This window comes from Pantoea sp. AS-PWVM4 (assembly GCF_000468095.1).
GTDB classification, from domain to species: domain Bacteria; phylum Pseudomonadota; class Gammaproteobacteria; order Enterobacterales; family Enterobacteriaceae; genus Pantoea; species Pantoea phytobeneficialis.
The window spans coordinates 230,686-288,356 of sequence record NZ_ASZC01000003.1; the positions used below are offsets into that span (position 1 = coordinate 230,686).

The 57,671-nt window shown below is 55.5% G+C and carries 49 protein-coding genes (1 of these 49 running past the window's edge); 29 read left to right on the top strand and 20 right to left on the bottom strand.

From position 1 onward, the window contains the following. From tagF to L579_RS03685, 4 genes are all read right to left on the bottom strand, one after another. Positions 1-16 carry the start of a type VI secretion system-associated protein TagF gene (tagF, locus tag L579_RS03670; RefSeq protein ID WP_021182929.1) on the bottom strand. The gene continues 683 nt to the left of window position 1, outside the view, so only the first 16 of its 699 coding nucleotides appear in the window; the start codon lies at positions 14-16; the stop codon falls past the left edge of the window. 13 nt (positions 17-29) lie between these two features. Continuing rightward, positions 30-2,144, bottom strand: a complete 2,115-nt coding sequence (tssM, locus tag L579_RS03675; RefSeq protein ID WP_036625092.1) for a type VI secretion system membrane subunit TssM — start codon at positions 2,142-2,144, stop codon at positions 30-32. Continuing rightward, positions 2,144-3,358: a type IVB secretion system protein IcmH/DotU gene (gene icmH, locus L579_RS03680; protein ID WP_021182931.1), complete on the bottom strand. Its 1,215-nt coding sequence runs from the start codon at positions 3,356-3,358 to the stop codon at positions 2,144-2,146. The genes tssM and icmH overlap by 1 nt, the downstream gene beginning before the upstream one ends. An 85-nt stretch (positions 3,359-3,443) precedes the next feature. Further along, a complete protein-coding gene (locus tag L579_RS03685; protein ID WP_200864649.1) occupies positions 3,444-3,935 on the bottom strand; it encodes an SH3 domain-containing protein in 492 nt (163 codons plus the stop codon). 493 nt (positions 3,936-4,428) lie between these two features. On the opposite strand from L579_RS03685, the gene L579_RS03690 reads away from it, so the two are divergent. The 10 genes from L579_RS03690 to L579_RS03735 all read left to right on the top strand — a co-directional run bounded on the left by L579_RS03690 (position 4,429) and on the right by L579_RS03735 (position 20,179). Then, positions 4,429-5,649 (top strand): nitrate regulatory protein, encoded by a 1,221-nt coding sequence (locus tag L579_RS03690; protein WP_021182933.1) that lies wholly within the window; start codon positions 4,429-4,431, stop codon positions 5,647-5,649. A gap of 263 nt (positions 5,650-5,912) precedes the next feature. Then, positions 5,913-7,163 (top strand): CmpA/NrtA family ABC transporter substrate-binding protein, encoded by a 1,251-nt coding sequence (locus L579_RS03695; RefSeq protein ID WP_021182934.1) that lies wholly within the window; start codon positions 5,913-5,915, stop codon positions 7,161-7,163. An 11-nt stretch (positions 7,164-7,174) separates the two neighbouring features. Next, a complete protein-coding gene (gene ntrB / locus L579_RS03700) occupies positions 7,175-8,050 on the top strand; it encodes a nitrate ABC transporter permease (RefSeq protein WP_021182935.1) in 876 nt (291 codons plus the stop codon). A gap of 12 nt (positions 8,051-8,062) precedes the next feature. Further along, the gene (locus L579_RS03705) at positions 8,063-8,851 is read left to right on the top strand and encodes an ABC transporter ATP-binding protein (RefSeq protein WP_021182936.1); all 789 of its coding nucleotides are present in this window, start codon (positions 8,063-8,065) and stop codon (positions 8,849-8,851) included. Beyond that, positions 8,826-12,926, top strand: coding sequence for a nitrite reductase large subunit NirB (gene nirB / locus L579_RS03710; protein ID WP_081692760.1), 4,101 nt, complete (start codon positions 8,826-8,828; stop codon positions 12,924-12,926). The genes L579_RS03705 and nirB overlap by 26 nt, the downstream gene beginning before the upstream one ends. Continuing rightward, positions 12,923-15,526 carry a nitrate reductase gene (locus L579_RS03715; RefSeq protein WP_036624953.1) on the top strand — a complete coding sequence of 868 codons (2,604 nt, stop codon included), beginning with the start codon at positions 12,923-12,925 and terminating at the stop codon, positions 15,524-15,526. The genes nirB and L579_RS03715 overlap by 4 nt, the downstream gene beginning before the upstream one ends. Before the next feature lie 11 nt (positions 15,527-15,537). Further along, entirely contained in the window at positions 15,538-16,353 is an 816-nt protein-coding gene (cobA, locus tag L579_RS03720; protein WP_021182939.1) for a uroporphyrinogen-III C-methyltransferase, read from the top strand. Between the two features lie 194 nt (positions 16,354-16,547). Then, positions 16,548-17,702, top strand: a complete 1,155-nt coding sequence (gene flhB, locus L579_RS03725; protein WP_021182940.1) for a flagellar biosynthesis protein FlhB — start codon at positions 16,548-16,550, stop codon at positions 17,700-17,702. Continuing rightward, positions 17,695-19,782, top strand: a complete 2,088-nt coding sequence (gene flhA / locus L579_RS03730; protein ID WP_021182941.1) for a flagellar biosynthesis protein FlhA — start codon at positions 17,695-17,697, stop codon at positions 19,780-19,782. The genes flhB and flhA overlap by 8 nt, the downstream gene beginning before the upstream one ends. Position 19,783: 1 nt before the next feature. Further along, on the top strand, positions 19,784-20,179 hold the full coding sequence (locus L579_RS03735) for a flagellar protein FlhE (RefSeq protein WP_021182942.1): 396 nt from the start codon (positions 19,784-19,786) through the stop codon (positions 20,177-20,179). A gap of 36 nt (positions 20,180-20,215) precedes the next feature. Here L579_RS03735 and argS read toward each other — a convergent pair whose 3' ends face one another. Together argS and L579_RS24270 are read right to left on the bottom strand one after the other, a co-directional pair. Continuing rightward, entirely contained in the window at positions 20,216-21,946 is a 1,731-nt protein-coding gene (gene argS / locus L579_RS03740; RefSeq protein WP_021182943.1) for an arginine--tRNA ligase, read from the bottom strand. Between the two features lie 180 nt (positions 21,947-22,126). Then, positions 22,127-22,249: a hypothetical protein gene (locus L579_RS24270; RefSeq protein ID WP_013509482.1), complete on the bottom strand. Its 123-nt coding sequence runs from the start codon at positions 22,247-22,249 to the stop codon at positions 22,127-22,129. A gap of 314 nt (positions 22,250-22,563) precedes the next feature. On the opposite strand from L579_RS24270, the gene L579_RS03745 reads away from it, so the two are divergent. Continuing rightward, positions 22,564-23,124, top strand: a complete 561-nt coding sequence (locus L579_RS03745) for a VOC family protein (RefSeq protein WP_021182944.1) — start codon at positions 22,564-22,566, stop codon at positions 23,122-23,124. Here the strand turns inward: L579_RS03745 and L579_RS03750 are convergent. After that, a complete protein-coding gene (locus tag L579_RS03750) occupies positions 23,121-24,266 on the bottom strand; it encodes a MalY/PatB family protein (protein ID WP_021182945.1) in 1,146 nt (381 codons plus the stop codon). The genes L579_RS03745 and L579_RS03750 overlap by 4 nt on opposite strands. Before the next feature lie 86 nt (positions 24,267-24,352). Here L579_RS03750 and cutC point away from each other — a divergent pair, with 86 nt between their 5' ends. Further along, positions 24,353-25,105 carry a copper homeostasis protein CutC gene (cutC, locus tag L579_RS03755; protein ID WP_021182946.1) on the top strand — a complete coding sequence of 251 codons (753 nt, stop codon included), beginning with the start codon at positions 24,353-24,355 and terminating at the stop codon, positions 25,103-25,105. 91 nt (positions 25,106-25,196) lie between these two features. Here the strand turns inward: cutC and L579_RS03760 are convergent, their stop codons facing one another. Then, complete coding sequence (locus L579_RS03760; protein ID WP_021182947.1) at positions 25,197-25,385, bottom strand: hypothetical protein; 189 nt, start codon at positions 25,383-25,385, stop codon at positions 25,197-25,199. Positions 25,386-25,909: 524 nt separating this feature from the next. Between L579_RS03760 and L579_RS03765 the strand changes: the two genes are divergently transcribed. After that, complete coding sequence (locus L579_RS03765; protein WP_021182948.1) at positions 25,910-26,758, top strand: hypothetical protein; 849 nt, start codon at positions 25,910-25,912, stop codon at positions 26,756-26,758. Between the two features lie 92 nt (positions 26,759-26,850). Here the strand turns inward: L579_RS03765 and L579_RS03770 are convergent, their stop codons facing one another. Further along, entirely contained in the window at positions 26,851-27,948 is a 1,098-nt protein-coding gene (locus L579_RS03770; protein WP_021182949.1) for a glycerol dehydrogenase, read from the bottom strand. Positions 27,949-28,123: 175 nt separating this feature from the next. On the opposite strand from L579_RS03770, the gene L579_RS03775 reads away from it, so the two are divergent. After that, entirely contained in the window at positions 28,124-28,744 is a 621-nt protein-coding gene (locus L579_RS03775) for a LysE family translocator (protein WP_021182950.1), read from the top strand. Between the two features lie 3 nt (positions 28,745-28,747). On the opposite strand, the gene cmoB is transcribed toward L579_RS03775, so the two are convergent. From cmoB to L579_RS03790, 3 genes are all read right to left on the bottom strand, one after another. Further along, entirely contained in the window at positions 28,748-29,716 is a 969-nt protein-coding gene (gene cmoB / locus L579_RS03780) for a tRNA 5-methoxyuridine(34)/uridine 5-oxyacetic acid(34) synthase CmoB (protein WP_021182951.1), read from the bottom strand. Further along, positions 29,713-30,441, bottom strand: coding sequence for a carboxy-S-adenosyl-L-methionine synthase CmoA (cmoA, locus tag L579_RS03785; RefSeq protein ID WP_013509473.1), 729 nt, complete (start codon positions 30,439-30,441; stop codon positions 29,713-29,715). The genes cmoB and cmoA overlap by 4 nt, the downstream gene beginning before the upstream one ends. A 92-nt stretch (positions 30,442-30,533) precedes the next feature. Continuing rightward, a complete protein-coding gene (locus tag L579_RS03790; protein WP_036624958.1) occupies positions 30,534-31,355 on the bottom strand; it encodes a DUF72 domain-containing protein in 822 nt (273 codons plus the stop codon). A 221-nt stretch (positions 31,356-31,576) separates the two neighbouring features. Here L579_RS03790 and aspS point away from each other — a divergent pair, with 221 nt between their 5' ends. From aspS to ruvB, 6 genes are all read left to right on the top strand, one after another. Beyond that, a complete protein-coding gene (gene aspS / locus L579_RS03795) occupies positions 31,577-33,358 on the top strand; it encodes an aspartate--tRNA ligase (RefSeq protein ID WP_036624961.1) in 1,782 nt (593 codons plus the stop codon). Further along, the gene (nudB, locus tag L579_RS03800) at positions 33,358-33,789 is read left to right on the top strand and encodes a dihydroneopterin triphosphate diphosphatase (protein WP_021182954.1); all 432 of its coding nucleotides are present in this window, start codon (positions 33,358-33,360) and stop codon (positions 33,787-33,789) included. Before aspS ends, nudB begins: the two co-directional genes overlap by 1 nt. 161 nt (positions 33,790-33,950) lie before the next feature. Further along, a complete protein-coding gene (locus L579_RS03805) occupies positions 33,951-34,694 on the top strand; it encodes a YebC/PmpR family DNA-binding transcriptional regulator (RefSeq protein WP_021182956.1) in 744 nt (247 codons plus the stop codon). A 37-nt stretch (positions 34,695-34,731) separates the two neighbouring features. Next, positions 34,732-35,259 (top strand): crossover junction endodeoxyribonuclease RuvC, encoded by a 528-nt coding sequence (ruvC, locus tag L579_RS03810; RefSeq protein ID WP_021182957.1) that lies wholly within the window; start codon positions 34,732-34,734, stop codon positions 35,257-35,259. Between the two features lie 91 nt (positions 35,260-35,350). Beyond that, positions 35,351-35,965, top strand: a complete 615-nt coding sequence (gene ruvA / locus L579_RS03815; RefSeq protein WP_013509467.1) for a Holliday junction branch migration protein RuvA — start codon at positions 35,351-35,353, stop codon at positions 35,963-35,965. Positions 35,966-35,973: 8 nt separating this feature from the next. Beyond that, the gene (ruvB, locus tag L579_RS03820) at positions 35,974-36,978 is read left to right on the top strand and encodes a Holliday junction branch migration DNA helicase RuvB (RefSeq protein ID WP_021182958.1); all 1,005 of its coding nucleotides are present in this window, start codon (positions 35,974-35,976) and stop codon (positions 36,976-36,978) included. Between the two features lie 7 nt (positions 36,979-36,985). Here the strand turns inward: ruvB and znuB are convergent, their stop codons facing one another. Together znuB and znuC are read right to left on the bottom strand one after the other, a co-directional pair. Then, positions 36,986-37,771, bottom strand: coding sequence for a zinc ABC transporter permease subunit ZnuB (gene znuB, locus L579_RS03825; protein WP_021182959.1), 786 nt, complete (start codon positions 37,769-37,771; stop codon positions 36,986-36,988). Next, complete coding sequence (gene znuC, locus L579_RS03830) at positions 37,768-38,523, bottom strand: zinc ABC transporter ATP-binding protein ZnuC (RefSeq protein ID WP_036624966.1); 756 nt, start codon at positions 38,521-38,523, stop codon at positions 37,768-37,770. Before znuC ends, znuB begins: the two co-directional genes overlap by 4 nt. Before the next feature lie 77 nt (positions 38,524-38,600). Between znuC and znuA the strand changes: the two genes are divergently transcribed. From znuA to lpxM, 3 genes are all read left to right on the top strand, one after another. Beyond that, on the top strand, positions 38,601-39,569 hold the full coding sequence (znuA, locus tag L579_RS03835) for a zinc ABC transporter substrate-binding protein ZnuA (RefSeq protein ID WP_021182961.1): 969 nt from the start codon (positions 38,601-38,603) through the stop codon (positions 39,567-39,569). A 14-nt stretch (positions 39,570-39,583) separates the two neighbouring features. Then, entirely contained in the window at positions 39,584-40,918 is a 1,335-nt protein-coding gene (gene mepM, locus L579_RS03840; protein ID WP_021182962.1) for a murein DD-endopeptidase MepM, read from the top strand. Between the two features lie 126 nt (positions 40,919-41,044). Next, complete coding sequence (lpxM, locus tag L579_RS03845; RefSeq protein ID WP_021182963.1) at positions 41,045-42,019, top strand: lauroyl-Kdo(2)-lipid IV(A) myristoyltransferase; 975 nt, start codon at positions 41,045-41,047, stop codon at positions 42,017-42,019. A 42-nt stretch (positions 42,020-42,061) separates the two neighbouring features. Here lpxM and L579_RS03850 read toward each other — a convergent pair whose 3' ends face one another. The 4 genes from L579_RS03850 to L579_RS03865 all read right to left on the bottom strand — a co-directional run bounded on the left by L579_RS03850 (position 42,062) and on the right by L579_RS03865 (position 47,244). After that, entirely contained in the window at positions 42,062-43,000 is a 939-nt protein-coding gene (locus L579_RS03850; RefSeq protein ID WP_021182964.1) for an omptin family outer membrane protease, read from the bottom strand. 503 nt (positions 43,001-43,503) lie between these two features. After that, positions 43,504-44,736 carry an MFS transporter gene (locus L579_RS03855; RefSeq protein WP_021182966.1) on the bottom strand — a complete coding sequence of 411 codons (1,233 nt, stop codon included), beginning with the start codon at positions 44,734-44,736 and terminating at the stop codon, positions 43,504-43,506. An 86-nt stretch (positions 44,737-44,822) separates the two neighbouring features. Then, positions 44,823-46,265 carry a pyruvate kinase gene (gene pyk / locus L579_RS03860; RefSeq protein WP_021182967.1) on the bottom strand — a complete coding sequence of 481 codons (1,443 nt, stop codon included), beginning with the start codon at positions 46,263-46,265 and terminating at the stop codon, positions 44,823-44,825. A gap of 106 nt (positions 46,266-46,371) precedes the next feature. Beyond that, positions 46,372-47,244, bottom strand: a complete 873-nt coding sequence (locus L579_RS03865) for a MurR/RpiR family transcriptional regulator (protein WP_036625099.1) — start codon at positions 47,242-47,244, stop codon at positions 46,372-46,374. Positions 47,245-47,615: 371 nt separating this feature from the next. Here L579_RS03865 and zwf point away from each other — a divergent pair, with 371 nt between their 5' ends. Then, the gene (gene zwf / locus L579_RS03870; protein ID WP_021182969.1) at positions 47,616-49,091 is read left to right on the top strand and encodes a glucose-6-phosphate dehydrogenase; all 1,476 of its coding nucleotides are present in this window, start codon (positions 47,616-47,618) and stop codon (positions 49,089-49,091) included. Between the two features lie 87 nt (positions 49,092-49,178). On the opposite strand, the gene dhaR is transcribed toward zwf, so the two are convergent. Continuing rightward, complete coding sequence (gene dhaR / locus L579_RS03875; protein ID WP_021182970.1) at positions 49,179-51,164, bottom strand: dihydroxyacetone kinase operon transcriptional regulator DhaR; 1,986 nt, start codon at positions 51,162-51,164, stop codon at positions 49,179-49,181. A 447-nt stretch (positions 51,165-51,611) separates the two neighbouring features. On the opposite strand from dhaR, the gene L579_RS03880 reads away from it, so the two are divergent. The 5 genes from L579_RS03880 (at position 51,612) to L579_RS03900 (ending at position 56,387) form a co-directional block, all read left to right on the top strand. Further along, positions 51,612-52,340, top strand: a complete 729-nt coding sequence (locus tag L579_RS03880) for an MIP/aquaporin family protein (protein WP_021182971.1) — start codon at positions 51,612-51,614, stop codon at positions 52,338-52,340. Positions 52,341-52,389: 49 nt separating this feature from the next. Continuing rightward, a complete protein-coding gene (dhaK, locus tag L579_RS03885) occupies positions 52,390-53,454 on the top strand; it encodes a dihydroxyacetone kinase subunit DhaK (RefSeq protein WP_021182972.1) in 1,065 nt (354 codons plus the stop codon). Between the two features lie 73 nt (positions 53,455-53,527). Further along, positions 53,528-54,151 carry a dihydroxyacetone kinase subunit DhaL gene (dhaL, locus tag L579_RS03890; protein WP_021182973.1) on the top strand — a complete coding sequence of 208 codons (624 nt, stop codon included), beginning with the start codon at positions 53,528-53,530 and terminating at the stop codon, positions 54,149-54,151. Between the two features lie 31 nt (positions 54,152-54,182). After that, positions 54,183-55,607 carry a dihydroxyacetone kinase phosphoryl donor subunit DhaM gene (gene dhaM / locus L579_RS03895; protein WP_021182974.1) on the top strand — a complete coding sequence of 475 codons (1,425 nt, stop codon included), beginning with the start codon at positions 54,183-54,185 and terminating at the stop codon, positions 55,605-55,607. Between the two features lie 141 nt (positions 55,608-55,748). Beyond that, positions 55,749-56,387, top strand: a complete 639-nt coding sequence (locus L579_RS03900; RefSeq protein WP_021182975.1) for a bifunctional 4-hydroxy-2-oxoglutarate aldolase/2-dehydro-3-deoxy-phosphogluconate aldolase — start codon at positions 55,749-55,751, stop codon at positions 56,385-56,387. Between the two features lie 38 nt (positions 56,388-56,425). On the opposite strand, the gene purT is transcribed toward L579_RS03900, so the two are convergent. Beyond that, a complete protein-coding gene (gene purT, locus L579_RS03905) occupies positions 56,426-57,604 on the bottom strand; it encodes a formate-dependent phosphoribosylglycinamide formyltransferase (RefSeq protein ID WP_021182976.1) in 1,179 nt (392 codons plus the stop codon). Positions 57,605-57,671 lie beyond the last annotated feature (67 nt).

The window sequence follows — 57,671 nt, forward strand, 5'->3', positions numbered from 1 at the left end:
CGGTATGTGTCGCCATCATTACCTCACCATTACTCACTGTGTCCGGTCAATCGCTGTGCAGCGTTTAACGGTGCGAGCGTCAGCGTATTGCCGTTCTGACCGGCATTTTTCAGATTTTCCGCAAGCTTACGCATCATCAGTGCGTTGTCGCGGGCATAAGGCGAAGACTGAATCTGCTGATCAAGCAATTGACTGAGGTGCCAGTCCAGCTGCTGTAAATCGCGTGCACTGACGTTATCCGGCAGGGTGCGTTGCAGATTTTGCATCAGCCAGCCACGCAAAAACTCGCCATCATAATTGCGTGGCTGATACAGCATCTGATAGGCCCGGAGCGCATTGCGGCTGTATTCATTATCAGTACCGGGATCGTCGCGCAGCAGATTGGTGATCTGCTGGGCCACGCGTGGCAGTAATAAAGACTTAAGGGCGTTTTGATAAAGCACCCAGGCTGCATCGCTTACCTGATTACCGCGATACAAGCCGACACGCATGGTAAGCGGAGGATTATCGAGGGAAAAGCGATCCGAAAGCGGCAACTTCACCAGATTATTTAAGAAGGGTAGCAGATCAAAAATATTATCCGCAGGCTGATGAATAACTTGCTGGCTCTGCTGGGTGATCGGTGCTATACGTGCGGCGACCTGATCAAGATAGCGCTGATTCTGGAGATAGCTGGCGAGCCACAGGCAGGAAAGCAGCAGCAAAGCGCCGGTCAGCACGCCATAGCCAATCCAGTGGAACAAGCGATTGCGGTACTCCCAGTGACGGTTGCTGCCTGCCAGACCGCTCTCACGAAACACTAAATCGCTCAACAGGTTGCGGATAAAGAAGCTTTGCCCACGCGTGCCAGGGATGGGGCTGCTGCGATTGACGCTATCCCAGGCGGCGATGGTGTGCTGGCCTGCTTGCGGCAACTGAAGTTTGCGGTTTAGCTCGCCCATGATGCGATCAAAAGGCAAGCCTTCCTGGGTGCCGCTGGTGAAAAACAGGCCGCGTGCCGACCAGGCCACGGCGTCCTGATGGCCGGAAAATACCACATCAAGGTACTCGTTCAGCAAGGGTCGCAATGAGCTGAATTCCTGTGGAAACAGGAAGCTATCGGCGCGCTGGGTCAGGTCACGATCCTGCGCCATCACACCTGCCAGCTGCTGATGCAGGCGCTGTTCAAGCAGATGATATTGTTGGCTGAAGCTGCGGTGCCAGTCATCCTTGTGTGGTTTACCCGGTTCCCAGGGAAAGGTAAAACCCCAGATAGCATCGCGTTGCTGTTTATTCAGGCCACCATAGAAACTCATAAAACCTTTCAACAGATCGGTTTTCGTCACCATCACGTAGACCGGAAAGTGGATGCCGGTTTGCTGGTGCAATTCCACCATTCGCTGGCGTAACGCGGTGGCCTGCGCGTGGCGTGCTTCGGCGGAGTCGGTCAGCAGATCGGCCACGCTAATGGTCATGATCACGCCATTGATGGGTTGCCGGGTACGGTAACGCTTCAACAATTGGATGAAGTTATGCCATTCGCTGGCATCGCGTGCCCGTTGGCTTTCCTGCAACGCATACCGGCCAGCGGTATCAATCAGCACTGCACTGTCCGTAAACCACCAGTCACAATGACGTGTACCGCCAACCCCGCGTACAGCGGCATTGCCGAGACTGTCGGTGAGGGGAAACTCCAGTCCGGCATTGAGCAACGCGGTGGTTTTCCCGGCACCAGGCGCGCCAATAATGACGTACCACGGTAGCTGATAGAGATAGTGACTCTGGAAGCGCGCCAACCAGCCTTGCCGCTGACGGCGGCCAAATTGGGTGCGTTTCAACCGTTGGGCTGCTTCGCTAAATCGTTGAGTCAGCAGCGTCTCCGTCATCTGGCGATCGGAAAGCTCCTCGCTGCTGACTTGCTGCAAGCGGGTCAAAAGTTTGCTGTTAAACCAGGCACGCCAGATGGCAGGGATAAACTGGAACAGCACCCAACAGAAATAGAGCAATCCCACTACCAGTTGCCGTGGCAATAAGGGTTCGAGTGGTCGGGTATCGCCCCAGCTCCACAGTGGGCCGAGAATCCACAACACGCAGCTCAGTGCAGTGATGCCAATAAAACTCCACAGCAGACGGTGCGTTAATAAATGCTGAAGTGATGCGCGCATCATTGGCCTCCCTGATGATTGCTAAGGGTTTCCGGTGCCGCAAACAGGGTGATTTCTACCCGGCGATTGCGGGCGCGATTTTCATTGCTGTCGTTTGGCAACAGGGGATTACTGTCGCCACGGCCCTCCGCCTTCACGCTATGTCCCTCAGCGAGTTGCGGATTGAGCAACTGGGCGACGGCGCGGGCGCGGGCAAAGGAGAATTCATAACTGGAAGCAAAACGGCCATCCACCGGGCTGTTATCGGTATAAACCGACACCAGCACCGTACCTTTCACGGTTTTCATGGCACTGGCAACATGCGCCAGTAGCGCTCGTCCCACCTGATTGACCACGGTGCCATCAGTGATAAACAACTTGTCAGCCGGGATGATAACTTTGCTGCCGAAGGCCCCATCGCTCACTTCAAGTTGCCCCGCCGCGATGACATCATTGAGACGCTGATGCAAATCAAGCAAGGCCTGCGGTGACGTTGGGCGACGCCCTGGGGTGATTTGCGGTAAAGGGGTTTCGTAGATGGCACGTAACAGCGGTTCCGCCGCATTGCCGAGACGCCAGTTCAGACCGCTATAAATCAGACACGCCACCAGCGCCGCCAGGGTGATGCAGGCCCACAGCGGCACCATCGGGCGAGATAAGCTGCTCACCAGCGGATGCACCTCAACCAGTCGGGCGCTGGCCGCGCCTGTATCGGGTCGGGTTTCTGCAATCAGATGCGCCAAACGTTTCCGAATGATTTCGCACTGCGCCTGGCCATTTTCGCTACCGCGATAGCGTCCTTCATAGCCTAACAACAGGCAGTAGTGGATCACTTCCAGCAACCACAAATGTTGCTGCGGATTTTGTGAAATGCGCGATAACAGCTGGAACACCTTCTCGCCGCCCCAGCTTTCATTGTGGAATGTCACCAGCATACCGTTACCTGACCAGACGCCGCGCGTACCCCACGGGGTCTGTGCTGCCGCTTCATCCAGCAAGCTGCACAGGCAATAGCGTGCGCCAATGATCATCTCGAAAGGTAAACCGGACATTTTACAGCGCTGTTCAAACTGACGAATTTCATCGATCAACAGCTGACGTAAACCAGCGGGGTCATCGTGTGTAGCGGCCTGCCGTATCTGAACGACGGCATTGAGGATCGGGGCTGCGGCAGTCAATAACAGGTTATCATTGCCCGCGACGGTAACGTCTCGTGCCAGGGCTTCCTGAGTCATTAAATCTCGTTCTTCCAGGCAATAGTGGAACCCTCTGCCCGCAGAGAGTAAGGCTTCTGCGGGCAATATGCGCCGGATTTCATGATCAGTCTAAGATCCAGGTCGCGGTATCGTTGGTGCGGCACGCTTTGCTGGCGCCCCCCACGTCTACACAGACCTGTTTGCTGCGGCGGGGACGGGGGCGGTCACTACGCAGGGTGGCATCATAGCGGCTGCTCTCTACGCCCGCTTTCGGCGGCACGTAGCCAATCAGCGTGCCCTGGGGTTCATCAGCAATCGCCAGCCAGCTATGCTCAACACGACCCAGAACTTCAAAGGTTTTACCCGTCTCCAGGTAGCGTACCACTTTGCCGCTGTAATCTGGCGTGGTCATGATTGAAGCGCCATAGAGCGCCCGGAAGCTCTGATTGACCGGCGTGAATTCGCCAGGTGCTGCCACCGCATGACGATGAACCAGTTTAACCCCATTCACTTCACTGGTTACCAGGGTGTCATCTGTGACTGGCGGCGGTGGTGCTTTGCAACTTGCCAAAGTCAGCACCGCCAGCAGCGTTAGCACAAGACTCTTATTCACCATGATCCTCAAATTTCATCAGATTAACTGCATAATGCATTGCCCTTTACGGCGAAAATCAGGCGCAGGCGGCCAGATTATGCAGTGAGAATGCCTTCAAAAAAACAGTCAGATTACAGAAAGATAGTGCTCCCGTCAGTCTACCTAAGACTTTTGAGAATTCAAACTATTGCACCGTGGGAAATCCCGTGCTACCGGGTAAAACGGCGTTGTTTGCCGGTGATAAAAAAAGCGTACCTTCAGGGATAGTTAAGCCAATTTAACTTATTTGTTGCCATTCAGCGCCTAAGGCTGCGTAGCCGCTTTTGACTCAAGTTAGTACCAAAGAAAATTGGTAAATAAGATTAATCTATTTTCTATCATAAAAAAAGATTGCGGCAGTAAACAATTTTCTTACTTTCAGAATATCCGTGCCTGATTCAGCCAGTTGCAAATCCAGTTCCGGCATGGCTTTTGCTAAGACTTTTACTCAAAAGGGGAATGCCAGGAGAATGCGATGACTCAGGCTGTAGATTACCTGCATGCCAGCCGCGCCAGTGAAATTGCCAGCCTGCAACGGCTGCTGCGTACCGGTGAATTGATCACTGCTATCAGTGAGTTAATTCATCGGTTACAGCGCGAGAGGGGCGTCAGCAATATCTGGTTATGCTCAACCGGACGCGTGTTTGGTGATGAGCTGGAAGCGCGTGCGCAAGATGTGCAATCAGGACAGCGTCACATGCTCTCGGTTCTACCGGCGGCAGATGCGCAACCCGGCTACAGCCGTTTCTGCCTGTTAATTGCCGCCGCATTGCAGGCGCTGGAAGGGCTGCCGGCGCTGCGGGCGCAGGTGCGCAGCCTGCAATTGTCCCATGCGCAGGCGATGGACGCCTTCAACCACATCATTCGCACCTTATTGAATCTGGTGTTTGAAGCGGCAGATACCGCCAGCGAACCGGATATTTCACGGGCGCTGATCGCGTTGTTCAGCTTTATGCAGGGCAAAGAGCTGGCTGGTCAGGAACGGGCAACCGGCTCAGCGGGCTTTGCTGCCGGACAATTTACCCCGGAGCAGCGGCAGCGCGTTCAGGCGCTGATTGAAGCCCAGGAGCAAAGTTTTGCCACCTTCAGTCAGTTTGCCGATGCACAGAATCTGCAACGTTGGCGTCGGATGAGTGATGCGGGCAGTGAAGTCGAACGTCTGCGCCGTATCGCCTGTACCGGTGCGCACTGCGGTGATAACGGCGTATTGCAGTGGTTCTCTTTGCTCACGGCGCGTCTGGACAATATGAAGCAGGTCGAAGATGGTCTGAGCGCGGCTTTAATGAGCTGCTGCCGCCGGGCAATGGCCGAAACGCAGCAACACGATGCTAATGCCACCCTGCTGGCGGATGAAGCAGGTTTTACCTTGTATGTCGCCGGGGCCAACTGGCTGGCAGGGCAGGATGTCACGCTGGACAGCAACGGTCTGGCGCCACAGCTGGGACGCTCGGTCCTGTCGCTCATCCGTGAACAGGCGCAGCGTTTGCAGGCGCAGGCCGATGAGCTGGCCAGTATGCGTGCGTCACTCGATGAACGAAAAGTCATTGATCAGGCCAAAGGCTGGCTGATGCAGCAGCATGGTTACAGCGAGCAGGATGCCTGGCAGACACTACGCAAAAGCGCCATGAACCAGAACAAACGCATCCTCGAGATCGCCCAGGCGATTCTCGCTGTCGCCGCCACATTGAAGGTCTAACCCATTGGAGTTATCTGCACAAAGAATGTGCGTATTTTGCGTCAACGCGGTGCGTGTCAAGGGGTGGCGCGGGAGCTGATGCTGATAAATAGCTGAAAATTCACCCTCCGCCATCCTGGCACACCCTTTGCAACATCTTTATGACATTGCGCATTTGTTGTGCCAACGGCGGCAGAACGAGTGCTTTGGATAAAGGCGTCCGGCCCCATGCGATTGCATGTGGGAGGACGCCTTTTTTTATTCCTTTTTTCAGGGTGATGCGGATGAGCAGAACGCGGTTTTCGATTTCCCGTCGGCAGTTTTTGCTGGGCAGTGCGGCGGTAGGGGGGAGTTATCTGCTGCCGGGGCTACGCAATGCCGTCTGGGCGGCAGGTAGCGATGCGCCGGAGAAAAGCACGGTGCGAGTTGGTTTTATCCCACTGACTGACTGCGCGCCGGTGGTGATGGCAGCGGTGAAAGGCTTCGACAAAAAATACGGTATCAGTCTGCAACCCAGCAAAGAGGCGAGCTGGGCGGCGGTGCGCGATAAGCTGACGGCTGGCGAACTGGATGCGGCCCATGCGTTGTACGGCATGATCTATGGACTGCAATTGGGCGTTGCCGGTCCACAACATGACATGGCAAACCTGATGACGTTGAATAACAACGGCCAGGCCATCACCCTGTCGAATCAGCTCAAAGAACAGAAGGTGACGGATGCAGCCAGTCTGAAAACCTTTATCGCAGACAGCGCCAAAGGCACTTACACCTTTGCTCATACCTTTCCCACCAGCACCCACGCCATGTGGCTTTACTACTGGCTGGCGAATGCCGGTATCGATCCCTTTGAGGATGTGCGTACCGTCGTGGTGCCGCCACCGCAGATGGTGATGAACATGAAAATCGGCAATATGAGCGGTTTTTGTGTTGGTGAACCGTGGAACCAACGTGCCATCAGCGACAACATCGGCTTCACTGCCGCCACCTCCCAGCAAATCTGGCCGGATCACCCGGAAAAAATCCTCGCCACCCGCGCGCAATGGGTGACGGAGAATCCCAACACCGCCCGCGCCCTGACTGCTGCGGTGCTGGAAGCCGCACGCTGGATTGATGCATCGGATGACAACCGGCGCGAAACAGCGCAAACCCTGGCCGGGCGGGCATGGATCAACACCAAACCTGAAACCCTCGAGGGACGCATGCTCGGCCAGTACCAAAACGGCCTCGGTCAGCAATGGCAGGATGCCCATGCGATGCGTTTCTTCTACGACGGTGAAGTCAGCTTCCCGTACTACTCCGACGGCATGTGGTTTCTGACACAGATGAAGCGCTGGGGACTAGTGAAAACTGACCCGGATTACCTTGGCGTGGCGCAAAAAATCAACCGACTCGACATCTATCAACAGGCGGCAGCGGCGGTGGGGAACGTCACCGTGCCCGCCAACGCCATGCGCAGCAGCACCCTGATGGACGGCAAAGTGTGGGACGGTAGCAACCCCGCCGCCTATGCCGCCAGTTTCGCCATTCACCGTTAAGAGGAATTACCATGAAATCTGAAGCGCGTTCCCTGACACCACCGGTCAGCGCCGCTGCCCCCACGGCGCAGGTGATCCCCCTTAAGGCCCCAGGCCGGTCCGGCGTAAGACAGCCCAGGCTGCGGCCCCTGCTGCAACGGTTGATACCGGCGAGTTGCGGCATCCTGTTGCTGCTGTTGGTATGGCAAATTGCGGCCATGTCGAGCAAGGGTTTCCCCACGCCGTGGGCCACCTGGCAGGCGGCATTAACCTTGTTTGCTGATCCCTTCTACAACAATGGCCCCAACGATCAGGGTATTGGCTGGAACGTGCTGGCCTCACTGCAACGCGTGGCGGTGGGCTTTGGGCTGGCGGCGCTGGTGGGGATTCCGGCAGGGTTCCTGCTGGGCCGTTTCACCTTTGTCTCACGCATGTTCAACCCGATTATCGCGCTGCTTCGTCCGGTCAGCCCACTCGCCTGGCTGCCGATTGGCTTGCTGTTGTTCCAGCGTGCTGAACCGGCCTCAAGCTGGACCATTTTTATCTGCTCGATCTGGCCGATGGTGATCAATACCGCCGAAGGGGTGCAGCGCATTCCCCAGGACTACCTCAATGTGGCGCGGGTGCTGCAACTCTCGGAGTGGACGGTGATGCGCCGCATCCTGTTTCCGGCGGTGCTGCCTGCGGTACTGACCGGGGTTCGTCTCTCAATCGGCATCGCCTGGCTGGTGATTGTCGCTGCCGAGATGCTGACTGGTGGTCTGGGGATCGGCTTCTGGATCTGGAATGAGTGGAACAACCTCAATGTGGAAAACATCCTGATTGCCATTGTCATCATCGGTGTGGTCGGGCTGCTGCTCGAACAGGCGTTGATGTTACTGGCCCGTCGTTTTAGCTGGGAAAAATAAGGAGCCATGACGATGAATCCAATTATTCGTGTGCAGCAGGTGAGCCAGCGCTTTGCCACCGCGCAGGGGGATTTCCTCGCGCTTGATAATGTCAGCTTCGATATCCATCCGGGGGAAACCCTCAGCCTGATCGGCCATTCCGGCTGTGGCAAATCCACCTTACTGAACCTGATAGCCGGTCTGACGCGCCCGAGCAGCGGCGTGCTGTTGTGCGACAACCGTGAAGTGACCGGCCCTGGCCCGGAACGCGCGGTGGTGTTTCAGAACCATTCGCTGCTGCCGTGGCTGACAGCGTATCAGAACGTCGAACTGGCGGTGCAGCAGGTGTTTAAAGGCAAGATGAACCGGAGCGAGATGGCGGAGTGGATCGAGCACAACCTTGGCCGGGTACAGATGAGCCATGCGCTGCACAAGCGGCCTGGAGAAATATCCGGTGGCATGAAACAGCGGGTGGGCATTGCCCGGGCGCTGGCAATGAAGCCGCGCGTGTTGCTGCTGGATGAACCCTTTGGCGCGCTGGATGCCCTGACGCGCGCCCATCTTCAGGACAGCGTGATGCGTATCCAGCAGGAACTGAACACCACCATCGTGCTGATTACCCACGATGTCGATGAGGCGGTGTTGCTCTCCGATCGCGTGTTGATGATGACCAACGGTCCGGCGGCGCGCGTCGGTGAAATTCTGCCGATTGACCTGCCGCGCCCACGTTCCCGTGTGGCGCTGGCGGAGGAGCCGCGTTACCACCATCTGCGCCAGCAGGTACTGCATTTCCTGTATGAAAAGCAGACGGCAGTGGCGTAAGGAGCCGGGCATGCAGCAACTGATTGTCATCGGCAACGGTATGGCGGGTATGCGCATGGTGGAAACTCTGGTGCAGCAAGCACCGGGCCGCTACGCCATCACGGTGATAGGCCGTGAACCGCACGGCAACTACAACCGGGTGCTGCTGTCGCCGGTGCTGGGCCGGGAGAAGACCTTCGCCGACACCCTGATCCATACGCCAGAGTGGTACGAGGAACACGGAGTCAGGTTGCTGGCGGGGGAGGAGGTGCGTTCCGTTGATGTCGCCGGGCGTCAGCTCCATACCGACCAGCGCAGTCTGCACTGGGACAAGCTGGTATTTGCCTGTGGTTCCCAGCCACGGATGCCGACCTTACCGGGCATTGCATGCCCGCACGTATTGGGCTTCCGCACCGTGCGCGATGTGGAGCGGATGCAGGCCCAGCAGGGACCGGTCGTGGTCCTCGGTGGTGGGCTGGTGGGGGTAGAAGCGGCGGCGGCCCTGCGGTTGCTGGGGCGCGATGTCACGCTGCTGCATCACCGCCGCTGGCTGCTCGATCGCCAGCTCGATGCGCAGGCGGGAGCGTTGTTGCAACAACATCTGACGGCGCGCGGTATCGATTGTCGACTCGGCGTCTCGTTGCAGCGGATTGATGCGCAGCAGGTCACGCTGACCGATGGTAGCTGTCTGGCAGCACAACAGGTGGTGATCGCCATTGGCGTGGTGCCGGAAATCGCGCTGGCGCAGGCGGCGGGTGTGCCTTGTCAGCGCGGCATTCAGGTCGATCGTCAACTGCATACCGCCATTCCCGATGTGTACGCGCTCGGGGAATGCTGTGAAATCGACGGTGAAACCTTCGGGTTGATCGCCCCCTGTCTGGCGCAGGCTTTGGTCCTGGCGGCCAGTCTGGCCGGGCAACCGGTTGACGATTTCCACTATCAGGAGAATGGGACGCGGCTCAAGGTCAGCGGTATTGACGTCTTCAGCGCCGGAGACATCCGCGATGCCCCCTCTCTCACCAGTTTCGATCCGCTGTCCGGTCACTACCGGCGGCTATTTCTACGCGACGGCGTGCTGGCGGGGGTGTTGCTGTTTGGCGATAGCACCCTGGCCTCCCGTTTACTGACCCGACTTCAGCGGGCCGAACCGGTGGATCTCAATGCGCTGTTCGGTCTGGACAATAACAAGACGCAGCCTCGCGCTGTAGGAAAGGTAATGATGAGCAAACCGATTCTCGCGTTGGTTGGTCACGGTATGGTCGGCCACCATTTTCTCGAACAACTGGTCAGCCGCGATCTGCACCAGCAGTACCATATCGTGGTGTACGGTGATGAGCCGCAGATGGCCTATGACCGCGTACACCTGACGGAGTATTTCAACGGCAAGAGCGCTGATGACCTGTCGTTAGTCAGTGACAACTTCTTTGAACAGCACGGAATTGAGCTGCGTTGCGGCTGTGAAGTGCTGGCGATTGACACGCAACGCCGCAGCTTGCGCGATAGCCACGGCAGCGAACTGGCGTGGGATAAACTGGTGCTGGCGACCGGCTCGGTGCCTTTCGTGCCACCGCTGCCAGGGCGTGACCATCCGCGTTGTTTTGTCTATCGCACGCTGGCGGATCTGGATGCGATCGCCGATTGCGCCCGGCAGGCAACGCGCGGCGTGGTGATTGGCGGCGGTCTGCTCGGTCTGGAAGCCGCCAATGCGTTAAAACAATTGGGACTGGAAACCCATGTGGTGGAGTTTGCGCCACGGCTGATGGCGGTGCAGCTGGATGACGGTGGCGCGCAGATGCTGCGCGGTAAAATTGCCGCGTTAGGTGTACAGGTACACACCAGCAAGGCGACGGAAGCGATTGAAAACCAGCCGGACGGCAGCGTGCAGTTACGCTTTGCGGATGGCAGCCTGCTGGCGACTGACCTGGTGGTGTTCTCTGCCGGGATCCGCCCGCGTGATGCGCTGGCACGGGCGGCGGGCATCAGCATGGGCGAGCGTGGAGGCATCGTGATTGATGATGGCTGCGCCACCAGCGTCAGCGACATCTATGCTATCGGCGAGTGCGCGTTGTGGCAGGGACAAATTTTTGGTCTGGTGGCGCCAGGCTACCAGATGGCGCGCGTACTGGCGGGGCAGTTAGCGCAAGAGACAACCGCATTTAACGGTGCCGACATGAGCACCAAACTCAAGTTGCTCGGTGTTGAGGTGGCGTCATTTGGTGATGCACATGGACGTACACCTGGCAGCCAGAGTTATCAGTGGACGGATAACCCGAAAGGCATCTACAAAAAGTTGGTGATTTCAGATGACGGTAAAACCCTGCTTGGCGGCGTGCTGGTGGGCGACAGCAGCGACTATGCCAGCCTGTTGCAGATGATGCTGAACAAAATGGCGCTGCCGGAAGCAGCGGAAAGTCTGATTCTACCGCAGCTGGCAGGCGCACCCGGCAAAGCATTGGGGGTGGCGGCGCTACCGGACAGCGCGCAGATCTGTTCCTGCCACAATGTCAGCAAAGGGGATATTTGCGCAGCAGTGCAAAGTGGTTGTGGTGATATGGCTGCGCTGAAAAGCTGCACCAAAGCCGCGACCGGCTGCGGTGGCTGTAGCGCGCTGGTGAAGCAGGTGATGGAGCATCAACTTGCCAGCCAGGGTGTCGAGGTGAAGAAGGATATTTGTGAACATTTTGCCTGGTCACGGCAGGAGCTGTATCACCTGATTCGGGTGGGTGAGATCACCACATTCGACCAACTGCTGGCACAGCATGGTCGTGGCCACGGTTGCGAAATTTGCAAGCCGCTGGTCGGATCGCTGTTAGCCTCCTGCTGGAATGATTACCTGCTGAAACCGGCGCATCTGCCGTTGCAGGATACCAACGATCGCTACTTTGCCAATATCCAGAAGGACGGAACTTATTCAGTGGTGCCGCGGGTGCCCGGTGGCGAGATTACGCCCGAGGGCTTGATGGCGATTGGCGCGGTGGCGGCGCAGTACCGTCTCTACACCAAAATCACCGGCGGTCAGCGCATCGACCTGTTTGGTGCGCGTCTTGATCAGCTCCCGGCGATTTGGGAAGCGCTGATCGCTGCCGGATTTGAAACCGGCCATGCCTATGGCAAATCACTGCGCACGGTGAAATCCTGCGTGGGATCGACCTGGTGCCGCTATGGCGTACAGGATTCTACTGCGTTTGCCATCGCCCTCGAGCATCGCTACAAAGGGCTGCGCGCACCGCACAAAATCAAAATGGCCGTCTCCGGCTGCACCCGTGAATGTGCTGAAGCGCAAAGCAAAGACATTGGGGTGATCGCCACCGATAAGGGCTGGAATCTGTACGTTTGCGGCAACGGGGGAATGAAACCCCGCCATGCCGACCTGTTTGCCAGCGATTTGGATGATGCCACGCTGATCCGCTACGTTGACCGCATTCTGATGTTCTATGTACGCACCGCTGACCGGCTGCAACGCACCAGCGTGTGGATGGACAACATGGAGGGGGGCCTGGCTTATCTGCGTCAGGTGGTGATTGACGACTCGCTCGGCCTGGGTGTCACGCTGGAACAGGAAATGCAGTGGGTGGTCGATCGTTATCAGTGCGAATGGCAGACCACGCTGGAGAACCCCTCGCGTCGGGCGCTGTTCACCGCCACCATCAACAGCGACCAGCCGGATGAAACCCTGCATTACGCCGAGGTGCGGGGGCAGCGCCAGCCGCTGGAGACGCTGACTATCCCGAGTGTGACCCTGCCTGCGGAGCCGTGGAGCGCCATTTGTGAGCAAAGCGCCATTCCTGCCTCAGCGGGGATGGGTGCCCGGCTTGGCAACCAGCGCGTGGCCCTGTTCCGCTTCGGCGACACCGTTTATGCCCTGGAAGATATTGAACCCGGTACTCAGGCCAGCGTGTTGTCGCGTGGCATCCTGGGCGATGTAGCCGGTGAGCCGGTGGTGATTTCACCCTTGTATAAACAACGCATCCGGTTGCGGGACGGCCAGAGCCTGGATAATCCGCAGCATCAGTTGCGTTGCTGGCCGGTGCGTCTGGAAGGCGGTCAGGTGTGGTTGGGTAATCAGCCGCTGTTGGCGCTGGCGGCGGCATCATGAAAACGACCTGTCCCTACTGTGGCGTGGGCTGTGGCGTTGAAATCAACCCAGCGGATAGGTTAGTGAGTGGCGACCGTCAGCATCCGGCCAATTTTGGCCGCCTGTGTGTCAAAGGTTCGGCGTTAGGTGAAACCCTCGGACAGGAAGGGCGTTTGTTGTGGCCGCAGGTGCGGGGGCAGCGGGTGAGTATCGATCGCGCGTTGGATGTGGTTGCCAGCGAATTGCAGACGATCATCGCGCAGCACGGGCCGCAGGCGGTGGCGTTTTATGCCTCCGGGCAGTTGCTGACCGAGGATTACTACGTTGCCAACAAGCTGATGAAAGGCTTTATCGGTGCCGCCAATATCGATACCAATTCGCGGCTGTGTATGGCGTCGGCGGTGGTGGGCTATAAACGGGCGTTCGGTGCTGATGCGGTGCCCTGTTGTTATGAAGATCTTGAGCAGGCCGATGTGGTGGTTCTGGTGGGTTCGAATGCCGCCTGGGCGCATCCGGTGGCGTGGCAGCGTCTGGTACAGGCGAAACAGCAGCGTCCTGAGATTAAGCTGGTGGTGATCGACCCACGTCATACCGCCAGTTGCGAGCTGGCTGATCTGCATCTGGCGCTCCGCCCCGGCAGCGACGGCGCGCTGTTTGCCGGATTGCTTAACTGGCTGGCGATTCAGGGCGGGATCGATCAGACAATGTTGCCGCATCTTGCCAACGTGGATAGCACGCTGGCGGCCTGTGCTGACTGGGATCTTGCGGCGGTGGCCCATACCTGCCAGTTAGCAGACGCTGACATTCTCGCCTTCTGGCAGCTGTTCACCACCCAACCCCGAGTCCTGACCTTATGGTGTATGGGGATCAACCAATCGCAAACCGGAAGCGACAACAACAACGCTATCCTCAACGTTCATCTGCTGAGCGGTAAAATTGGCCGACCTGGCTGCGGGCCGTTTTCGTTGACCGGTCAACCCAATGCGATGGGCGGGCGTGAAGTGGGCGGTTTAGCTAACCAGTTAGCGGCGCATATGGGGTTTAGTCCGCAAGAGGTTGATCGGCTTGGGCGTTTTTGGCATAGCGATCGTGTAGCGCATCAGCCGGGTTTGATGGCGGTCGATCTGTTCCGGGCGATTGAACGTGGCGAGGTAAAAGCGGTATGGATCATGGGTACCAATCCGGCGGTGTCGATGCCGGAGGGCAACCGCGTCGCCGAGGCGCTGCGGCGCTGTCCGTTGGTGATCGTCTCGGAGGTCAGTGCCGTGACCGACACCAGCGCCTTTGCCGATGTGCTGTTGCCTGCCCAGGCCTGGGGCGAAAAAAACGGTACCGTGACCAATTCAGAACGACGTATCTCGCGCCAGCGCAGTTTTGTCGCCCCTGTCGGGGAGGCGAAACCGGACTGGTGGTTACTGGCACAGGTGGCGCAGCGATTGGGTTATGGCGCAGCCTTTGACTGGCAGCATCCCCATGAAGTCTTTGTCGAACATGCGGCGTTATCAGGTTTTGAAAACGCCGGTAGCCGTGCGTTTGATATCAGCGCGCTGGCGACCTTAAGCCGTGAGCAGTATGACCAACTTACGCCGGTACAATGGCCGGTAAATGCCGCCGCACCGCATGGCTCGTCGCGCTTGTTCGCCACGCGCCACTTTTATCATCCGGATGGTAAAGCCCGCTTGTTGCCATTGGGCATCCCGATCCTCAGTGCACCCGCACGCCACTATCCCCTCCTGATGAATACCGGGCGTATCCGCGATCAATGGCACACCATGACACGCACCGGTAACGTCACACGCTTGATGCAGCATTATGACGAACCTTTTGTGTTGCTCCATCCGCATGATGCCGCTGCTCACGGGCTGGGGCAGGGTGATCTGACACGGGTGCAATCCACATTAGGCTGGTGGTGTGGACGGGTGATGATCGACAACGGCCTGACACGCGGCCAACTGTTTATCCCGATGCACTGGACGCGTCAATTCAGTGCCCAGGCCAATGTCGATGGCCTGGTGGCGGCGCGCAGTTGTCCGGTGTCCGGGCAACCGGCGCTGAAGCAAACCGCGGTGCGCCTGCAACCGCTGCGCCCGCAGTGGCAGGGGTGGCTGTGGCAGCGTGCGCGATGTGATCCGCAGCAACTGGATTATTGGTCGCGCGTGCCGCAGTCCGGTGTGCAACGTTACGTATTGGCCGGTCAGGGGGATCCGGCGGCATGGCTGCATCAGCAGCCCGGCATGGATGAGCTGGAATGGCAGCAGGCGCACGCCGGTCAGCAGCGACATATGCTGGGCTGGCGCGATGGGGTACTGGAACGGGCGTTCTATGCTGCGCCCTGGCTACCTGAAATCGACCACGCTTTTGTGGCACAGGCATTCAGCCTCCCGCCTGGCTCGGCGCAACAGCGCCATGCGCTGCTGGGTGGACGGCCGGAACAGGGGGAGAGTCAGGGTCGCACCTTGTGCAGCTGCTTCGGGGTGGGCGAACTGGCGATCCGCCGTGCCATTGATCAAGGCTGCCAGACAGCCGCCGCCCTCGGGGCGGCGCTGAAATGTGGCACCAACTGTGGCTCCTGTATCCCGGAGCTGAAACAACTTATCGCGGCGCACACCGTGGCGCAGTAATGGAGGTCCGCATGACACAGGCAATTGAGACGCTGGATAAACTGTTCAACCCACAGGGCGCGACCGGCCAGGATGGGGTGGTGTGGCTGGTGGGGGCAGGACCGGGCGATGTCGAGTTGCTGACGTTGAAAGCGCTTCGGTTGATTAAAGTGGCCGATGTGGTGGTGTATGACCGACTGGTGAGTGATGAGGTGATGGCAGAGGTGCCGGCGGGAACGCTGGCGATCGACGTCGGCAAAAAGCCGGGGAGTCATGGATTAAAGCAGGGACAGATTAACCAGTTGTTGGTGGATCTGGCGCGCAGTGGACGCAACGTGGTGCGGCTCAAAGGGGGCGATCCCTTTATTTTTGGCCGGGGTGGCGAAGAGATGGCATTTTTGCAGCAGGCGGGGATTGCTTGTCAGGTGGTACCCGGCATTACGGCCGCGGCGGGTTGCGCGGCTGCCAGTGGCATTCCGCTCACCCATCGTGATTGCGCGCAATCCTTGCGTCTGATCACCGGTCACGGCAAATCCGGCGAGCCATGCCTGGAGGATAAAAGTCTGGCAGCGGATAACCAGACGCTGGTGTTCTACATGGGGCTGAAGTGGAGCAGTAGCATCAGCAGCCAGTTAATGGCGCAGGGGCGTGATGCGGCTACCCCAGTCGCCATCATTGAAAACGGCACCAGAGCTGACCAGCGGGTGCTGATCACTACGCTGACTCAACTAAGCGAGACGGTGGCACGCGAACAGCCTCAGTCACCGGCGTTATTGCTGGTGGGCGAGGTGGTGCGGTTTTATCAAGAAGCCAGCATCCGGGCGACTGAAACTCACATAAGCCCGTAGCGGCGCGATTTATCGCGCAATTCCGTGCATCGTGCCGGAAAAGACGCGCGATGAATCGCGCCGCGACGAGATCTGTGCTGGCGACAATTTCCCTTATGGCTAAATAAACTGACGTTTTCTCCCCTTAATCCACGCTTTAGCTTCGTCGCCTTTTGGCATTCTATGCTCAGAATTCCTGCCAGCAGAGGTATGCCGTGGCTGACGAGAGTAGCGACGAGGACAAAACAGAATCGCCCACAGCGCACCGACTTGAAAAAGCACGGCAGGATGGGCAGATTCCGCGTTCGCGCGAGCTGACATCGTTATTGATGATGTTGTCCGGCATCATGATTCTGTGGCTGGGCGGCACCAGCATCGCACGTCGTCTGGCTTCGATGGTGGCGACCGGTTTTCGTTTTGATCATGGCATGGTAACCGATGACAAGGTGATCGTGGCGCATATCAGCAGTCTGATTGGTCAGGCGGTACTGGCCGTGCTGCCGCTGATGGCCGGACTGGTGCTGGTGGCGATCGCGGCCCCCATGCTGCTGGGCGGCATTGTGATCAGCGGCAAATCCCTCAGTCCGGATTTCACCAAACTCAACCCGTTAAGCGGCCTGAAGCGCATGGTTTCCGGGCAGACCTGGGCGGAGTTGTTGAAGGCGATCCTGAAAGCGGTGTTAGTGGGTACGGTGGCGGGTTGGTACATCTGGTCGCACTGGCCGGAGATGCTGCGTTTAATCAGCGAATCCCCGATGAATGCGCTGGAACATGGCATGAACATGATTGCCATCTGTTGTGCGCTGGTGATGCTTGGCTTGATCCCGATGGTGGGATTTGACGTTTTCTGGCAGTTGTACAGCTACTTCAAAAAGTTACGTATGTCGCGCCAGGATATCCGCGATGAATTTAAACAGCAGGAGGGCGATCCGCACGTCAAAGGGCGTATTCGCCAGGCCATGCGCGCGGCGGCTCGCCGCCGCATGATGGCTGACGTCCCGAAGGCGGATGTGATTGTCACCAACCCGACACACTACTCCGTGGCTCTGCAATATAACGACAAGAAGATGAGCGCCCCGAAGGTGGTTGCTAAAGGTGCCGGAGAAGTGGCGCTGAAAATTCGTGAACTGGGCAAGGAACATCGCGTCCCGATTCTTGAGGCACCGCCGTTGGCGCGTGCGCTGTACCGCCATACCGAAATTGGTCAGTTCATTCCCGGCGCGCTGTATGCGGCGGTAGCGGAAGTGCTGGCGTGGGTCTGGCAGCTGCGACGCTGGAAGCGTGAAGGCGGCCTGATACCGAAGAAACCTCATAATCTGTCGGTCCCGGCAGAGATGGACATTCCAGGAGAGAACAGAAACGATGGCTAATCTGGCCGAAAAGCTGCGGTTACCGGGCAATTTTAAAGACACGCAATGGCAGGTACTGGCCGGTCCGGTGCTGATCATGATGATTCTGTCGATGATGGTGCTGCCTTTACCGGCGTTCATCCTTGACCTGCTGTTCACCTTCAATATTGCGTTGTCCATTATGGTGTTGCTGGTGGCGATGTTCACCCAGCGCACGCTGGATTTTGCCGCATTCCCCACCATTCTGCTGTTCTCTACGTTGTTACGCCTGGCGTTGAACGTGGCCTCCACCCGTATCATCCTGCTGGATGGTCACACTGGCGCGGCCGCCGCAGGTCGCGTGGTTGAAGCCTTTGGTCACTTCCTGGTCGGCGGCAACTTCGCCATCGGTATCGTGGTGTTCATCATCCTGGTGATCATCAACTTTATGGTCATCACCAAAGGTGCCGGACGTATCGCCGAAGTCGGGGCGCGTTTTGTGCTCGATGGGATGCCGGGTAAGCAGATGGCGATCGATGCCGACCTCAACGCCGGTCTGATTCGTGAAGATGAAGCGAAGAAGCGTCGCGCAGAAGTGACGCAGGAAGCCGACTTCTACGGTTCAATGGACGGTGCCAGTAAGTTTGTGCGTGGTGATGCCATCGCCGGGATCATGATCATGGTGATTAACGTCATCGGTGGTCTGCTGGTGGGCGTGGTGCAGCATGGTCTGGATCTGGGGCACGCGGCGGAAACCTATACGCTGCTGACCATCGGTGACGGTCTGGTGGCGCAGATCCCGGCGCTGGTCATCTCTACCGCCGCCGGTGTTATCGTCACGCGCGTCAGCACCGATCAGGATGTGGGCGAGCAGATGGTCGGGCAGCTGTTTAACAATCCGCGCGTGCTGATGCTGAGTGCCGGGGTTATTGGTCTGCTGGGCCTGGTGCCGGGCATGCCGAACTTTGTCTTTCTGCTGTTTACCGCTGCGTTGCTGGGACTGGCCTGGTGGCTGCGTGGACGTCAGATGCAGCCGAAGAAACAGCCAGAAGCGTCCAGCGTGGTGAAAAATCAGGAAACCCCGGCGACAGTGGAAGCCTCCTGGACCGATGTCCAGTTGGAAGATTCGCTGGGGATGGAAGTAGGCTATCGTCTGATCCCGATGGTCGATCACCTGCAAAATGGTGAGCTGCTGGGACGTATTCGTAGTATCCGTAAAAAAGTGGCGCAGGAGGTCGGTTTCCTGCCGCCGGTGGTGCATATTCGCGACAATATGGAACTGCCGCCTGCGCGCTACCGTATTCTGATGAAAGGGGTAGAGATTGGCAGCGGTGATGCCTATCCGGGACGCTGGATGGCGATTAACCCGGGTACCGCAGCAGGCACCTTGCCGGGTGAAGCCACCGTCGATCCGGCCTTTGGTCTGGCCGCGATCTGGATCGACAGCGCGCTGAAAGAACAGGCACAGATTCAGGGCTTCACGGTGGTGGAAGCCAGTACCGTGGTGGCGACACACTTGAATCATCTGATCGGTCAATACGCCAGCGAGCTGTTTGGTCGTCAGGAAGCGCAGCAACTGTTGGATCGTGTCACGCAGGAAATGCCGAAACTGACCGAAGATTTGGTGCCGGGCGTGATCACCCTGACCACGCTGCACAAGGTGTTGCAGAATTTGCTGACCGAACGTGTGTCAATTCGCGATATGCGTACCATTATTGAAACCCTGGCGGAGCATGCGCCGGTGCAGACTGATGCGCAGGAGCTGACCAGCGTGGTGCGTGTGGCGCTGGGCCGTGCGATCACCCAGCAGTGGTTCCCGGGTAACGGCGAAGTGCAGGTGATTGGCCTGGATGCGACGCTGGAACGTCTGCTGTTGCAGGCGTTGCAGGGCGGTGGCGGTCTGGAGCCGGGTCTGGCTGACCGTCTGTTGCATCAGGCGCAGGATGCGCTGCAACGTCAGGAGATGCTGGGAGCACCGCCGGTGCTGCTGGTGAACCATCCGCTACGTGCGTTGTTGGCACGCTTCCTGCGTCGCAATCTGCCTCAGCTGGTGGTGCTCTCCAATATGGAGCTGACGGATAATCGTCAGATCCGTATGACCGCCACCATCGGAGGCAAATAAAATGCGCCGTGCGTGGCCGGGATTATTTCTGCTGCTGCCCTTGTGGGCGGTGGCTGCCGAGGGAGCATGGCATGCCAGCGCCAGTGGACCGAGTCTCGGGGCGCGTGGCAACTGGCTAAGCTCGCCACCGCTGCGCGCTGCTGGCCCGGTGCAGGGCGTTATCTCTCAGGTAAGTTGGCGTTATAAGCTGAGTCGTCCCGCCCCGTCAGGGCTGGTGGTCCGGCTGTGTGCCAACCAGCGTTGCGTGTTGCTGGACGGCGCCAGCGGCACCACGCGCGGGCTGGCACATGTCGCTGCCGATGAAACCCTGCATCTGGCGTTTGGTTTTAATGGCCGGGGAGCGATGCCACCGGGTTTGCGCGTGGTGAGCAGCGAAGTGACGGTGAATTATCAGTAGCCAATAAAAAACCCGCCGGTTGGCGGGTTTTTCGTATTACATACGCTCGACGGTTTTGATACCCAGGGTATCAAGACCTTGTTTGAGGGTTTTCGCGGTAAGCGCCGCCAGTTGCAGACGGCTGTTGCGCACCTGCTCATCTTCCGCCGCCAGAATCGGGCAATGTTCATAGAAGCCAGAGAACAGGCCAGCCAGATCGTAAAGATAAGCACACATCACATGCGGCGTGCCATCGCGTGCCACCAGGGTGATCACTTCTTCGAATTGCAGCAGTCGGGTCGCCAGTTGGGCTTCACGCTCTTCAGACAGAATGATGTTGCCTTGCAGGCTGTCGGCATCGATACCGGCTTTGCGGAACACCGACAGCACGCGGGTGTAGGCATACTGCATGTAAGGCGCGGTGTTGCCTTCAAAGGCCAACATATTATCCCAGTCGAAAATGTAATCGGTGGTGCGGCTTTTTGACAGGTCGGCATATTTCACCGCACCAATACCTACCACTTCCGCCAGCGCCTGTAACTCGTCGGCAGACATTTCCGGGTTTTTCTCGCTCACCAACGCCAGCGCGCGTTCCACCGCTTCATCCAGCAGGTCGGCCAGTTTGATGGTGCCGCCGCTACGGGTTTTGAACGGACGGCCATCTTTGCCCAGCATCATGCCGAACGCGTGGTGTTCAAGCGGCACCGATTCCGGTACATAACCGGCTTTGCGTACGATGGTCCAGGCTTGTTGCAGGTGCTGATGCTGACGTGAATCGATGTAGTACAGCACGCGGTCAGCATGCAGGGTTTCATAACGGTATTTCGCGCAGGCGATGTCGGTGGTGGTGTAGAGGTAACCGCCATCTTTCTTCTGCACGATGACCCCCATAGGTTCGCCTTCCTTGTTTTTGAATTCATCAAGGAACACCACGGTTGCGCCTTCGCTGATCACTGCCAGACCTTTTTCTTTCAGATCAGCAACGATGCCCGGCAGCATATCGTTGTACAGGCTTTCACCCATCACATCTTTGCGCGTCAGGGTGACGTTCAGACGGTCATAAACTTTCTGGTTCTGACTCATGGTGATGTCGACCAGCTTCTTCCACATGGTACGGCAATACTCATCGCCACCCTGCAATTTCACCACATAGCCACGGGCACGTTCCGCGAAGGCTTCATCTTCGTCATAGGTGCGTTTGGCTTCGCGATAAAAGGCTTCGAGGTCGGCCAGCGCGATATCTTCATGATGCTCGCTCTGCTGTTTCTCCAGATAAGCGATCAACATGCCGAACTGCGTACCCCAGTCGCCAACGTGGTTAGCGCGGATGACATGATGGCCGAGGAACTCCAGCGTACGCACCGCAGCATCACCGATGATGGTGGAACGGACGTGGCCGACGTGCATCTCTTTCGCGACGTTGGGGGCAGAATAGTCGACGACAATGGTTTGCGCCGCCACGTTGCTGACGCCAAGACGCGGTAAGTTCAGCGCCTGCGCGGCCTGGTCAGCCAGCCACTGGTGATCAAGGAAAATGTTGATAAAACCCGGCCCGGCGATTTCAACCTTGCTGGCAATGCCGTGCAGATCGAGATGCTGGATCACCTGTTCAGCCAACTGACGCGGTGCCTGACCGAGCTTTTTCGCCACGGCCATGATACCGTTCGCCTGGTAGTCGCCGAATTGCACTTTAGCGGACTGACGTACCTGTGGTTCGCAATCGACAGGCGCACCTGCCGCGATCATTGCCTGACCGACTTTGTCGGAAAGAAGAGCCTGAATATTCACCGCGTTACCTTCATATGCTGAAATTGCTCGCCTGCCATGTGCGAGCCGATGTCGTCATCCCGCAGAGGCGCTGTTGGGCGGGCGGGACGGAAAAAATAAGAGGGGAAGTATACGTGAAATGTTAGAGTGCGTCAGCTATCGGATAGACGCCGGAATCAGGCAGGGAAACTCCAGCGCCGATTAACGGCGCCGTTGAAAGCGACGAGGATTTTTGACGCTTTTGTCTTCACGTACCTTCCAGTGGCGGGAAATAGCAAATCCCATCAATGCAATCAGGACCGCGACAACAATGAGCATAGACATAGGGCCATTCCTTTAATTTGTGTAGCCACAAATTTATAAGAAAGGATTTCAGGCTGCAATTGTTCGCAGGCTAAATAAGACTTATCTCATTGTATTAATTATTGTTATATTAAACATGTCGTTAAGGTACTTTCATAAAGTAACAACTGGACCTGTGCCTGCGATTAATCCTAATTCAAAGGCACTTTTATACGGTTTTTCGGGGATTTTGCGGCTAAATCAGAGGATTCCGACTATTTTGCCGTCAGAAGCTCTGGAAAAGCAATGTGCTGGATTGATTAAAATATTTAAACTGATAGCGGAGTAATTGACGCATGACGATGATTTTTCCTTCAGAACTGAAGGATTTGGAACAAGACCTGCTGCGCTTTGAACAGGCATTGCAGCAATTTGCTGAACGTTTAGGTCTGCAACTGAATGAACACGACGCCGATCATGTGGCCGTTCGTTGCCATCAATACGCGACAGCGGAGCGCTGGAAGCAAGGTTTGCTGCAAATCGGTAGCCAGTTCTCTGAAGCGATGATCAATGGTCGTCCGATTTGTTTGTTCAAACTGCATCAGCCGCTGCAACTGGCGGGATGGCAGATCGATGTGATTGAGTTGCCGTGGCCGGGGGAAAAACTTTATCGCCACGAGGGCTGGGAACATGTGGAAATTGTGCTGCGTGGTGAACCGGACACGCTGGGCATGCGGGCGATGGCGCTGCTGGCCGATGAGGCATTGACGCAGCCTGGCATCTCCTTCAAAACCAGCGCCCCGCAGGGCGAAAAGGAGCGTCTGCCCAATCCGACCCTGGCGGTCACGGATGGGCAAACAACCATCAAATTTCATCCGTGGCGACTGGAAGAGATCGTCGCCAGCGAGCAAGACTAGCGCCGTGCAGCGATCGCCCGTTGCAGCCGCGCGATCGCTTCCTCCAGCGTGGCGCGGGTACAGCCGAAATTAAAGCGCACGAAGCGGCCATCACCAAAATCGTGCCCTGGCGAGAACCCCAGACCGTGCTGTTCGAAATAACCCGTCGGGTTATCGACACCCAGCCCGCTGGCATCGATCCAGCCAAGATAAGTCGCTTCGGGCGCGACCATACTCAGTCCCGGCAACGCATTCACCTGCTCAACCAGCCGGTCGCGGTTGGCGCGCAGATAGGCGATCTGCGCCGCCAGCCAGTCATCTCCGCCGCGCCATGCGGCTTCTGCGGCCACCAATGCCAGGATATCCACGCCGGGCACAATCCCCTGACGTGTTTGTTTAAAGCGCTTGCGCAATTCCGGGTTGGGGATGATCGCCATTGAGGCACCAAGACCCGCGATGTTGAAGGTTTTTGAAGGGGAAATCAGCGTAATGCTGCGCTGGGCTGCATCCTCGCTTAAGGTGGCAAAGGGAATATGCTCCACGCCTGGAGTGAGAAGCAAATCACAATGAATTTCATCGGAGCAGACAATCAAATCGTGCTGTTGGGCAAAAGCCAGTTGTGCCAGCAGTTCTGAACGGCGATAGACCGTGCCGCCGGGATTTTGCGGATTACACAGCATCAATAAACGTTCATTGCCCTGCAATCTTTCAGGGGCAGTGTGTAAATCCATAAGCCAGCGCTGACCTTCTAATCGCAACGGCAGACTGATCTGCGCGCGTTCAGCCAGTTTCGCCGCCGCGCGAAACGGTGGATAAATGGGTGCCGGTGCGACCGTGCTTTGTTCGGAGTCGGTAAATGCACGGACCGAAAGATTGAGGCCGCATACCACGCCTGGCAGCAAGACAATCCACTCCGGTTGAATGCGCCAGCCATAACGCTGCTCAAGGCGGGATATTGTGATATCTATCAAACCGCTGGGGGTGTCGCCATAACCAAAAACCCCATGCTCAGCGCGCTGCTTTATCGCTTCAATAACGCATTCAGGGGAGCGAAAATCGGTATCCGCAACCCAGAGTGGCAGTACATCCTGATCGCCATATTTGTGCCATTTCAAACTATCGCTGTGACGACGGTCTATCCATTGGTCAAAATTGAATGCCATAGTGAGTTTTCCACGTAAACTGTCTCCAATGAGCAGACTAACTTAAGCAATCTTCCCGAGCCAGCTGTCATGTAAAGGAGAAAAGTATGACGAAACTGGAAATATGCTGCTACGGCATCGACTGTGCAATGACTGCGCAGCTGTCCGGTGCTGACCGTCTGGAGCTGTGCAGCGCGCCACGCGAAGGCGGGTTAACCCCATCCGCAGGGGTGCTGGAAGCCGTACGACGAGAAATTACCATTCCGGTCCATCCGATTGTTCGGCCACGCGGCGGCGATTTTTGCTACACCGACCGTGAGTTTGAAACCATGAAGTCGGATGTGGCGCTGATACGCGAGCTGGGTTTCCCTGGGCTGGTGATTGGTATGCTGGACGAAGATGCCCATGTGGATATCGCCCGGATGCGGCAGATTATGGCGCTGTGCGATGGGATGGCGGTGACCTTCCATCGCGCCTTTGATTTGTGCCACAGCCCGAAACGCGCGCTTGAAGTGTTAACTGATCTGGGTATCGCGCGGATACTGACTTCGGGCCAGCAGCAAAGTGCGGAAACCGGAATTCCATTATTACGGGAACTTAATGAACAGAGTAGCGGTCCAATTATTATGGCAGGGGCTGGCGTCCGTTTAAGCAACCTGCAAAAGTTTCTCGATAGTGGTTTGCAGGAGGTTCACAGCTCGGCCAGCCGCTTAGTTGCTTCTCCGATGCGCTACCGTAAAGCGGGTGTATCGATGTGTTCAGAAGCGGAAAACGATGAATTCAGCCGCTATTGCGTTGATGGTGATGTGGTTGAAGCCATGAAAAGCATGATGCAAATGAACAGCATCCGGGTCGCCTGACATCGTACCATTTTTGCCGCACAGCACGCCGATAGCCTGACGTGATGTTTGCAAGTACCAAACCCCAGTCTTCTTGCTGGGGTTCTTTTTATCAAACGCGCTTTAACGACTGCTCATAAATATCAATGGCCGTGGCAATGATAGCCGCCTGCGACACCCCGGTATCACTTGCCAGCAACTCGATACGATCGATGGTTTGCAACGGCAGTTTATAGGTTTTAGGTTTGACACCCCGTTTTTCGTCGCTGCGCTTCTGGATATCACTTGCTGATTGAATCATGCTCAACCCCTTAGTATCGAGTCAGGTAAGGTAGGGTACTACTCGTTTTATTAAGATTGCCTTGGGGAGTTTAGAAGATCGTCCTTGAGAGTAATCTTATGATTAACCAAACTATAGAGGCTTAATCAGGCTTGACTTTATTCAGAAGGGTTCTGCATTGGGATGCTGGATTAAATGCAACATCGATCACGAAAGTGATATTTCCGTGGTGAGACTGGGGTTAAGTAATTAAATCAAAGTATAAATAAACTTTTGCGCTGCGTAATTTGGCCGTTATGCGGTGAATCCCCCTGTGCGGAGGGGCAAAGCCAAGGTTTCTGACGTGTCATGCGGGCCGGGATTGGGGCTTATCCGGCTCACCGGGAGGCACCCGGCACCGCACATCATTCAATTTCAAACAGTTAATCAATACGCACTGGCGGCGGTCTTTCCCTTCCACGGCAATAGCAACTTTTAACCAGGCCATAGCGCATCATGGAAAAAGATGCTTACATTGACGTTAAGGCTATTCACGGATAACCATCATGAAATCCATCTCTTGTGCCGTTTTACTGCTGCTTTTTCCGCTCAGTGGCGCTGCGCTGGCCGTCAGCACGCAATGCCCACCGCTGAGCAAAAATATCACCAATAGCAACAACTGGATCATGCTGGGTGGCAATGCCAAGGGCGCGGTACGTCAGGTTATTGCCGGTGAGTTTGGCAAAGATGTGGATTCACAAAAACGGATTCTGGGGCAGTTTGATCCCTGCGGTGATTTGATGGTGGCAGATATCACTTACGATAAAAGTGAAAGCAATGTCGTCCTCAGCATGGAGCAACATATCGCACGGGTGCAGGGCGGCTGGGTCGCTGAATATGCTTATCTGGTCAAGGTGCTGAAAGAAGGTAAAGAAGTGGTGGTAGATAACCGGCAGGGTACCATCAACTGGCAGATGGGACAGCGCGGAAACATCATCAGCTCGTCGGATAAATTTACCAGCATGGGCAAAGATGGCTTCACCGATACCACCTATCGCTATGACAAACACTTTCGGCTGGAGCGCAGTATCGCGCGCGGCAGCGATGAGCTGACCAACGGCGAGAGTGTCTACAACTGGAATCCACAAGGTCTGGTGACCAGCGCCACCAGCGCACGCAGCAAAGATACCTACACCTACGATAACCAATGGCGTGAGCTACGTCTGAACGGCACGGCCAGCACACCCGTCAGCACCATCCGTTCTGTTGATGAATGTCAGCTATGGGACGAGGTCGGCAACTGCACGCTAAGTTATTTGCATGAAACGGAAGTGTTTGAGAAAGGGACTATCGAGCGCCACCTGAGTTCGGCATATAAATATCAGTATTGGGATAAGCCAACGGAAGAGCAGTAATTGCACCTGAACGTAGCGGCGCGATTTATCGCGCAATTTCGTGCACGATGCAGGAATAATCCGCGCGATAAATCGCGCCGCTACGCAATAACTTATTTCACCGTTTTGCTGAACGCATCGACCGCCAGAATGGCGTTAGCAATATCTTCCGGTGAGAGATGTGGATTGAGGTTTTTGAGCGTATCACCGTCACTGTTCGCCAGCGCGCCGACCCGCACCAGATTCTCCCAGCTTTCACTCTCCAGATGCACCTCTTTCAGGGTGGTAGGCATGTTGATCGAGCGATAGAAACGGATATAGCGGGCAATTTCCTCATCCGGGCGCTGCTCCAGCACCATCTGCGTCAGCGTGCCATAAGCCACTTTCTCGCCGTGCGTCAGATGATGGATATCGCCATCAATGGCGGTAAAGCCATTATGAATGGCGTGCGCGCCCGCCAGTCCGGCATTTTCGAAACCCAGGCCAGAGAGCAGGGTATTGGCTTCCACCACCGCTTCCACCGCAGGCGTCACGCGTTTCTCCGACACGGCGGTCCAGGCACTGAAACCCCAGGTCAGCAACGTTTCTTCACAGGCGCGGGCGATCGCCAGACCGGCGATAGTGGGATCGCCATTGACCATTGATTTGGCATGCGAACGGAGCACCGCCTGGGCTTCAACCCAGGTGGCAAGACCATCAGCAATACCCGAGGCGAACAGGCGCGCCGGTGCAGCGGCACAGACGGCGGTATCCACCAGTACCAGATCCGGGTTTTTGCTGTAGAAGCGATAGCTTTCAAACACGCCGCTATCGGAGTAGATCACCGAAAGCGCGCTACAAGGCGCATCGGTTGACGCGACCGTCGGGACGATGGCGACCGGCAGCTTCAGTTCATCGGCCACCGCTTTTACCGTATCCAGCGTCTTACCGCCGCCCAGCCCGACAATCACGTTACTGCCCTGAGACTGTGCCAGTTGCGTCAGACGGTTGATCTCATTGCTGGACGCCTCACCCTTAAACGCCTGGCGGCTGAACTCGACGCTGGCAGCTTTTAAGGTCTGCTGGGTACGCTCGCCAATCAGCTGCCAGACAATATCATCGGCCACCAGAAACGCGTGATGACCCAGCTCGGCGATATATGACCCCAGTTCATCCAGCACGCCAGCGCCTTGTACATACTTCCGTGGTGAAGAGAAAATAAATTTGCTCATAGCCATAACTCCTTTGGGTTAGAAAAGAGACTGGCACCACACTGACACAGAAGCCTGACGGTAATTTAACCTTTGGTGGCAAGTTGAGAATCATTCTCAATTAATCACGGAAGGTAACTATCGTGTTCACGCAGGCACAGCGTTAAGATGTAGGCCAATTCACCGGGAGTCGGCCATGACGTTACTGATTTCATTTCTGTTTGCCATCACCATCCTCACCTTAACACCGGGTTTCGATACGGCACTGGTGCTGCGTACTGCAGCAGCTCAGGGCTGGCAACGTGCTTCCGCCACCGCGTTTGGCGTGACATTAGGTTGTCTGGCCTGGGGCGTGATGGTGGGGCTGGGGTTGGGCGCGTTACTGCTGGCGTCCGAGATGGCGTATAACCTGCTGAAATGGATCGGGGCGGTATATCTGCTGTGGCTCGGGGTGAAGTTGCTGCTGAATCCGCGCACCCAGGCGCTGGAGGGGCAGCCCAGCGCCACCAAAGAGCAAGGCTTTTTCGCCTGCTTCGTACGCGGTTTACTCGGTAATATGCTGAACCCGAAAGTGGGGGTGTTTTATGTCACTTTTCTGCCGCAGTTTATTCCAGCCGGCGCTTCCGTGCCGTTGTGGTGTACCTTGATGGCGCTGACCCATATGGCGATTGGCCTGGTGTGGAATGCCGTGCTGATTGGCGGTAGCCACTACTTTGCTGCGCATCTGCGCCGTCCGGCGGTAATTAAAGTGATGGACCGACTGACCGGTTGCGTGTTTATCGGGTTCGCCGCGAAGCTGGCGCTGTCGCGGCGTTAAGGCTTACGGTTTGCGGGCTATCAGCACCGCGCGCAGCGGAGCCGGGTAACCTTCTACCGTTTTACTGCTGTCGTGCGGATCCAGGAATTCGGCCAGTGACTCACTGGTCATCCAGTCGGTGCGACGCTGCTCCTCCACCGAGGTGATAGCGTAATCAGCAATGCGCACATCCACAAAGCCACACTTCTCCAGCCAGCTTTTCAGTGCAGCGGCAGACGGAATAAAGTAAACGTTACGCATCTGCGCATAACGTTCACCGGGCACCAGCACCGCGTTCTCATCACCTTCAATCACCAGCGTTTCCAGCACCAACTCCCCCTCGCTGACTAACTGATTTTTCAGTTGCAGCAGATGGTCCAGCGGTGAACGGCGGTGATACAACACGCCCATCGAAAACACGGTATCGAACGCCTGTAGCGCCGGGAGCTGCTCAATGCCGAGCGGCAGCAGATGCGCGCGGCGATCGTCGCCCAACAGTTTACGCACCGCTTCGAACTGACAGAGGAACAACTGCATCGGGTCGATGCCCACCACCAACTGCGCGCCCGCACCGACCATGCGCCACATGTGATAACCGCTACCGCAGCCGACATCCAGCACGGTACGGCCCGCCAGCGGCGAGATATGCGGCAACACGCGCTGCCACTTCCAGTCCGAACGCCATTCGGTGTCGATCTCGGTGCCGTACAGGGAAAACGGCCCTTTGCGCCACGGCATCAAATTACGCAGCAGTTTCTCAATCCCGGCGCGCTGACGCTCGGTTAAATCATCCTGCTGGGCACTGACGCTGTGGAGTAAATCAAGTTTCTGCGGCACCAGCGCCGGAAGGTGTTCAACCGACTTTTCCCAGTTGCGAAAGTGGCCGTGCAAATTTTCACGCTGCCAGGCCGCAACCTGTGCCGGTAACATTTCCAGCCAACTGGCGAGCGGGCCGGTCGCGATTTGTTGATAGAACCTGCCAAAATCAATCATTTCAACGCCACCAGTGAGCCAAAGTTAAAGCACTGGAACCACAACTCTGCGTGACCAAAACCGGCCTGTTTCAGGCGGGCCTTATGGGTTTCTACGCTGTCGGTCAACATCACGTTTTCCAGCATGCTGCGCTTTTGGCTGATCTCCAGCTCGCTGTAGCCATTGGCCCGCTTAAAGTCGTGATGCATGTTAAACAGCAACTCGCCGACTTCAGCATCTTCAAAGCTGAATTTCTCAGACAGCACCAGCGCGCCGCCCGGGTTCAGCCCCTGAGCGATTTTCTCCAGCAGCAGCACGCGTGCATCGGGTTCGAGGAATTGCAACGTAAAGTTCAACACCACCAGGGAGGCGTTTTCGATCGGAATATCGCGGATATCCGCTTCTAACACCTGAACCGGCGTATCGGCACGGAAAGCGTCGATATGACGACGGCAGCGCTCCACCATCGCCGGTGAATTATCGACAGCAATGATCTGGCAACCCGGCACATGGATATTGCGGCGCACCGAAAGCGTCGCCGCACCCAGCGAGCAGCCGAGATCGTAGACCTGGCTGTTGGGCTGGACAAAGCGTTCTGCCAGCATGCCAATCATCGAAATGATGTTGGAATAACCAGGGATCGAGCGCTGAACCATATCAGGAAAGACTTCAGCCACGCGCTCGTCAAAGGTCCAGTCACCCAATTTATTAATGGGCGCGGAAAATAGCGTATCGCGGTCAGACATAATGAAATATCCGGAGAGAAAACGGAAAGGGCGCTATTCTGGCAGAAACTGCCGCAGGCTGCACCCGTTTCCCATGAGTGTAGCCTGCGCGATCAGAACAGGCTCGATTGCTGCGGCCAGACGGGCAGGGCGGGCAGACACGGTTCCAGTTGCTGCAACTGTGGCCACAATGCCTGAATCAGCGGGAAAACCTCGCCCATATCCGGGGTATGGATAAACAGCAGTGGATCGCTCTCCATCTGCCATTCCGCCAGCTTACTCTGCCACGGTTGAAACAGCGGCAGGCTTTCGGTCACGCTATCGCTCCCGATAAAACGGACCATCGGTTGCTGTCCGGTGCGCACAGCATGCGGTGGTACGCGCGGCTTCTTTCTGCGTGCTTCAATGGCGGCGGCAGTTTGCGATTGTGAAGCATGCACCGGGCGGCTATCGAGGATCACCCGATTTACCCCACGCTGTTGCAGGCCGCGATTCAGGGCGCGCTCGGCTTCCCCTTTGGCGAAGAACGCCGCGTGGCGCACTTCCACGCCATAGCTGAAGCGGCGTGGCAGGATATCCAGAAATTGCCACAGGTCATGCAGCTGTGCCGGAGCAAAGGTGGCGGGCAGTTGTAGCCAATATTGGCCTATGCGGTTGGCTAACGGGTCCAGTAGGCGGAAAAACTCGGCCAGCAAGTCATCGCACTGACGCAGTGCAGCCTGGTGGCTAATGCTGGCGGGAAATTTAAAGCAGAAGCGGAAATCATCGTGGGTCATATCGTACCAGCGCTGGACGACTTCCGGCTTCGGCAGGGCGTAGAGGGTGGTGTTGCCTTCGACACAATCGAATAACTGCGCGTAATCCGCCAGCGTCTCCAGGCCAAATTGTTTCCAGTGTGGATGCTGCCACTGCGGCAAACCAATACGTAGCGTCAAAAATGATCTCCAGGCGGTAAAATCCGCCACAGGTTAACCGGTTTTCGCAACCGTGGGATAACAAGCTGTGACAAAAGCAGATGTTTTGCTGGCTTTGGCGCGGCTCTACTTATCCTGTCTGGCTTTTTCCATTATAATAGCCGCCTTTTTTGCGGCAGCATCTCAGAAGGTTACGCGGCCTGATGTTGTCAGCAGCAGCGGCGAAGTTAAAAGGATACGTTATGCGTACAGAATATTGCGGACAGCTCAATCTGTCTCATGTGGGTCAGCAAGTCACTCTTTGCGGCTGGGTAAACCGCCGTCGCGATCTGGGTAGCCTGATTTTTATCGATATGCGCGATCGTGAAGGCATCGTGCAGGTGTTCTTCGATCCCGATCGCCAGGAGGCTTTTCAGCTGGCGTCTGAGCTGCGTAACGAATTCTGTATTCAGATTACCGGCACCGTGCGTGCGCGTGATGAGAAGAACAAAAACAGCGACATGGCAACCGGCGAGATTGAAATCTTTGCCCACGACCTGAACATCATTAACCGTGCTGAGCCGCTGCCGTTGGACTCCAACCAGGTCAACAGCGAAGAAGCACGCTTAAAATACCGTTACCTCGACCTGCGTCGTCCGGAAATGGCGCAGCGTCTGAAAACTCGCGCGAAAATCACCAGCTTCGTGCGTCGCTTTATGGATAGCGAAGGTTTTCTCGATATCGAAACCCCGATGCTGACCAAAGCCACACCGGAAGGCGCGCGTGATTACCTGGTACCGAGCCGCGTGCATAAAGGTAAATTCTATGCGCTGCCGCAGTCTCCGCAGCTGTTCAAGCAGCTGCTGATGATGTCCGGTTTTGACCGTTACTATCAGATCGTCAAATGCTTCCGCGACGAAGACCTGCGCGCTGACCGCCAGCCTGAATTCACCCAGATCGACGTTGAAACCTCCTTCATGACCGCCGAGCAGGTGCGTGAAGTGATGGAACGTCTGATCCGTGAACTGTGGTTGGATATCAAAGGTGTTGATCTCGGTAGCTTCCCGCAGATGACCTTCGCGGAAGCGATGCGTCGTTACGGTTCTGATAAGCCAGACCTGCGCAACCCGATGGAACTGGTAGATGTTGCTGATCTGCTGAAAAACGTTGAGTTCCAGGTGTTCTCTGGCCCGGCGAACGACGTGAAAGGCCGTGTGGCAGCGTTGCGTGTTCCGGGTGGTGCGACCCTGAGCCGTAAACAGATTGATGAATACGGTAAGTTCGTTGAGATCTACGGCGCGAAAGGTCTGGCGTGGATGAAGGTCAACGAGCTGGCGAAAGGCTTCGAAGGGGTTCAAAGCCCGGTTGCGAAGTTCCTGAGTCCTGAGATTGTGGCCGCGATCCTGGAGCGTACCGGTGCGCAGGATGGCGATGTGATCTTCTTTGGTGCTGACCGCGCCAAAGTGGTGTCAGATGCGCTGGGTGCGCTGCGTCTGAAAGTGGGGCGCGACCTGCAAATCACCAATGACAAAGCCTGGGCACCGCTGTGGGTGATCGACTTCCCGATGTTCGAAGCGGATGACGAAGGCGGTCTGGCGGCGATGCACCATCCGTTCACTTCGCCGAAAGAGATGACGGCATCAGAGCTGGCGGCTAACCCGGAGCAGGCAATCGCCAACGCTTACGATATGGTGATCAACGGTTATGAAGTGGGCGGCGGTTCGGTACGTATCCACAATGGCAACATGCAGCAGGCGGTGTTCAGCATTCTCGGCATTGCTGAAGAAGAACAGCGCGAGAAGTTCGGCTTCCTGCTGGATGCACTGAAATATGGTACGCCACCGCATGCGGGTCTGGCCTTCGGTCTGGACCGCGTCACCATGCTGCTGACCGGCACTGACAACATTCGTGATGTTATCGCCTTCCCGAAAACAACTGCGGCGGCCTGTCTGATGACCGAAGCGCCAAGCGAAGCCAACCCGGCCGCGCTGGCGGATCTGGGGATTCAGCTGGCACCGAAGAAAGACAAGCTCGAGAATAAATAATGGGTTATAAGCATCCGGTTTCGGTTCTGGTGGTGATTTTTGCTCAGGACTCGGGCCGGGTGTTGATGCTGCAACGCCGTGATGACGACAGCTTCTGGCAATCGGTCACCGGCAGCCTCGAAGCCGGGGAAACCCCGCTTCAGGCCGCTCAGCGTGAAGTGCAGGAAGAACTGGCGATTGATGTGGTGAATGAACAGCTGGCGCTGGTGGATTGCCACAAACAGATCGAATTTGAGATCTTCCCGCATTATCGCCACCGCTACGCCCCGGGTACCACCCACAACCGCGAGCACTGGTTCAGGTTGGCACTGCCCGCCGAGCGCGAGGTGATCCTCAGCGAACACCTTGCCGCGCGCTGGCTGGCTCCCGCGGATGCGGCAGCCCTGACCAAGTCCTGGAGTAACCGCCAGGCAATTGAAGAATTTATCTGAATGCCAGCCGCCGCGCGTTTTTCCGGCGGCAAATTCTTTAAGATTTTTATTTATTCGATGCGGTTTAACTGCATTGCAGACTTAAACAAACGGGCGTTATCGGCGCAGCGAGGTTGTACACCGCCAGCAAGATAGCCCGTGCAATAGACGAGAGATGAGAAATGGCCGGACATAGTAAATGGGCAAACACCAAGCACCGTAAGGCTGCTCAGGATGCAAAGCGCGGTAAAATCTTCACCAAAATCATTCGTGAGCTGGTCACTGCCGCGAAACTGGGTGGTGGCGATGCCGGTTCTAACCCGCGCCTGCGTGCTGCAATGGACAAAGCCCTGTCCAACAACATGACCCGTGACACCATGAACCGTGCAATCGCGCGTGGCGTGGGTGGTGAAGATGATTCCAACATGGAAACCATCATCTATGAAGGCTACGGTCCGGGTGGTTCAGCGGTCATGGTTGAGTGTCTGAGTGACAACCGTAACCGTACCGTGGGCGAAGTGCGTCATGCCTTCACCAAAACGGGTGGCAACCTCGGCACAGACGGCTCCGTTTCCTACCTGTTCAGCAAAAAAGGCGTGATTTCGTTTGCTCCGGGCCAGGATGAAGATACCCTGATGGAAGCTGCGCTGGAAGCTGGTGCGGAAGATGTCGTGAGCTACGATGATGGTGCGATTGATGTCTTCACCGCCTGGGAACAGTTGGGCGCAGTGCGCGATGCGCTGGAAGCCGCTGGCCTGAAAGCCGATGAAGCTGAAGTCACCATGATCCCATCGACCAAAGCCGATCTGGATGCGGAAACCGCACCAAAACTGCTGCGTCTGATTGATATGCTGGAAGATTGTGACGACGTGCAGGAAGTTTACCATAATGGTGAAATTTCTGATGAGGTGGCGGAAACGCTGTAATGGCGTTTTCTCAACCGCAACCTGCCGGAGGCGCGCTATGGCAATAATTCTCGGGATCGATCCCGGCTCGCGCGTCACCGGTTACGGTGTTATTCGTCAGACCGGCCGCCAGCTCAGTTACCTGGGCAGCGGCTGTATCCGCACCAACGTGACCGACCTGCCTTCCCGTCTCAAACTGATTTACGCTGGCGTCAGCGAAATCATCACCCAATTTTCCCCGGACTTTTTTGCCATCGAACAGGTGTTTATGGCGAAAAACGCGGATTCTGCGCTCAAGCTGGGACAGGCTCGTGGTGCGGCGATCGTTGCCGCGGTGAATCTCGATTTGCCGGTGTTTGAATACGCGGCGCGCCAGGTGAAGCAGACGGTTACCGGCATCGGTAGCGCGGAGAAAAGCCAGGTGCAGCACATGGTGCGAACCTTGCTGAAGTTACCGGCGAATCCCCAGGGCGATGCGGCCGATGCGTTGGCGATTGCCATCACTCACTGCCACGTCAGCCAGAATGCCGCACGGATGAGTGACAGCAAACTGGTGCTGACGCGCGGCAGGCTGCGGTCGGGCTAACGAACACCCCCATCAGGCTGGATATTCATCCAGCCTTTTTTATGTTATAAATAGCCGCCATACGGGTTCATACAAATAAGGAAGCGTTCAGGTGATTGGTCGTCTACGAGGCAATATTCTGGAAAAACAGCCGCCGCTGGTGTTGATTGAGGCGCACGGTGTCGGTTACGAAGTGCATATGCCAATGACCTGCTTCTATGAGCTGCCTGAACTCAATCAGGAAGCCATCATCTTCACCCAGTTTGTGGTGCGTGAAGATGCGCAACTGCTGTTCGGCTTCAACAGCAAGCAGGAGCGGGCGCTATTCCGCGAGCTGATTAAGGTCAACGGCGTGGGGCCAAAACTGGCACTGGCGATCCTCTCCGGCATGTCGGCTCAGCAGTTCGTTACCGCCGTGGAAAAAGAAGAGATTGCGGTGCTGGTGAAACTCCCTGGCGTCGGGAAAAAAACCGCCGAGCGTCTGGTGGTCGAGATGAAAGACCGCTTCAAAGGGATGCATGGCGACCTGTTTGGTGGTGATAACGCCTTTACCCTGACCACGCCATCTGCGGCACCAGAGAACAACGACGCCGAAGCAGAAGCGGTTGCGGCGCTGGTAGCGCTGGGGTATAAACCGCAGGAAGCCAGCCGTATGGTCAGCAAAATTGGCCGACCCGATGCGGATTGTGAAACCCTGATCCGTGAAGCCCTGCGCGCAGCCATTTGAGGTAATGCATGATTGAAGCCGATCGCCTGGTCTCGGCCGGCAGTGTCAACGAAGAAGAGAGTCTTGACCGCGCCATCCGTCCTAAGCTGCTGGCAGAATATGTCGGTCAGCCACAGGTGCGTGAACAGATGGAGATCTTCATCAAGGCTGCGCAGTTGCGCGGTGATGCGCTCGATCATCTGTTAATTTTTGGTCCCCCGGGCCTCGGCAAAACCACGCTGGCAAACATTGTCGCCAATGAAATGGGTGTCAATCTGCGCACCACTTCGGGGCCGGTGCTGGAGAAAGCAGGGGATCTGGCGGCGATGCTGACCAACCTTGAACCGCATGATGTGCTGTTCATCGATGAGATCCATCGCCTGTCACCGGTGGTGGAAGAGGTCCTTTATCCGGCGATGGAAGATTACCAGCTGGATATTATGATTGGCGAAGGCCCGGCGGCGCGCTCGATCAAGCTGGATCTCCCTCCCTTTACCCTGATTGGTGCCACAACGCGTGCGGGTTCATTGACCTCGCCGCTGCGCGATCGCTTTGGCATTGTTCAGCGCCTTGAGTTCTACAACGTGGCTGACCTGCAACATATTGTGGGTCGTAGCGCTGCCTGTCTTGGCCTGACATTAAGTGAGGAAGGCGCGCTGGAAATCGCCCGTCGTTCACGCGGTACACCACGTATTGCGAACCGTCTGCTGCGCCGTGTGCGTGACTTTGCCGAAGTACGCGCCAATGGCAACATGAGTGGGGACGTTTCCGCCAGCGCGCTGGATATGCTGAATGTCGACAGCCAGGGTTTTGACTATATGGATCGCAAGCTGTTGCTGGCGATTATCGATAAGTTTATGGGCGGGCCGGTGGGGCTGGATAACCTGGCTGCTGCCATCGGTGAAGAGCGTGAAACCATTGAGGATGTGATTGAACCCTTCCTGATCCAACAAGGGTTCATTCAACGCACGCCGCGTGGCCGTATGGCAACGCAGCATGCGTATCGTCACTTCGGCATTTCGCGCGAAGAGTAAACCGGCGTCAGGACGCCGGTTTTTTTGCCATGCTGATGATAAACAGCACGGCTGCGCAGAGCACCACCGAAGGACCGGCTGGCGTGTCGTACAACGCTGAAAAGCTTAAGCCGCCGGTCACCGCGAGAATACCGATGATTACCGCAAACCCCGCCATCTGCTCAGGCGAACGGGAAAAGCGGCGTGCGGTGGCCGCCGGGATGATCAGCAATGAGGTAATAATCAGCGCACCGACAAATTTCATCGCCACGCCAATGGTCAGCGCGGTGACCAGCATCAACATCAGACGTGTGCGTTGAATATTGACACCGTCGACCTGCGCCAGCTCCGGGCTGATGGTCATTGACAGCAAAGAACGCCACTGCCACGCCATCACCGCCAGCACAATCGCCACACCCCCGCCCATCATCCACAAATCCTGCGGTGTGACTGCCAGCAGGTCACCGAACAGATACGCCATTAAATCCACGCGTACCCCGGACATCAGGCTGACCACCACCAGGCCCAGTGATAACGCGCTGTGCGCCATAATGCCCAGCAGGGTATCAATTGCCAGATGAGGACGCCGCTCCAGCCATACCAGCCCCAACGCGAGGCAGACCGTGACCACGATCACCGCATAATAGGGGTTAACGTTAAACAGCAGGCCAAATGCCACACCAAGCAGTGACGCGTGCGCCAGGGTGTCACCAAAATAGGACATACGGCGCCAGACGACAAAAGCGCCGAGGGGACCGGCGGCCAGTGCCAGAAACACACCACCCAGCCAGCCAGGTAATAACAGTTCAATCATGACGGGCCGTTTCCTTTGCGCAGAACGATGCGTCCCTGTAAATCGTGACGATGATTATGATGGTGACGATAGATAGCCAGTTGCTGTGCACCGCGCGGGCCAAACATGGCGATGAATTCCGGGTGTTGCGATACCGCCTCCGGGGTGCCGGAACAGCAGATATGATGATTCAGGCACAGCACTTCGTCGGTTTTTGCCATAACCAGATGCAGATCGTGCGACACCATCAGCACACCGCAGTTAAGCTCGCGGCGCAGTTGGTCAATCAGGTCATACAGCGCGACCTGACCATTCACATCCACCCCTTGTGTCGGTTCATCCAGTACCAACAATTGCGGGTCACTGAGCAGCGCGCGGGCCAACAGGACACGTTGGGTTTCACCACCGGATAATTTCTGCAACGGTGCGTGCAACAGATGGCCCGCCTGCACGCGCTTCAACGCTGGCAGGATGGCATCGGCGCGACTGCCACGCGATAAACGCATAAAGCGTTCGACGCTAATCGGCAGGGTAGGGTCGATATGCAGCTTTTGCGGCACATAACCAATACGTAAATTGGCGTCGCGTTTCACTTCGCCGCTATCGGGCGTCAGCAGACCCAGCACGACGCGCACCAGGGTCGATTTCCCGGCACCGTTAGGGCCAAGTAACGTTAAAATTCTTCCCGGCTCCAGTTTGAGGCTGATACCCGCAAGTACCGGACGCTGAGCGAATTTCACAGAGATGTTTTCGAGCGTAACAAGTGAAGGCATGATATTTACAGGTTGCACAGAATTTCGGATGTTATAATATCACATTCCATCACCTGGTCACGATGGAATGACGCATTATGTTACACATTAAAAAGCACCTTGCTTTTACCCTTCCTGCGGCAGCAATGGCTGCTTCTTTTGCTCTGCCAGCATCGGCTGCGGTTGTTGCTTCGATTAAACCCATTGGATTCATTGCCGCTGCGATCGCCGATGGTGTCACGCCGGTTGAAGTGCTTTTGCCGGATGGTGCTTCTGAGCATGATTATGCACTACGCCCTTCAGATGTAAAACGTATAAAAAACGCGGACTTAGTGGTTTGGGTTGGCCCTGAAATGGAGGCGTTCCTGACTAAATCGGCCGCGGAACTTCCGGCAAATAAAAACCTCGAAATTGCTGATATTGCAGGGGTTAAGCCACTTTTGATTCGTGGTATCGATGATGACGAGCACGAACATGATGCAGAGTTGAGTAAGGAATCAGTAAAGTCTGGTCAACAAGACGTGTCTGATGAACATCACCATCACGGTGAGTTTAATATGCATTTGTGGATGTCCCCAGAGATAGCAAGGCAATCAGCGGTTGCAATCCATGGGAAATTATTGGAACTTATGCCGCAAAGCAAGGCCAAACTAGACGCAAACCTGCAGCAGTTCGAGGCAGAATTAGCGGATACCGACAAACACATTGGCGCGCAGCTCGCGCCGGTGCGGAATAAGGGTTACTTCGTTTTTCACGACGCTTATAGCTACTTTGAGAAACATTACGGTTTATCACCATTAGGGCATTTTACCGTCAATCCTGAGATCCAACCGGGCGCACAGCGTTTAAATCAGATACGAACACAGTTGGTTGAGCAGAAAGCCACATGCGTTTTCGCTGAACCACAATTCAGGCCAGCAGTCATCGATGCAGTGTCACGGGGAACCAATGTGCGTAAAGGCACCCTGGATCCGTTGGGCATGGGGATCAGCTTAACCAAAGACAGCTACGTGAAATTCCTCTCACAGTTGTCGAGCCAGTATGCAAGCTGCCTGAATGGAGCATAGAGGAATAGGTAAAAGTGCAGCAGATAGCCCGCTCTGTCGCCCTCGCATTTAATAATTTGCCGCGCCCCCACCGCGTTATGCTGGGGTCATTAACTGTTATCACTCTGGCCGTCGCAGTATGGCGGCCCTATGTTTATCATCCCAGTGACGATACGCCGGTTGTTAAAAGCATCACACTGGACAAGTTCGAATCCCCGCATCTGTTGCCGGAAGCCAGTGAGCCGATCGATCAGACCGCGCCTGAGCCGGAACCGGAAGAAGATATTCCTGCGGATGATATCGATAAAGACGTACCGGAAAATCCGAACGTCCATGATTACACCGTATCTTCCGGGGATACCCTGAGCAGCGCGTTGAATCAATACGGTATCGATCTGAGCGACATCAATGCCCTGGTCAGCAGCGACAAAGATCTGCGCGGTCTGCGCGTGGGACAGCAGCTGAGCTGGACACTGAATGCCGACGGTCAGTTGCAGACCTTCAGCTGGGAAATGGATCGCCGTGAAACCCGTAGTTATGAGCGCCAGCCGAATGGCAGCTATAAAATGCAGCAGGAGCTGCAAAAGGGTGAATGGCAGAACAGCGTGCTGAAAGGTGAAGTGCGTGGCAGTTTTGCCGCCAGCGCCCGCAGTGCCGGATTAACCAGTGCGGAAACCAGCAATGTGATCAAGGCGTTGCAGTGGCAGATGGATTTCCGCAAGCTGCGTGCTGGCGATCAGTTCAGCGTGCTGATGTCTCGTGAAATGCTGAACGGTAAAAGCGCACAAAGCCAGTTGGTCGGTGTTCGTCTGCGAACTGGTGGCAAGGACTACTATGCGTTCCGCGCCGAAGACGGCAAATTCTATGATCGCAATGGTTCTGGTCTGGCGCGTGGTTTTATGCGTTTCCCAACGGTAAAACAGTTCCGCGTCTCATCCAACTTTAACCCGCGTCGTCTGAATCCGGTCACCGGTCGCATTGCGCCGCACCGTGGTGTCGACTTTGCATTGCCGATTGGCACGCCAGTCCTGGCGGTAGGCGACGGTGAAGTGGTGGTGGCAAAGAATGGCGGCGCCGCCGGTAATTACGTGGCGATTCGACATGGTCGTCAGTATATGACGCGCTACATGCATCTGAGCAAAGTGTTGGTGAAACCGGGCCAGAAAGTGAAACGCGGCGATCGTATCGCCCTCTCCGGTAATACCGGGCGTTCAACCGGCCCACACCTGCACTATGAAATTTGGATCAATAATCAGGCGGTGAATCCGCTGACAGCGAAGCTGCCACGTATGGAAGGTTTGACCGGTAAAGAACGCAGCAGCTATCTGGCGGATGTGAAATCGTACCTGCCACAGCTGGCGTTGAAATAACGCTTTATCGCGAGTAGTGAGTAAAAACCGACGGATTCTTCGTCGGTTTTTTGCTATCTGACGCACGAAGATTGCAAAATTAGTCATCGTCACTATTATTGACCGGTCATTGTCAGAGGCGAGTGCATGGAAACCCGTAAAAAAAATAACATTGAGTTTATACCCGTTTTTCAACGTTCTTTTTTAAAGCCGAAATACTGGGGCAATTGGCTGGCGATTGGGGCGCTTGCTGGCATGGCGATGTTGCCTGCTAAAGTTCGCGATCCGGTGCTGGGTGGTCTGGGCAAACTGGCCGGAAAGCTGGCGAAAAGCGCGCGTCGTCGTGCATTGATCAATCTTTATTACTGTCTGCCTGAATTAAGCGAAGCGGAACGCGAAACCATTGTCGACCAGATGTTTGCCACTGCGCCGCAGGCGATGGTGATGATGGCCGAATTAGGCATCCGCGACCCGGCGCGCGTGCGTCAGCGTGTTGACTGGTATGGTCGTGAAATTATCGATCAGTTACAGGCCAATAACGAAAACGTTATTTTCCTTGTGCCACACGGCTGGGGTGTTGATATTCCTGCCATGCTGCTGGCGTCTGAAGGTCAGATGATGGCGGCGATGTTCCATAATCAAAGCGATCCACTGATGGATTATGTGTGGAACACCGTGCGTCGCCGTTTCGGTGGCCGCATGCATGCGCGTAACGACGGTATCAAACCCTTTATCAGCTCGGTGCGCCAGGGCTATTGGGGCTATTATCTGCCGGACCAGGATCACGGTGCCGAGCACAGCGAGTTTGTCGATTTCTTTGCCACCTATAAAGCGACATTACCTGCCGTTGGGCGTCTGATGAAGGTGTGTCGTGCCCGTGTGGTGCCGTTGTTTCCGGTGTATAACAGCGAAACGCATCGTCTTGAGGTCTATGTTCGTCCGCCGATGGATGATCTGCTGGATGCCGATGATAAAACCCTGGCGCGGCGTATGAATGAGGAGGTGGAGATTTTTGTCCGTCCTCATCCCGAGCAGTACACCTGGATTCTGAAATTACTGAAGACGCGCAAAGAGGGGGATATTGAACCCTACGTGCGTAAAGATCTTTACCCACGCAAATAACGGAAAAACCTGTCGGGATGTGCTCCCGACAGGTTCATTGCATCAGAAGCGATATTGCAGACCAACAGTAACGGTATAGTTCTTGTTGGAGATACCCGCAGCATCACCGCCATAAGAGGCTGATTCGCCGGTAGGGGTGTAGATCACCTGAGTACCGCCTTTCCCTTCTTCATATTTGCTGTAAGTGAATTCAGCAAACACTTTCGCATTCGCAGTGACGTAGTAACCCGCATCTACTGACGCGCCGTAGTAACGTGAGTTCGATGTTTTCTCACGGAAGGTCAAATCACGCAGATAGTGTTCGTCGTTATCGTGTGCGCGAACCCAATCACTGAATTTGAACTGTGCGTTGAATTCAAAATCGTTAATACGGTACTGGCCCACTAACCCAATGTACGGCATAGAGAAGCGCTGGCTGTAGCCAATGCCAGCCTGACCGTTCGGGAAGTTGCCCTGGAATGCGCCGTTATCGTAATTGTAGGAACCACCGGTCGCGGTCCAGCTAAAACGCGTTTCCTGATAACCTGCGACAGCACCCACTTTGTAATCATCACCCTGCAAGAACCAACCTTTAACATTCAGGTCGTATTCGTTGGCGTAATTCACGTCTGTGCTGGGGTGGGATGAGTGATCGGTCCAGCTTGACTGGTTAGCGTTCTGCCAGTCGTAGTCATCCATATGGCCAGAGCCGGAAGCCAGTGAGGTCCAGCCACGCGCATTCAGGGTCAGAAAGGAGAAGGCATCCCAGGAGAAATCACCTTTCAGGATCGCCACGTTTTTAATTTTCCAGTCGAGCTGGCTAATTTTACGTGCGTTGCTGGTGTCATAAACCAGTTCTTTCGATTTCCCGCCCAGCATCCCGATAGAGGTTGCAACACTTACGCTATCCGCTGAAAAGTTTGGCATAAATTGCGCAGATTCAGCGTAAGCGCTCCCTGAAAGTGCGGCCATCATCATTACCGCAACAGTAGTTTTTTTCATTTTATATCCCGTGTTGAATTACGTTAATCCTTAAACAGCGGGCACAGCCTAATGCGCAGCAAAGTGTCAGGCAAGTGTAAGTTTTTGGATAAGAAAATGTCAGGTGAGACTTCAGAAAAATTAACTAATAAAATGAGTTTTTGGGACGATAATAACCGATCGCCTGATGAGTAAACGGGCGTAATTAAATAATTATGTTTACAAGCAGAGGGTTAGAGTGTTTTTCTTGCCCGAGGCAGGAAGGGCCTTTTTTACCAGGTCTGGCGCGTTATTTTCCGCTGCGAATTAATTGGAATAGGCCATTGTGCAGTAAATTTTATTTTTATGCACGTTCACGGGCTATTTGAGTTAATGATAAGGTTGGCGATAAAATGCACAAAAATAAAGTTCACTGCACTATCATGAAATCTTTTCATCAATTATCTTAAGCGAAATTTTTCGCTGCAAATATGATCAATTTCAGGCGTTGAATAATGTTTGCCAGATACTCAACGCCTGATTGATCACACCTCAGCCAGCTGGCTACGGCGTTTACGTTCACGCAGGAACAGCGTGACCAGGCCAAACCACATCACTCCGCTGATAAAGTTAATCGCACTGAACCACGGTGTACCCCCGCTGAAATAACCACTTTTTGCCAGCTCGATACCTATCGCCAGGGTAAGAATGCTGATCATCCCGAGCATCGCGGCGATACTGCCTTTTCCTTCGTTGCTGGCATACAGCGTCAGACGGTACAAACCGGCGTTAACCATCCCGGCACCAAAAGCGTACAAACTCAATCCTGCCGTCAGCAGCAGGTAGCTGTGGCTATTGAGCAGGTTCGCCAGCAGCGCAATGGTCAGGCCAAGCAAAATTGGCCATGCGGCAAATTTTACCGGTTGCTCAATCGGCACCCGACCGGCCAGCTTACCGAGCGTCAGGTTTCCGGCAATCATCGCGAGGAATACCGGTAATTGCAGCAAGGCATAATGCAGGCGAGATAACCCTTCATCATGCATCAGGATCACCGGGGATAACGCTACCCAGGTCAGGATGGGGATAAAAACCAGACCGATGGCGAAAGAGCCATACATCACCTGGCGGTCACGCGCCAGACGACCATAGCCACGCGCCAGCGTCGGCAGGGCAATGGAATGGCTGCGATCACCGGCCGTCTCCGGCATGATGCGCCACAACACCACAAACGCCACGATGCTACAGGCGGCGAATAACCAGAACATGCTGCGCCAGTCGCCAACGCTGAGCCAGGCTGCCCCCGCCAGCGGTCCTGCTAACGGGGCGAGCAGGGCGACATTGGCCATTAACGCCATCATGCGCACGGCAAGCGCTTCAGCGAAAGCCTCCTGTACCGCCGCATAGCTGACCGCGCCGATAAAGCACAGGCTGATCCCCTGAATAAAACGCAGTGCCACGAATTGTTCGATGTTCTGCACCAGCGTGGTCAGCATACAGGCGGCGGCAAAGAACAGGATGCCGAACAGCAATACGGGCCGTCGACCATATTTGTCAGAGAGCGGCCCAAGCAGCCATTGCAACACCACGCCGCCCATCAGGTAAGCCGTCAGTGAGGTCGATACCCATTCCGGGCCGACCTGAAACTCTTGCGTCACCAACAACATACCGGGTTGAATCATGTCGTGGGCGATATAGGTGGCAAACTCGAACAACACCAACGCCAGCGGAAACAGCAGCACGCGCCCGGTGAGTTGAGTTATCGGTTGATAGCGGGCCATCTGGCCTCCTTGTCAGAGAAAATAAAACGCGACTGCCGAAGCAGTCGCGTTGTCCATAATGTTACAGCCGCTGTCAGAGGGCGTAATTAATCTACGCGCAGTACACGGCTGGTATTGGTGGTGCCTGTGGTCGCCATGACATCACCCTGGGTGACAATCACCAGGTCGCCTGAAACGAGGAAACCTTTGTCACGCAGCAGGTTAATGGCATCGTGCGCAGCGGCAACACCATCATTGTTGCTGTCAAAGTAAACCGGCGTTACACCACGGTAAAGCGCAGTCAGGTTCAGAGTGCGTTCATGACGTGACATCGCGAAGATCGGCAGACCGGAGGTGATACGGGAGGTCATCAGCGCGGTACGGCCAGATTCGGTCATGGTGATAATCGCGGTCACGCCTTGCAAATGGTTTGCGGCGTACATGGCCGACATGGCGATGGCTTCTTCAATGTTGTCGAACTGCACTTCAAGACGGTGCTTGGACACATTGACACTTGGGATTTTCTCCGCACCCAGACACACTTTTGCCATCGCAGACACGGTTTCCGCCGGGTACTGACCGGCAGCCGTTTCGGCTGACAGCATCACCGCGTCGGTGCCATCCAACACGGCGTTTGCCACGTCCATGACTTCTGCACGGGTTGGCATCGGGTTGGTAATCATCGATTCCATCATCTGTGTCGCGGTAATGATGGTACGGTTCAGCTGACGCGCACGACGAATCAGTGCCTTCTGGATACCGACCAGTTCCGGGTCGCCAATTTCCACGCCAAGATCACCGCGCGCCACCATCACAACGTCAGAGGCGAGGATAATGTCATCCATCGCTTCCTGCGTGGCAACCGCTTCAGCACGCTCCACTTTTGCAACCAGTTTGGCATCGCAACCGGCATCACGCGCCAGACGGCGCGCATAGTTCATATCTTCGCCGCAACGCGGGAAAGAGACGGCCAGATAATCTACGCCAATTTTTGCTGCGGTGAGGATATCGGCCTTATCTTTCTCGGTCAGCGCTTCGGCTGACAGGCCGCCACCCAGTTTGTTGATGCCTTTATTGTTGGAAAGCGGGCCGCCGACGGTCACTTCGGTGAACACTTTCATGCCCTGAACTTCCAGCACCTTCAACTGCACGCGACCATCGTCAAGCAGCAGAATGTCACCTGGCACCACATCCGCCGGCAGACCTTTATAGTCGATGCCGACTTTCTCTTTGTCGCCTTCACCTTTACCCAGGCTGGCATCCAGCAGGAAACGGTCGCCGACATTGAGGAACACTTTGCCTTCTTTGAAGGTCGAAACACGAATTTTAGGACCCTGTAAATCGCCGAGAATGGCGACATGGCGACCCAGTTTGGCCGCAATCTCACGCACTTTATTTGCGCGTAGCTGGTGATCTTCCGGGGTTCCGTGGGAGAAGTTTAGTCGAACAACGTTCGCACCTGCCGCAATGATTTTTTCGAGGTTGTTATCGCGATCGGTTGCCGGGCCGAGGGTTGTTACGATCTTGGTTCTTCTGAGACGTCTGGACATGAAGGACTCCGTTGACTAAGTATCGTGTCCCTGTCATCTGGACACGTTGTGGTCACTATTCTATATGATCGATGGGCTGTGATTCGACTCACATGTGAATGCGATGTTAATTATTTTGCTGTGCATTGATTTCCTGCTGCACATGCTTCTCCAGGCGCGAATCTCTCAGCGCCTCTTTCACCCGTTTCAGATTTTCGCGAAAAGAGGCGCCACGCTCAAGGGTAAAACCCGTTGCAAGGACATCGACCAGGGTCAATTGTGCCAGGCGGGAAACCATCGGCAGATAGATATCAGTATCTTCCGGGACATCGAGCGTCAGCGCCAGCGTGGCTTCTGCTGCAAGCGGTGAACCGGGAGAGGTGATAGCCAAAACGGTGGAAGCGTTTACACGCGCCAGGCGAGCCAGTTCTATCATATTTTTGGTTCGACCAGTATGTGATATGAGGACAAAAACGTCATTTGGTCCACTATTTATGCAACTCATGCGCTGGATCACAATATCCTCTGACCAGATGACCGGCAGATTAAAACGCAGAAACTTATTGGTGGCGTCATGGGCCACGACGGCGGAGGCTCCCAGACCAAAAAATGCAATCTTATTCGCCCGTGTCAGCGCCTTGACCGCCTGATGAATCACCGCCATATCCAGTTGCTGGCTTACGCGACTTAACCCGGCCAACGCCGAATCAAAAATTTTCTGACTGTAGCGCTCGACGCTGTCATTTTCTTCCACACCCCGGCTGACCCAGTTCGGGCCTTTCGCTAAACCTTGTGCCAGTTGCAGTTTAAAATCGGGAAACCCCCGCGTACCCATGCGGTGGCAAAAACGATTCACCGTTGGCTCGCTAACCTGTGCGGCACGCGCAAGCGTAGCGATACTGGAATGCATCGCTTCCTGGGGTGCAGCAAGGATTTGCTCTGCGACTTTTCGTTCCGATTTGCTCAGCGTCGGTAATTGCGCCTTAATCTGTTCCAGCATATTGATAACCCGATGACCACTCACCACTTTTGCCAATTTCATTTCTGGATGAAAGGGCGCTCTGTTCAGAACAATATACCGTGTAAACTGCGGTCGCACGCAGTAGCGGATAAATGTAAACGTGATTTTTTTGTCATACTTTGACGCGCACCAGGTTTTCCCCGACAAATCGCGAAACAGAAAAAAGCGCCGAAAGCGCACGCGACAACACACGTTAGTCGCAAATGGCGTGCAGAGTTATCTGATGCAACACCCCCGTTCGGGTTGTCCTGGAACCGGGAAAAAAGTACATTGTGCTGTAAGAAAATTACAATAAGGACCCGGTAAATGAGGACGCTCGACCGGGTATATCCTGCAACGAGGAGAGGAAAATGGCGGTAACACAAACAGCCCAGGCATGCGATCTGGTGATTTTCGGTGCCAAAGGCGATCTTGCGCGCCGGAAACTGTTGCCTTCACTGTATCAGCTGGAAAAAGCCGGTCAGATTCATGAAACCACACGGATCATTGGTGTGGGGCGCGCGGAGTGGGACAAAGACGCGTATACCAAAGTGGTACGTGAAGCGCTGGAAACCTTCATGAAAGAGAAGATCGATGAAGCGCTGTGGGACAAACTCAGCAGCCGTCTCGACTTCTGTAACCTCGACGTCAACGACACCTCGCATTTCTCTCGTCTGGGCAAAATGCTCGACCAGAAAAATCGCGTCACCATTAACTACTTCGCGATGCCGCCGAGCACCTTTGGTGCGATTTGTGAAGGCCTGGGTTCAGCCAAACTGAACGCCAAACCGGCACGCGTGGTGATGGAAAAGCCGCTGGGTACCTCACTGGAAACCTCTCAGGAGATTAACGACAGCGTCGGTAAATACTTCGAAGAGAGCCAGGTTTTCCGTATCGACCATTACCTTGGTAAAGAAACGGTATTGAACCTGCTGGCCCTGCGTTTTGCCAACTCGATCTTTGTGAATAACTGGGACAATCGCACTATCGACCACGTACAGATTACCGTGGCTGAAGAGGTTGGTATCGAAGGCCGTTGGGGTTACTTCGACAAAGCAGGCCAGATGCGTGACATGATCCAGAACCATCTGCTGCAAATCCTGACCATGATCGCGATGTCACCGCCGTCTGATCTGAGCGCCGATGCGATTCGTGATGAGAAGGTTAAAGTGCTGCGTTCGCTGCGTCGTATCGACCAGAGCAACGTGCGTGACAAAACCGTGCGCGGCCAGTACACCGCCGGTTTCGTCCAGGGTAAAAAAGTTCCTGGCTACCTGGAGGAAGAGGGCGCGAATAAGCAGAGCGCGACCGAAACCTTCGTGGCGATCCGTGTCGATATCGACAACTGGCGCTGGGCAGGCGTGCCGTTCTACCTGCGCACCGGTAAGCGTCTGCCGACCAAGTGTTCTGAAGTGGTGGTCTACTTCAAGAACCCGGAAATGAACCTGTTCAAAGATTCCTACGCTGAATTGCCGCAGAACAAGCTGACGATTCGTCTGCAACCGGATGAAGGTGTGGATATCGAGATCCTGAACAAGGTGCCGGGTCTGGATCATAAACACAAATTGCAGACCACCAAACTGGACCTCAGCTACTCTGAAACCTTCAATCAGTCCCATCTGGCGGATGCTTATGAGCGCCTGCTGCTGGAAACCATGCGTGGCATTCAGGCGCTGTTTGTGCGTCGTGATGAAGTGGAAGCGGCATGGACCTGGGTTGACTCCATCATGGACGCATGGAGCGCCGATGCGGATGCACCGAAACCTTATCAGGCAGGTACCTGGGGTCCGGTTGCCTCTGTGGCGATGATCACCCGCGACGGTCGTTCCTGGAACGAGTTCGAGTAACAGAATGGTAGCGGCGCGATTTTTCGCGCAATCTCGTGCGTGAAAAACGCGCACGATAAATCGTGCCGCTACGGAATATGCCTTCACTCAACGTGATTTATAATCCTCCAGATGAATATTGAAGGCTTTCAGCTTGCGCCATAATGAGGTGCGGCTGATCTTCAGCGTCTGAGTAATCTTTATGGCTTTACCCTGACACTGGACGGCGGCTTTAATTAACGCATCACGTTCCATATCGATGAGGCTATGCAATCCATTCGACGGCGGGACCGTAGCCAGATCGCGAATGCGTTCAATCAGCGCCAGGGGAATATCTTTCACGCGGATTACCGCGCCATCGCTGTAACTAAAAGCCCGCTCGAGCACATTGCGTAACTCGCGGTTATTTCCCGGCCAGCTGTAACGCGTCAACAGTTGCAGCGCATCCTCTGACAACGACAGATTGCTGTCGACTTCACGGCTCATGATCTTCAGATAACGTTTAATCAGCGCCGGAATATCTTCACTGCGTTCGCGCAAAGGGGGGATATGGATATCGAACGACTGCAATTCATACAGCAAATGGCGGCGAAAACGGTTTTCATCCACGTACTGATTAATATCGACGCTGGTGGTGGTGATTAGCCGTACATCCAACGGTACCAGCAATTGGTTGGCCTTACTCAGCAAGCCGGTTTTCAGCAGTTGCAGCAGGGCGGTCTGGACTTCGGTGGTCAGGTACTCCACATTCTCCAACAAAAGCGTGCCGCCTTTGGCCAGTTCAAACTTTGAGATCACATGCTTGTCGCCATTGACGATGCCGCCGAGAAACTCACTGGTCATGGTTTCGCGCGGGATTGCCTGGCAGTTGATGGTGATAAAGGGCTTATCCTGACGCTCGCTGGCATTATGAATGGCCTGAGCCAGATAGGACTTACCCAACCCTTCCTCACCATGCAGCAGCACCGAACCTCGACCTTTCGCCGCCTGTTGCGCCAGGCGCACCACGCGGCGAATGGTATTTGAGGTGCCGACATAATCAAGATCATCAAAGGTGAGCCGAGCACCAATACCGCTATGGCGATGGACCAGTTCGCGGATGCGGTCAATCGGGTGCATCAGGGCGATATAACGATCCGAGGTATTGTTCGGTCCCTTGACGATTTTCAGTGAAATCGCCAGAGAGATGAAGGTACCCGCAAATTCGATGGCGGTTTCAAATAAATCGACCTCACGATTGTGAGCGATCGCATTGAGAATGCTTTGCGGTAGCTTGATGATATCGTGAATATTTTTGCCGAGAATTTTTTCACTTTTGACCCCGAACAGGTCGCTACCGTGGATATTGAGATAGAGGATAGTGCCTTTATTATCCCATGCCAGTACCCCTTCCTCCACGCCATCCAGCAGGGCGTGAACTTCGCTGAGATGTTGATTGGATTCAGCCAGAATCAAATCGGTATTCAGTTTGGCGGTGATCTGTTGCTCAATTGAATGCACCAGCGCCAACCCCAGCGCCGGGGCGCTCTCCTGAGCGCTAAGTAAAATAATCCCCACCGCCCCCATCAGCGTACTGTCGCTGCCGAACACCGGTGCGGCGCAGATCTCAAACGGGTGCAGATGTCGGTTGAAATGTTCATAGCCCTTGATGCTGAGGGTTTCATGCAACAACAATGCGCTGGAGATGGCGTTATTGCCCATCATGCCTTCGCGCCAATAAATGCTTTCGCGAATCCCGAGCGGTGCCAGCCTGATCGCCATCGACGGCGTAGCATAAAACTTCAACGTGCAACCGGTTTCGTCGGTCACGAAGATGGCGCAATCCGGCGCATCAAGATATTCGAAAATATCTTCGATGATGGGGGATGAGATATTCAGCATTTCGGATTGGTTGCGACACAGCGACTCAAAGGTTATGCCTCGGGCATAAAGTTGTTGTGGCCAGTGATCGTGACGCAACAGGCGTCGGCAACGCAGCCAGGATTGTTTCAGCCAGGGTTTGATGTCCGGGCGGTCCAGACTGGTGAGGTTGTTATATAACTCCGGGTCCTTGGCGATGAATGCCCGCCATATTGCTTTCATATTGAGACGCATGCATTGCCTTCCTGCTGAAAATGGCCCAGCTATTAATTGAGTCTGTCAGGGTAAGAGCCGATCACTGGCGCGGAGCATAACGCTATATGTAGTGTATTTTGACGCTTCCCGGTAAAGCAGCGTGCCAAATTGTGACAGCGATCTGGAAATAGTTTCCCGCATCAATGTTCACGATTATTTTAAACTAACCAATTGTATTTAATTTGTTTTTTATTTATTTAAACAGCTGATGTGAAATGTCTCACATCTTTGAATACAGTATGACCGGGTTCAAATAACCCTGTTTTCATCCGCCATTATGTTTCTTTTTGCAACCTTCCCGGAAAAAATAACGTTTCTGAATTAAACAAAAAAATATTTTTTACAGCCTTTTTCTCCCTTTCTATTCTCAGCATGTTCTTGCATAAGACGACCAGTTATATCAACTGTTAATAAAAGGAAAGGAAGATGAACATCTTTTTATCAGAAATGGTCGGCACCATGCTGTTGATTCTGCTTGGCGACGGTGTGGTGGCCAACGTGGTCTTAAAACAAACCAAGGGAGGAAGTAGCGGCTGGATTGTGATTACCGCAGGGTGGGGTTTTGCGGTGACGGTCGCTGTTTACGCCGTCGGCTGGATCAGCGGCGCGCATCTCAATCCGGCAGTGACATTGGCTGTCTGGCTTCAGGGCGGCATTCCATCGGGAATGGTGCTGGTTTACATGCTCGGCCAACTGGTGGGTGCGTTTCTTGGCGCCATCCTCGTCTGGCTGACGTATAAGCGCCATTATGATGTTTCCGATGATCCCGGCTTAATTCTCGCCACTTTCTGTACCGGTCCTGCTATCCGCGACTATAAATGGAACCTGGTCACTGAAATTATCGGTACTGCGATGCTGGTATTCGGCGTGTTGGCGATTTTCAACTCGCACAACGGTATTGCCGGTGGTTTTGGGCCTTATGCGGTCGGCGTGTTGGTGTGGAGTATCGGTTTGTCATTAGGCGGACCTACCGGCTATGCGATCAACCCGGCGCGTGACCTTGGCCCGCGTATCGCGCATGCGTTATTGCCGATCAAAAACAAAGGCGGTTCCGATTGGAGCTATGCCTGGGTGCCGATTGTCGGTCCATTAATTGGCGGTGCGGTCGGCTCTCTATTATACAAATTCTTATTACCTCTCTTATCTACCCCATAACAGTCGCCCCCAGGCCGCACCGGCCTGGGGACATGACGAGGAAAGATTGATGAAAAAGTTAATCAACAAGGTTGATGATGTTGTCAGGGAACAACTTGAAGGCTTTGCCCTGGCGCATCCGGAATTAACGGTCAATATCGAACCTTTCTATGTCTGTCGCCGCACCGATAAACCGAAGGTTGCACTGATTTCCGGTGGTGGGTCAGGGCATGAACCGATGCACGGTGGATTTGTCGGTTTTGGCATGTTGGACGGTGCCTGCCCCGGACATATTTTTACCTCGCCAACTCCCGATCAGATGTACGAATGCGCGCAAAAGGTCAACAGCGATAATGGCATCCTGTTGCTGATTAAAAATTACACCGGCGACATTCTTAACTTTGAAACCGCTGCTGAATTGCTGCATGGCGAGGGCATTCCGGTACAGGTGGCGGTGATTGACGATGACGTGGCGGTGAAAGATAGCCTGTACACCGCAGGTCGTCGTGGTGTTGCCACGACGGTGCTGGCAGAGAAAATTCTGGGCGCAGCGGCGGAAGAGGGTTACAGCCTGGATGAATGCGTGCAACTGGCGACGCGTATTGGTAACCGTGGGCGTTCAATCGGTGTGGCATTGTCGGCCTGTACGGTGCCCGCTGCGGGCCGGGCAAGTTTTGATTTAGCTGATGATGAAATTGAATTTGGTATTGGTATCCACGGTGAACCGGGTATCCGCCGCGAGAAGTACAGTGACTGCGATACCCTGGTCACAGAGATGCTCAACGAAATTCTCGACAATACGCCCTACAGTCGCGTGTTGCGGCAGTGGGACGGTGATAAAGGCGAGTGGGTGGAAAACAGCCAGACTACCGAGCCGTTAAATGAACAGGACAGCGTGATTGTGCTGGTCAATGGGTTGGGTGGCACGCCGTTATCAGAGCTGTATGCGGTGTACCGCAAAACGGCAGAAATCCTGACCGCGCGCAACATCCATATCGCCCGCAACCTGGTGGGGACGTTCTGTAGCTCCATCGACATGCAGGGGGTATCGATCACGCTGTTGAAAGTTGACGAAGAGATGCTGACGTTGTGGGATTTTCCGGTCAGCACCCCAGCGCTACGCTGGAAAATGTAACCTGGTGTCGCGGTCTGGTCAGTAAAGCCAGACCGCTGTGACGCGGGAAGAGAGCATTCTGTGGGGGATAACAATGGTCGTAAGCAAAAAACAGGTGATTGATTGGCTGGATGCCTCAGCAACGGTTTTTGAGCAGCAGCAAGAGTTTCTGACCAATCTGGACCGCGAAATCGGCGATGCCGATCACGGGTTGAACATGAATCGTGGCTTCAAAAAGGTAAAAGAGAAACTGCCGACGCTGGAAGATAAGGATATTGGCACCATTTTGAAAAATACCGGGATGGTGTTGTTGTCGAGCATTGGCGGTGCCAGCGGGCCACTCTATGGCACTTTTTTCCTGAAAGCCGCCGAATGTGTCATGGCGAAAGAAGAATTAACGGTGACGGATTTATACAACCTGTACCGCGAAGGCACGGAGCGGATCATCGCACGCGGGATGGCACACCCGGGTGATAAAACCATGGTGGATACGTTGTCAGCCATCGTCTCATCGTTGCAAACCCAGCAGGAAGCACCGCTGACCAGTGCATTGAATAGCACGTTAGTGGTGGCCGAGGCCGCGATGAAAAGCACCATTCCGATGCGGGCCGGAAAAGGGCGTGCCAGTTATCTTGGTGAACGTTCTATCGGACACCAGGACCCCGGTGCGACCTCCAGTTATCTGTTATTTAAAACACTTTGTGAGGTTGTTGGCTAACAAACGTGGTCCTCAATAAGGTGATCCAACTATGGTTAATATTGTGGTGGTTTCGCATAGCAGGAAGCTGGCTGAAGGCGTGATTGAGCTGGCGTCACAAATGACTCAGGGAAAAGTAAAGTTCGCCCTCGCGGCTGGCATTGATGATCCTGAAAACCCGATTGGTACTGATCCGGTCGCGGTGATGATGGCCATTGAGGAGGTGCTGGATGACGATGTGCTGGTGATGGTCGATATGGGAAGCGCGATCCTCAGTACCGACATGGCGAAAGAGCTGCTTGGCGAGGAAAAGATGGCACGGGTGCAGATTTGCGCCGCGCCGCTGGTGGAAGGCACGGTGGCGGCAGCGGTCGCGGCGGCATCCGGGCTATCGGTTGAACAGGTGATGGCGGAGGCACATCAGGCGCTGACAGCAAAGTACGCCCAGTTGGGGCAGAGCGAGGCGTTGCCAACTATGTCGCTCCCGGAGGGGGCAACTGATACGCATAACGACAGCAAAAGCTTTTCCTGGACAGTAACCAATCCGACCGGCATTCACGCCCGTCCGGCATCGGCGATTGCCCGTTGTCTGAATCAATTTGATGCGGAGGTACAAATCGTCAATGGCGACCGTGTGTTGAATGCCAAGAGCATGAACAATGTGGCGCTGTTGGGTATCAAATGTGGTGATGTCATTACGTTGCACGCTCTTGGACCCGAGGCGCAGCAGGCAATCGATGCATTTGCCGCGCTGGCAGCAACGCAATTCGGCGATGACAACGCGGTACCCGAGGCGGTGGTGAAAAAAAAGTCCGACGTGCTGGCGGTGACGATCTGCCGCATCGAACGTGGCCTGCCACAATTGACGCAACGTGCAGCGGCCGCAAAAGACGTCGAAATTGCCCGGCTGAGTCAGGCGATTGCGGCGGCGAAGCAGGAACTGGAGATATTGATTGCCACCACAACTGAGCAACTGACGGACAATGAGGCGGCAATTTTTTCCGCACACCAGATGATGTTGGAAGATGGCGAGTTGTTCGACACCACCCTTGAACGGCTGGAGCAACAACCAGCACCTGTCGAGCAGTTGTGGCTTGGCGTGATTAGCCAGATGGCCGATGAATACCGGGCGATTGAGGATACGTATCTGCGTGAACGGTATATCGATGTTTATGACGTTGGGATGCGGGTGCTGGGGCTGTTGCTCGGCCATCCTCTGTCTACTCTGCCGCCAGCGCATTCGCCCACATTAATTATCGCTAATTATCTCTTGCCCTCGGAAATTATGGCCTTAGACAACACGCTGACCGAGGGCGTCTGTTTTACCACCATCGGTGCCCAATCTCATGCGGCGATTTTGGCCGCCGCACGCGGGATAGCGGTGTTTATCGATCGCAAAGGCAAGCGTACCAGACAATGGCAGGACGGCACGCGGGTGCAGCTGGCAACGGATTCCGGCGAGATCATGGCGGTATAACCTTTTCATCATCCTGAATTGAACCGTGGTTTCAAAAACCTGGCGTCACCGATAGACGTAAGTCACGCCGATCTTGTATGGTAATGCTCAGGAACATCCTGCGGGCCAGCTACGGCCTGACTGAAACCCTTAGGAAACGTGATGAAAAACTGGAAAACAAGTGCAGAACAGATCCTGACCACCGGACCGGTTGTTCCGGTGATTGTGGTAAACAAACTCGAACACGCCGTACCCATGGCTAAAGCGCTGGTGGCGGGCGGTGTTCGCGTGCTGGAAGTGACCCTGCGCACGCCAGTGGCGATGGATGCGCTGCGTGCCATGATTAAAGAAGTTCCGGAAGCGATTGTCGGGGCGGGAACTGTTATCAACCCCCAGCAGTTAAAAGAAGTGACCGACGCGGGCGCGCAGTTTGTCATCAGCCCCGGTATCACCGAACCGCTGCTGAAAGCGGCCGTAGAAGGCCCGGTGCCGTTGATTCCGGGTATCAGCACCGTATCCGAGCTGATGACGGGTATGGATTACGGTCTGCGCGAGTTTAAATTCTTCCCGGCGGAGGCCAACGGTGGCGTGAAAGCGTTGCAGGCGATTGGCGGACCCTTCCCACAAGTACGTTTCTGCCCAACTGGCGGTATCTCACTGGCTAACTATCGTGACTATCTGGCGCTGAAGAGCGTGCTGTGTATTGGCGGCTCATGGCTGGTGCCGAACGATGCGCTGGAGGCGGGTGACTGGGATCGTATTACCCATCTGGCTCGCGAAGCGGTAGCGGGCGCGAAATAAGTGATGAGCGGTGAGCCGGGTGCTCACCGCATCAGGTGTTAACCTTCGACTTTCACCGCGGCTGCGGCTTTGATAGCGCGAGCAACGGCGTCATCGGTATTCTCACCGGTGGCGAGCGCCACGCCCAGACGGCGTTGACCGGCGATTTCCGGCTTACCGAACAAACGTAACTGCAAGCCCGCACCCAGTGCCGCTTCAACATTTACGAAGCGTACATTGGTGCTTTCCAGTTGCGGCAAAATCACCGCGCTGGCCGCTGGGCCATACTGACGAATACCGCCAACCGGTAAACCGAGGAAGGCACGGACGTGCAGCGCGAACTCAGACAGATCCTGAGAAATCAGCGTTACCATGCCGGTATCGTGTGGACGCGGTGACACTTCGCTAAAGATCACTTCATCGCCACACACGAACAATTCCACGCCAAACAGGCCGTAACCACCCAGCGCCTTAACCACTTTTTCCGCGATAGCTTGCGCGCGTTGCAGGGCGAGGTCGCTCATTTGCTGGGGTTGCCAGGATTCACGGTAATCGCCATCTTCCTGACGATGGCCGATCGGGGCACAGAAATGAATGCCATCGACAGCGCTGATGGTCAGCAGCGTGATTTCGAAATCGAACTTCACCACGCCTTCAACAATGACACGACCGGCACCGGCGCGCCCACCTTGTTGCGCATAATCCCAGGCCTTGTCGAGCTGGCTGGCTTCACGAATAAAACTCTGGCCTTTACCGGAAGAACTCATCACCGGCTTGACGATGCATGGAAAACCAATGGCGTTGGCGGCGGCAACAAAGTTTTCTTTGCTGTCGGCAAATTGGTAGGTGGAAGTCGGCAATGCCAGTTCCTCGGCAGCCAGACGACGAATCCCTTCACGATTCATAGTCAGACGCGCGGCGCGCGCGGTGGGCACCACTTTTTGCCCTTGCTGCTCCAGCTCAAGCAGTTTTTCGGTGGCGATGGCTTCGATTTCCGGCACCACGAAATCCGGTTTCTCCTGGGCAATCAGCGCGGCCAATGCGTCGCCGTCCAGCATGTTAATGACATGGCTGCGATGGGCAACATGCATAGCAGGCGCATCGGCGTAGCGATCGACAGCAATCACTTCCACACCCAGACGCTGGCACTCCAGTGCCACTTCTTTACCCAGCTCGCCTGAACCTAACAGCATGACACGCGTTGCGGCAGGACGCAGCGCGGTTCCGAGAGTCGTCATAATTTCACCTTAGCAGTCAAAATGCGCGCGCAGTATATACGAAAACGTTTGCGTTCTCATCTTTTCA

Excerpts from the sequence above, each read along its gene's own strand:
- znuA (WP_021182961.1), top strand. The coding sequence starts at position 38,601 with ATGTTACACATTAAAAAGCACCTTGCTTTTACCCTTCCTGCGGCAGCA.
- L579_RS03750 (WP_021182945.1), bottom strand. The coding sequence starts at position 24,266 with ATGGCATTCAATTTTGACCAATGGATAGACCGTCGTCACAGCGATAGT.
- flhA (WP_021182941.1), top strand. The coding sequence starts at position 17,695 with ATGGCTAATCTGGCCGAAAAGCTGCGGTTACCGGGCAATTTTAAAGAC.
- ruvC (WP_021182957.1), top strand. The coding sequence starts at position 34,732 with ATGGCAATAATTCTCGGGATCGATCCCGGCTCGCGCGTCACCGGTTAC.
- L579_RS03880 (WP_021182971.1), top strand. The coding sequence starts at position 51,612 with ATGAACATCTTTTTATCAGAAATGGTCGGCACCATGCTGTTGATTCTG.
- cmoA (WP_013509473.1), bottom strand. The coding sequence starts at position 30,441 with ATGTCTGACCGCGATACGCTATTTTCCGCGCCCATTAATAAATTGGGT.
- nudB (WP_021182954.1), top strand. The coding sequence starts at position 33,358 with ATGGGTTATAAGCATCCGGTTTCGGTTCTGGTGGTGATTTTTGCTCAG.
- L579_RS03865 (WP_036625099.1), bottom strand. The coding sequence starts at position 47,244 with ATGCTGGAACAGATTAAGGCGCAATTACCGACGCTGAGCAAATCGGAA.
- L579_RS03715 (WP_036624953.1), top strand. The coding sequence starts at position 12,923 with ATGAAAACGACCTGTCCCTACTGTGGCGTGGGCTGTGGCGTTGAAATC.
- L579_RS03685 (WP_200864649.1), bottom strand. The coding sequence starts at position 3,935 with ATGGTGAATAAGAGTCTTGTGCTAACGCTGCTGGCGGTGCTGACTTTG.
- dhaL (WP_021182973.1), top strand. The coding sequence starts at position 53,528 with ATGGTCGTAAGCAAAAAACAGGTGATTGATTGGCTGGATGCCTCAGCA.
- L579_RS03855 (WP_021182966.1), bottom strand. The coding sequence starts at position 44,736 with ATGGCCCGCTATCAACCGATAACTCAACTCACCGGGCGCGTGCTGCTG.
- L579_RS03760 (WP_021182947.1), bottom strand. The coding sequence starts at position 25,385 with ATGATTCAATCAGCAAGTGATATCCAGAAGCGCAGCGACGAAAAACGG.
- nirB (WP_081692760.1), top strand. The coding sequence starts at position 8,826 with ATGAAAAGCAGACGGCAGTGGCGTAAGGAGCCGGGCATGCAGCAACTG.
- L579_RS03805 (WP_021182956.1), top strand. The coding sequence starts at position 33,951 with ATGGCCGGACATAGTAAATGGGCAAACACCAAGCACCGTAAGGCTGCT.
- icmH (WP_021182931.1), bottom strand. The coding sequence starts at position 3,358 with ATGACTCAGGAAGCCCTGGCACGAGACGTTACCGTCGCGGGCAATGAT.
- dhaK (WP_021182972.1), top strand. The coding sequence starts at position 52,390 with ATGAAAAAGTTAATCAACAAGGTTGATGATGTTGTCAGGGAACAACTT.
- L579_RS03850 (WP_021182964.1), bottom strand. The coding sequence starts at position 43,000 with ATGAAAAAAACTACTGTTGCGGTAATGATGATGGCCGCACTTTCAGGG.
- L579_RS03745 (WP_021182944.1), top strand. The coding sequence starts at position 22,564 with ATGACGATGATTTTTCCTTCAGAACTGAAGGATTTGGAACAAGACCTG.
- znuC (WP_036624966.1), bottom strand. The coding sequence starts at position 38,523 with ATGCCTTCACTTGTTACGCTCGAAAACATCTCTGTGAAATTCGCTCAG.
- L579_RS03695 (WP_021182934.1), top strand. The coding sequence starts at position 5,913 with ATGAGCAGAACGCGGTTTTCGATTTCCCGTCGGCAGTTTTTGCTGGGC.
- ruvB (WP_021182958.1), top strand. The coding sequence starts at position 35,974 with ATGATTGAAGCCGATCGCCTGGTCTCGGCCGGCAGTGTCAACGAAGAA.
- L579_RS03690 (WP_021182933.1), top strand. The coding sequence starts at position 4,429 with ATGACTCAGGCTGTAGATTACCTGCATGCCAGCCGCGCCAGTGAAATT.
- cmoB (WP_021182951.1), bottom strand. The coding sequence starts at position 29,716 with ATGATTGATTTTGGCAGGTTCTATCAACAAATCGCGACCGGCCCGCTC.
- L579_RS03765 (WP_021182948.1), top strand. The coding sequence starts at position 25,910 with ATGAAATCCATCTCTTGTGCCGTTTTACTGCTGCTTTTTCCGCTCAGT.
- L579_RS03900 (WP_021182975.1), top strand. The coding sequence starts at position 55,749 with ATGAAAAACTGGAAAACAAGTGCAGAACAGATCCTGACCACCGGACCG.
- L579_RS03705 (WP_021182936.1), top strand. The coding sequence starts at position 8,063 with ATGAATCCAATTATTCGTGTGCAGCAGGTGAGCCAGCGCTTTGCCACC.
- znuB (WP_021182959.1), bottom strand. The coding sequence starts at position 37,771 with ATGATTGAACTGTTATTACCTGGCTGGCTGGGTGGTGTGTTTCTGGCA.
- lpxM (WP_021182963.1), top strand. The coding sequence starts at position 41,045 with ATGGAAACCCGTAAAAAAAATAACATTGAGTTTATACCCGTTTTTCAA.
- L579_RS24270 (WP_013509482.1), bottom strand. The coding sequence starts at position 22,249 with ATGTCTATGCTCATTGTTGTCGCGGTCCTGATTGCATTGATGGGATTT.
- pyk (WP_021182967.1), bottom strand. The coding sequence starts at position 46,265 with ATGTCCAGACGTCTCAGAAGAACCAAGATCGTAACAACCCTCGGCCCG.
- ntrB (WP_021182935.1), top strand. The coding sequence starts at position 7,175 with ATGAAATCTGAAGCGCGTTCCCTGACACCACCGGTCAGCGCCGCTGCC.
- tssM (WP_036625092.1), bottom strand. The coding sequence starts at position 2,144 with ATGCGCGCATCACTTCAGCATTTATTAACGCACCGTCTGCTGTGGAGT.
- L579_RS03770 (WP_021182949.1), bottom strand. The coding sequence starts at position 27,948 with ATGAGCAAATTTATTTTCTCTTCACCACGGAAGTATGTACAAGGCGCT.
- L579_RS03775 (WP_021182950.1), top strand. The coding sequence starts at position 28,124 with ATGACGTTACTGATTTCATTTCTGTTTGCCATCACCATCCTCACCTTA.
- aspS (WP_036624961.1), top strand. The coding sequence starts at position 31,577 with ATGCGTACAGAATATTGCGGACAGCTCAATCTGTCTCATGTGGGTCAG.
- L579_RS03735 (WP_021182942.1), top strand. The coding sequence starts at position 19,784 with ATGCGCCGTGCGTGGCCGGGATTATTTCTGCTGCTGCCCTTGTGGGCG.
- cutC (WP_021182946.1), top strand. The coding sequence starts at position 24,353 with ATGACGAAACTGGAAATATGCTGCTACGGCATCGACTGTGCAATGACT.
- cobA (WP_021182939.1), top strand. The coding sequence starts at position 15,538 with ATGACACAGGCAATTGAGACGCTGGATAAACTGTTCAACCCACAGGGC.
- purT (WP_021182976.1), bottom strand. The coding sequence starts at position 57,604 with ATGACGACTCTCGGAACCGCGCTGCGTCCTGCCGCAACGCGTGTCATG.
- dhaM (WP_021182974.1), top strand. The coding sequence starts at position 54,183 with ATGGTTAATATTGTGGTGGTTTCGCATAGCAGGAAGCTGGCTGAAGGC.
- dhaR (WP_021182970.1), bottom strand. The coding sequence starts at position 51,164 with ATGCGTCTCAATATGAAAGCAATATGGCGGGCATTCATCGCCAAGGAC.
- zwf (WP_021182969.1), top strand. The coding sequence starts at position 47,616 with ATGGCGGTAACACAAACAGCCCAGGCATGCGATCTGGTGATTTTCGGT.